46 protein-coding genes and 3 pseudogenes (1 of these 49 cut by a window edge) are annotated in these 49,615 nt (G+C 45.8%); 35 read left to right on the forward strand and 14 right to left on the reverse strand.

What is annotated here, in order from left to right:
- From vscK to VHA02S_RS01915, 8 genes and pseudogenes are all read left to right on the forward strand, one after another.
- Positions 1 to 559 carry the 3' portion of a SctK family type III secretion system sorting platform protein VscK gene (gene vscK / locus VHA02S_RS01880; RefSeq protein ID WP_009698262.1) on the forward strand. Its footprint begins 107 nt before the window's first position, so the window shows 559 of its 666 coding nt (coding positions 108–666); its start codon lies off the left edge, out of view; the stop codon is at positions 557 to 559.
- A complete protein-coding gene (locus VHA02S_RS01885) occupies positions 538 to 1,173 on the forward strand; it encodes an HrpE/YscL family type III secretion apparatus protein (RefSeq protein ID WP_017819085.1) in 636 nt (211 codons plus the stop codon). Before vscK ends, VHA02S_RS01885 begins: the two co-directional genes overlap by 22 nt.
- A 224-nt stretch (positions 1,174 to 1,397) precedes the next feature.
- A complete protein-coding gene (locus tag VHA02S_RS01890; RefSeq protein ID WP_029789050.1) occupies positions 1,398 to 1,793 on the forward strand; it encodes a hypothetical protein in 396 nt (131 codons plus the stop codon).
- 3 nt (positions 1,794 to 1,796) lie between these two features.
- The gene (locus VHA02S_RS01895) at positions 1,797 to 4,688 is read left to right on the forward strand and encodes an ADP-ribosyltransferase (protein WP_038898144.1); all 2,892 of its coding nucleotides are present in this window, start codon (positions 1,797 to 1,799) and stop codon (positions 4,686 to 4,688) included.
- Positions 4,689 to 5,170: 482 nt separating this feature from the next.
- On the forward strand, positions 5,171 to 5,611 hold the full coding sequence (locus VHA02S_RS01900; RefSeq protein ID WP_005450259.1) for a type III secretion system chaperone: 441 nt from the start codon (positions 5,171 to 5,173) through the stop codon (positions 5,609 to 5,611).
- Between the two features lie 11 nt (positions 5,612 to 5,622).
- Positions 5,623 to 6,586 (forward strand): annotated as a pseudogene (locus tag VHA02S_RS01905) (hypothetical protein).
- Between the two features lie 220 nt (positions 6,587 to 6,806).
- Positions 6,807 to 7,265 (forward strand): CesT family type III secretion system chaperone, encoded by a 459-nt coding sequence (locus tag VHA02S_RS01910; RefSeq protein ID WP_017188265.1) that lies wholly within the window; start codon positions 6,807 to 6,809, stop codon positions 7,263 to 7,265.
- 11 nt (positions 7,266 to 7,276) lie between these two features.
- Positions 7,277 to 8,755 (forward strand): single stranded DNA-binding domain-containing protein, encoded by a 1,479-nt coding sequence (locus VHA02S_RS01915; protein ID WP_005450248.1) that lies wholly within the window; start codon positions 7,277 to 7,279, stop codon positions 8,753 to 8,755.
- Between the two features lie 166 nt (positions 8,756 to 8,921).
- On the opposite strand, the gene sctU is transcribed toward VHA02S_RS01915, so the two are convergent.
- From sctU to vscN, 8 genes are all read right to left on the reverse strand, one after another.
- The gene (gene sctU / locus VHA02S_RS01920; protein WP_005450246.1) at positions 8,922 to 9,974 is read right to left on the reverse strand and encodes a type III secretion system export apparatus subunit SctU; all 1,053 of its coding nucleotides are present in this window, start codon (positions 9,972 to 9,974) and stop codon (positions 8,922 to 8,924) included.
- Positions 9,975 to 10,096: 122 nt separating this feature from the next.
- On the reverse strand, positions 10,097 to 10,879 hold the full coding sequence (gene sctT / locus VHA02S_RS01925; RefSeq protein ID WP_005441782.1) for a type III secretion system export apparatus subunit SctT: 783 nt from the start codon (positions 10,877 to 10,879) through the stop codon (positions 10,097 to 10,099).
- On the reverse strand, positions 10,876 to 11,142 hold the full coding sequence (gene vscS, locus VHA02S_RS01930; protein WP_005441784.1) for a SctS family type III secretion system export apparatus subunit VscS: 267 nt from the start codon (positions 11,140 to 11,142) through the stop codon (positions 10,876 to 10,878). The genes sctT and vscS overlap by 4 nt, the downstream gene beginning before the upstream one ends.
- A 13-nt stretch (positions 11,143 to 11,155) precedes the next feature.
- The gene (vscR, locus tag VHA02S_RS01935; RefSeq protein WP_005426130.1) at positions 11,156 to 11,806 is read right to left on the reverse strand and encodes a SctR family type III secretion system export apparatus subunit VscR; all 651 of its coding nucleotides are present in this window, start codon (positions 11,804 to 11,806) and stop codon (positions 11,156 to 11,158) included.
- Entirely contained in the window at positions 11,803 to 12,768 is a 966-nt protein-coding gene (gene sctQ, locus VHA02S_RS01940; RefSeq protein WP_038898143.1) for a type III secretion system cytoplasmic ring protein SctQ, read from the reverse strand. The genes vscR and sctQ overlap by 4 nt, the downstream gene beginning before the upstream one ends.
- Positions 12,765 to 14,249, reverse strand: coding sequence for a type III secretion system needle length determinant (locus VHA02S_RS01945; RefSeq protein WP_038898141.1), 1,485 nt, complete (start codon positions 14,247 to 14,249; stop codon positions 12,765 to 12,767). The genes sctQ and VHA02S_RS01945 overlap by 4 nt, the downstream gene beginning before the upstream one ends.
- Before the next feature lie 9 nt (positions 14,250 to 14,258).
- Complete coding sequence (locus VHA02S_RS01950) at positions 14,259 to 14,720, reverse strand: type III secretion protein (RefSeq protein WP_005441793.1); 462 nt, start codon at positions 14,718 to 14,720, stop codon at positions 14,259 to 14,261.
- A complete protein-coding gene (vscN, locus tag VHA02S_RS01955; protein WP_038898140.1) occupies positions 14,717 to 16,039 on the reverse strand; it encodes a SctN family type III secretion system ATPase VscN in 1,323 nt (440 codons plus the stop codon). The genes VHA02S_RS01950 and vscN overlap by 4 nt, the downstream gene beginning before the upstream one ends.
- A gap of 187 nt (positions 16,040 to 16,226) precedes the next feature.
- Between vscN and sctW the strand changes: the two genes are divergently transcribed.
- Genes sctW through vopD form a run of 12 tightly spaced genes read left to right on the forward strand, consistent with a single transcriptional unit; the run spans position 16,227 to position 26,169 of the window.
- A complete protein-coding gene (gene sctW, locus VHA02S_RS01960; RefSeq protein ID WP_005441804.1) occupies positions 16,227 to 17,120 on the forward strand; it encodes a type III secretion system gatekeeper subunit SctW in 894 nt (297 codons plus the stop codon).
- Entirely contained in the window at positions 17,101 to 17,385 is a 285-nt protein-coding gene (locus tag VHA02S_RS01965) for a TyeA family type III secretion system gatekeeper subunit (protein WP_005441806.1), read from the forward strand. Before sctW ends, VHA02S_RS01965 begins: the two co-directional genes overlap by 20 nt.
- Complete coding sequence (sycN, locus tag VHA02S_RS01970) at positions 17,372 to 17,746, forward strand: type III secretion chaperone SycN (protein WP_005441809.1); 375 nt, start codon at positions 17,372 to 17,374, stop codon at positions 17,744 to 17,746. Before VHA02S_RS01965 ends, sycN begins: the two co-directional genes overlap by 14 nt.
- Complete coding sequence (gene vscX, locus VHA02S_RS01975; protein WP_009701961.1) at positions 17,743 to 18,120, forward strand: type III secretion system protein VscX; 378 nt, start codon at positions 17,743 to 17,745, stop codon at positions 18,118 to 18,120. Before sycN ends, vscX begins: the two co-directional genes overlap by 4 nt.
- 5 nt (positions 18,121 to 18,125) lie before the next feature.
- On the forward strand, positions 18,126 to 18,464 hold the full coding sequence (vscY, locus tag VHA02S_RS01980) for a type III secretion system chaperone VscY (RefSeq protein WP_009698254.1): 339 nt from the start codon (positions 18,126 to 18,128) through the stop codon (positions 18,462 to 18,464).
- Complete coding sequence (gene vcrD / locus VHA02S_RS01985; RefSeq protein WP_102949572.1) at positions 18,448 to 20,574, forward strand: SctV family type III secretion system export apparatus subunit VcrD; 2,127 nt, start codon at positions 18,448 to 18,450, stop codon at positions 20,572 to 20,574. Before vscY ends, vcrD begins: the two co-directional genes overlap by 17 nt.
- Entirely contained in the window at positions 20,574 to 20,987 is a 414-nt protein-coding gene (locus VHA02S_RS01990; protein WP_038898138.1) for an LcrR family type III secretion system chaperone, read from the forward strand. The genes vcrD and VHA02S_RS01990 overlap by 1 nt, the downstream gene beginning before the upstream one ends.
- A 60-nt stretch (positions 20,988 to 21,047) precedes the next feature.
- A complete protein-coding gene (locus VHA02S_RS01995; RefSeq protein ID WP_005441819.1) occupies positions 21,048 to 21,338 on the forward strand; it encodes an LcrG family type III secretion system chaperone in 291 nt (96 codons plus the stop codon).
- 10 nt (positions 21,339 to 21,348) lie between these two features.
- Complete coding sequence (locus VHA02S_RS02000; RefSeq protein ID WP_038898137.1) at positions 21,349 to 23,439, forward strand: virulence-associated V antigen; 2,091 nt, start codon at positions 21,349 to 21,351, stop codon at positions 23,437 to 23,439.
- A 12-nt stretch (positions 23,440 to 23,451) separates the two neighbouring features.
- On the forward strand, positions 23,452 to 23,943 hold the full coding sequence (gene vcrH / locus VHA02S_RS02005) for a SycD/LcrH family type III secretion system chaperone VcrH (RefSeq protein ID WP_005450229.1): 492 nt from the start codon (positions 23,452 to 23,454) through the stop codon (positions 23,941 to 23,943).
- Between the two features lie 3 nt (positions 23,944 to 23,946).
- Positions 23,947 to 25,146, forward strand: coding sequence for a type III secretion system translocon subunit VopB (gene vopB / locus VHA02S_RS02010; protein ID WP_038898136.1), 1,200 nt, complete (start codon positions 23,947 to 23,949; stop codon positions 25,144 to 25,146).
- A gap of 9 nt (positions 25,147 to 25,155) precedes the next feature.
- Positions 25,156 to 26,169, forward strand: a complete 1,014-nt coding sequence (gene vopD, locus VHA02S_RS02015; protein ID WP_038898135.1) for a type III secretion system translocon subunit VopD — start codon at positions 25,156 to 25,158, stop codon at positions 26,167 to 26,169.
- Between the two features lie 94 nt (positions 26,170 to 26,263).
- Here vopD and VHA02S_RS26090 read toward each other — a convergent pair whose 3' ends face one another.
- Positions 26,264 to 26,440 carry a hypothetical protein gene (locus tag VHA02S_RS26090; protein WP_169786526.1) on the reverse strand — a complete coding sequence of 59 codons (177 nt, stop codon included), beginning with the start codon at positions 26,438 to 26,440 and terminating at the stop codon, positions 26,264 to 26,266.
- A gap of 312 nt (positions 26,441 to 26,752) precedes the next feature.
- On the opposite strand from VHA02S_RS26090, the gene VHA02S_RS02020 reads away from it, so the two are divergent.
- The 3 genes from VHA02S_RS02020 (at position 26,753) to VHA02S_RS02030 (ending at position 29,389) form a co-directional block, all read left to right on the forward strand.
- The gene (locus tag VHA02S_RS02020; protein WP_038898134.1) at positions 26,753 to 27,109 is read left to right on the forward strand and encodes a MerR family transcriptional regulator; all 357 of its coding nucleotides are present in this window, start codon (positions 26,753 to 26,755) and stop codon (positions 27,107 to 27,109) included.
- A 58-nt stretch (positions 27,110 to 27,167) separates the two neighbouring features.
- On the forward strand, positions 27,168 to 27,551 hold the full coding sequence (locus tag VHA02S_RS02025; protein WP_009698247.1) for a carboxymuconolactone decarboxylase family protein: 384 nt from the start codon (positions 27,168 to 27,170) through the stop codon (positions 27,549 to 27,551).
- A 464-nt stretch (positions 27,552 to 28,015) separates the two neighbouring features.
- A complete protein-coding gene (locus VHA02S_RS02030) occupies positions 28,016 to 29,389 on the forward strand; it encodes a carbohydrate porin (protein ID WP_038898133.1) in 1,374 nt (457 codons plus the stop codon).
- A gap of 63 nt (positions 29,390 to 29,452) precedes the next feature.
- On the opposite strand, the gene VHA02S_RS02035 is transcribed toward VHA02S_RS02030, so the two are convergent.
- Positions 29,453 to 30,439, reverse strand: coding sequence for a LacI family DNA-binding transcriptional regulator (locus VHA02S_RS02035; RefSeq protein WP_009698245.1), 987 nt, complete (start codon positions 30,437 to 30,439; stop codon positions 29,453 to 29,455).
- A 235-nt stretch (positions 30,440 to 30,674) separates the two neighbouring features.
- Here VHA02S_RS02035 and VHA02S_RS02040 point away from each other — a divergent pair, with 235 nt between their 5' ends.
- The 4 genes from VHA02S_RS02040 to VHA02S_RS02055 all read left to right on the forward strand — a co-directional run bounded on the left by VHA02S_RS02040 (position 30,675) and on the right by VHA02S_RS02055 (position 35,178).
- On the forward strand, positions 30,675 to 32,114 hold the full coding sequence (locus VHA02S_RS02040; protein WP_005450218.1) for a sucrose-specific PTS transporter subunit IIBC: 1,440 nt from the start codon (positions 30,675 to 30,677) through the stop codon (positions 32,112 to 32,114).
- A gap of 165 nt (positions 32,115 to 32,279) precedes the next feature.
- The gene (gene cscK / locus VHA02S_RS02045; RefSeq protein WP_038898132.1) at positions 32,280 to 33,203 is read left to right on the forward strand and encodes a fructokinase; all 924 of its coding nucleotides are present in this window, start codon (positions 32,280 to 32,282) and stop codon (positions 33,201 to 33,203) included.
- A 31-nt stretch (positions 33,204 to 33,234) separates the two neighbouring features.
- The gene (locus VHA02S_RS02050) at positions 33,235 to 34,689 is read left to right on the forward strand and encodes a sucrose-6-phosphate hydrolase (protein ID WP_038898131.1); all 1,455 of its coding nucleotides are present in this window, start codon (positions 33,235 to 33,237) and stop codon (positions 34,687 to 34,689) included.
- A 153-nt stretch (positions 34,690 to 34,842) separates the two neighbouring features.
- Positions 34,843 to 35,178 (forward strand): zinc ribbon domain-containing protein YjdM, encoded by a 336-nt coding sequence (locus VHA02S_RS02055; RefSeq protein WP_005450215.1) that lies wholly within the window; start codon positions 34,843 to 34,845, stop codon positions 35,176 to 35,178.
- A gap of 81 nt (positions 35,179 to 35,259) precedes the next feature.
- Here the strand turns inward: VHA02S_RS02055 and VHA02S_RS02060 are convergent, their stop codons facing one another.
- The 3 genes from VHA02S_RS02060 to VHA02S_RS02070 all read right to left on the reverse strand — a co-directional run bounded on the left by VHA02S_RS02060 (position 35,260) and on the right by VHA02S_RS02070 (position 39,327).
- Positions 35,260 to 36,096, reverse strand: coding sequence for a heme/hemin ABC transporter substrate-binding protein (locus tag VHA02S_RS02060; protein WP_038898130.1), 837 nt, complete (start codon positions 36,094 to 36,096; stop codon positions 35,260 to 35,262).
- A 93-nt stretch (positions 36,097 to 36,189) separates the two neighbouring features.
- Positions 36,190 to 38,445 (reverse strand): TonB-dependent hemoglobin/transferrin/lactoferrin family receptor, encoded by a 2,256-nt coding sequence (locus VHA02S_RS02065; RefSeq protein ID WP_038898129.1) that lies wholly within the window; start codon positions 38,443 to 38,445, stop codon positions 36,190 to 36,192.
- A gap of 201 nt (positions 38,446 to 38,646) precedes the next feature.
- Positions 38,647 to 39,327 (reverse strand): Crp/Fnr family transcriptional regulator, encoded by a 681-nt coding sequence (locus VHA02S_RS02070; protein ID WP_038898128.1) that lies wholly within the window; start codon positions 39,325 to 39,327, stop codon positions 38,647 to 38,649.
- Between the two features lie 212 nt (positions 39,328 to 39,539).
- Between VHA02S_RS02070 and VHA02S_RS02075 the strand changes: the two genes are divergently transcribed.
- From VHA02S_RS02075 to VHA02S_RS26540, 6 genes and pseudogenes are all read left to right on the forward strand, one after another.
- Complete coding sequence (locus VHA02S_RS02075; protein WP_038898127.1) at positions 39,540 to 40,346, forward strand: class I SAM-dependent methyltransferase; 807 nt, start codon at positions 39,540 to 39,542, stop codon at positions 40,344 to 40,346.
- Positions 40,347 to 40,349: 3 nt separating this feature from the next.
- Positions 40,350 to 40,673 carry a cupin domain-containing protein gene (locus VHA02S_RS02080; protein ID WP_009698239.1) on the forward strand — a complete coding sequence of 108 codons (324 nt, stop codon included), beginning with the start codon at positions 40,350 to 40,352 and terminating at the stop codon, positions 40,671 to 40,673.
- 206 nt (positions 40,674 to 40,879) lie between these two features.
- Positions 40,880 to 41,356 (forward strand): hypothetical protein, encoded by a 477-nt coding sequence (locus VHA02S_RS02085; RefSeq protein ID WP_038898125.1) that lies wholly within the window; start codon positions 40,880 to 40,882, stop codon positions 41,354 to 41,356.
- A 183-nt stretch (positions 41,357 to 41,539) separates the two neighbouring features.
- Entirely contained in the window at positions 41,540 to 43,177 is a 1,638-nt protein-coding gene (locus VHA02S_RS02090) for a methyl-accepting chemotaxis protein (RefSeq protein ID WP_017819109.1), read from the forward strand.
- A gap of 111 nt (positions 43,178 to 43,288) precedes the next feature.
- Positions 43,289 to 43,408 (forward strand): annotated as a pseudogene (locus VHA02S_RS26305) (LysR family transcriptional regulator); the annotation flags it as partial.
- Positions 43,405 to 43,518 (forward strand): annotated as a pseudogene (locus VHA02S_RS26540) (alpha/beta hydrolase); the annotation flags it as partial. The pseudogenes VHA02S_RS26305 and VHA02S_RS26540, both read left to right, overlap by 4 nt.
- Positions 43,519 to 43,956: 438 nt before the next feature.
- Here the strand turns inward: VHA02S_RS26540 and VHA02S_RS02100 are convergent.
- Positions 43,957 to 44,595, reverse strand: coding sequence for a winged helix-turn-helix domain-containing protein (locus VHA02S_RS02100; protein WP_033008669.1), 639 nt, complete (start codon positions 44,593 to 44,595; stop codon positions 43,957 to 43,959).
- 498 nt (positions 44,596 to 45,093) lie between these two features.
- Here VHA02S_RS02100 and VHA02S_RS02105 point away from each other — a divergent pair, with 498 nt between their 5' ends.
- Positions 45,094 to 46,230 carry an efflux RND transporter periplasmic adaptor subunit gene (locus tag VHA02S_RS02105; RefSeq protein ID WP_038898123.1) on the forward strand — a complete coding sequence of 379 codons (1,137 nt, stop codon included), beginning with the start codon at positions 45,094 to 45,096 and terminating at the stop codon, positions 46,228 to 46,230.
- 2 nt (positions 46,231 to 46,232) lie between these two features.
- Positions 46,233 to 49,394 (forward strand): efflux RND transporter permease subunit, encoded by a 3,162-nt coding sequence (locus tag VHA02S_RS02110; RefSeq protein WP_029789086.1) that lies wholly within the window; start codon positions 46,233 to 46,235, stop codon positions 49,392 to 49,394.
- Positions 49,395 to 49,615 lie beyond the last annotated feature (221 nt).

Here is a 49,615-nt window from a genome sequence, read left to right on the forward strand (position 1 = left end):
ACGACTCCAAGGCTGGAGGGAGCAAGCGACGATCAATCAGTGGTGTATTGAAGAGTGGCAGCTATCGTCGATTACTGACCATGTCTTTAATCATCCATTTAACAGTTTGGCACTGTTGCCAGCCGAAGCGACCAACAGATTGTTGTTGATGATTGGCGGAGCAATGTATTGCGAATCGATGCGCCAAGTCGTATTGAAACAGCCTAAACAGTGTCTCAATCATGTTTTTGGTGTCGATGAAACCCGCTTTCTTATTCAGCAAGGACCAATGATGATTTCAAACTGGCCAAGCGGTTGGCAAAAATCGTTGCCGCCGACTTTAGATGAAGCCAGCTTTGAAAAGACTGCCCGTGAGCTCGGCTATCTATGGATAAGATTCCTATTGGCAAAATCGCCCTCTGAGCTCGTGCAAAGATGGCAGTTCAAACTCGAACGTTCACTCACTCAAACCACACTCAATGCAGATTGGTTGGATGAAACGCATCGAGATCTTGCTTATCGACTTATAAAGAAAATCGCAAAACAGGTAATTCCTCAATGGTTTCATTTGTTGAAATAAAAACCGACAACTTACAGTTGGCTCCGGGTCTAAAAATTCTCAAAGCAAAAGATTATGTGAGTTACTTAGATTCGCAACATTTGGTTGAAGCAGCACATTCCAAAGCCGAGAGCATTGTTGCTAAAGCCGACGAAGCCTATGAGTTAGAAAGACAACGTGGTTATCAAGATGGTATCGATCAAGCGAAGATCGAGAACGCGGAAACCATGATGGCGACGCTAGCAAGATGTAATGAATACTACTTGCAGGTCGAACAGAAAATGACAGGTGTAGTACTGGATGCAGTCAGAAAGATCATCAGCAGCTTTGATGATGTGGATACAACTGCAAGTGTCGTAAGAGAAGCGCTTCAACTGGTTAGCAACCAAAAACAAGTGATCTTGCATGTGCATCCAGAGCAAGTGACTGAGGTTCGAGAAAAGGTTTCTTCAATACTCAGTGACTTCCCTGAAGTCGGTTATGTTGAAGTGATCGCCGATGCGCGACTCAAAAATGGCGGATGTATCTTGGAAACGGAAGTCGGCATCATTGATGCCAGTATCGACGGACAGTTGCAAGCGCTCAAACAAGCGATTACCAAGCAGTTCAGCGAGCGCCAACAGGTACTCTCATAACGCCTATCTTTGAAACTTGAAAGCTCAGCGATGCTGGGCTTTTTTGTTTTCAGTGGCTGGCTATTTCTAGATTCAGCATCAATTTTCTCTCACTAGCATGCAAATGAAAGCGGCGAGCGCTAACTGATAAAAGCCGCCCTAAAAACTTCTGACCAAAAGTGATATATGGCGAATGCCCTTACGCTTATCGTTTTGATTATTCAATACGAAAAGGGGTCCTCGCAATGAACAAAGAAGAAATCATAAACAACTGGCTATCCGACTTATCTGGCGGGCAATGGCAGCTTTTGAATGGTCAATGCAACTTGGTTGGCGAAGACGGTATGCATTACGCCACGATTTTTAATTATGAAAATCGCATGGTGGTCATGTTCCCTTTGTCACCAGCCAAACAGCCAGAAGGGGGCATATCACCCTCCAAACTACTGGCGCTTAATTCTCACCCTGATGTCGTCGGCATTGCGTCGTTCTCGTTAGCGGCAGACAACGCTACTGTTGTACTCAATTTTGCACTGCCGGATGACTCCGTGGTGAATAGTGACCTCAATGTCTTTTGGCAAAATGCGCTCAGTTTACGCAGTGCCTTGTTTGATGCGATCACTGAATCCACTGCGGGGTGATCGATGCAAACGACGATTCGCACAGACGGAGCGACAAGCACCGCGGCTTTACTGTCCTCGCAACAGACACCAAGAGCGGTTAATACCTCTTTAAGTCAGACCCCATCGGTCTCCGTTTCCCTAGTTGGTAATCAGCCGCCGCTGAACACGCAACCTGTTTCAATGCCGCCATTGCGTCAGGCTGTGGAGGAGTTTAACCATGCCATCATGCGTGCTGCTCAGTATGAAGGCAGCATTGAAAATTTGGTCCGAGATAAGGTGAATGCGCAGTTTCCAACAACCTCTAACGCGGTGAAAAACCAGATAGTTGCTCAGTCGGTGGAGAAGATTGCAGAAGCCAACCAAGCATTTGAGTTTAACCATTTGGGCAATGACCTGCTGCAGAACCCTGCAGTTGAGTACATGTCTCAATCGTTTTTGCGTCGAATCCTAGAAAATGTAGCGATCGCTCAAGCGAAAGATCCTTCAGTGCCAGTAGCAAAGACAAATGAAGACGCAGGTATCGGTTTTCTGGACGGCTGGAGTGACGACGACGCTAAGTGGGCAGAGCAGCTCAACAGCGTACTCAATGACCCTAAAGCCAATGCTCGGGTACTAACTACATTAGCTTATAGTCATTTGAGGGTATTTCGTGATCCTTCGCGACTTAAGATGATGGGCGATGCCGTGAATCAGCCATTGCTGAATGCTAAAGAAGCGAATCAAAGGCTGAACATTTTTCACTCACACGGTGCAGGGGCAAAGCCCGAGATCTCGACTCCGACCACAACCCAGCCCCACGGTTGGGCATGGCTTAAGTATGCCGATTGGAATACAAGTGAAGCGCTTGGCAACAAAACCGGCAATGACTTTATCGGCAGTCGTCAAAACGGCGACCCTCATAAAGGGACCGGATTCAAGTTTCAAGGAATGCAGGAGACCATGAAGCCTGCGGCTTATCACAACGACGCCGTTGCTTTAAAAGAGCGTTCAGAGCATGAGTCCGGCTATGGTGGTTTCGTTATCAATGATAAAACCTTAACCACGATTGGTCAGGATGAGCCAACTTCAGTCAACTGGCGCCAACAGAACATGGATAAGAAATTACCTATGTTTGCTGGACCATCTAGTACCACCTCTTTTATGTACGAAGTGGCACGCCTTCTCAAAATGCCCGCTTCTGAAGCGCAAGCATTTCGAGCCTTGCTATTGGGGTGGATGATTCAGCCACGTGATCACAGTTTTACAGAGATCATGGGAGCACTGGATGCTTATGCGATGGAGCACAACGACCACGGCGCTGCGACGGTAGACAGTGATGGCATGATGGCGTGGCAAGCGCGCGAGACGGGCAATTGGCTTGGTGCTTACGAGGGTCTAGTGAGCCAAGACATCGACTTACCCGGAATGGAAGCCAAGACAATCACGCTAAATGGGCAAGAAATTCATTTACCTGCGATTGAACCGGTGAAAATGAGTGTTGAGGAGTTCGACCATTCTGTGACTCAAGGGAAAGGCTACCCATCACAATATGCTGGGAGTGAATATCTTGATGCACTGGCGCAGGCTGCTCAGAGTCATCAAGAGGCGGACGATACCTTTGGTCTGGCTTCTGAGAAAATTCTCTACGCTGCGCAAAATATGAACGACTTGAAGTTATACAATACCGAGCAGAGAACCATGCCGGAATTGCCTGAGCGAACACCGTCAGGACAGCCATTCATTGACGGTGTTAAAGCGGAAGCGTTAGGCAATTGGTTAGAGCGTCAGTCTCCTGAGCAATATCAACAGCTTCTCAGCAATGCTGCATCTTTGTTGGCGGAATCTTCACAGGAAGGATCGCTGAGTAATGTTTTTCGTTACGGCGACCGTAATGACGTGTGGGATACTTTTCGTACGGTAGATAAGTCAAACATGCTTGATGCTCAGTTGGTGCTAAAAAACAAACCTGATCACCAAGATGCGTTGGCCTTTTTGCAAGATGTCGTGAGTAGCAAAGCTACGCCAGCTGAACGCCAACAAGCGGTATTAGAAGCCATTGGTGATGATGCGAATAACCAAGCGACGTTGATTAACGTGATGCTGCTGGCGACGACTCGATTCTACACAGGGAATGGCGCGAATATTATCAACCCAGGCTACGGCGACTTTGCTCCGCCAAAGAACGAGAGTGAAATGGAGATTCGTCTTCAATCGTTCCTAAAACGTAACCAATACACCAGTTCTGCTGAGCGAGCGCAGGCGAAGAAAGAGTATCGTCAGACCGTGGATATGTTGCAGGCTGCGCTAGACTCTCCAATGTTTGAGCGATACTCCGGTAAAGTCTGGCATGGCTGTCACACTAGTGTCGCCGATGCGGCGTTAGAGAAAGGAACCGGTTTTCAGTTTCCTGGATTCATGAGTACAACGCGTGCTCCAGACGTGGCACAAAGTTACATGGCGAAAGGTGCACTTTTAGTCATCAACCCTACGCCAGACATCGGGATGAATATTGAACCTATCAGCAAAGCTGAAGGTGAGAGAGAAATCTTGGTTCCTGCGGGGACGTCTTTTACTGTTGAGCAAAGCTACACCTTACATCTCGAGAAAGGTTACCCGTCTTCAGCCAATACTATGATGAAAAAGCGAATCCACGATGCAGAAGTTGCGATGGGTCGCCGCCAACCTCATGTGACCATACGTGTGACGACGCCAGAGATGGAAAAAGCGGGTTTGAGTGGTAAAAGCGATCCAAAAGGAGAGGCGGAGCTTGCTGACTTGATTGATCATATCAAGAAAAATAGCTCGAACATGGAAGAGAAAACCAAAGTTGTGGTTTTGAGCCGAGAATCCAGTGCACCAAACGTCAGTGTGGCGAATGCGGATAAAGCGGCAACAGAAGCCTTTAAACCGATGTATTCTGGTGGCTTTGTTTAGCTAAGTCCTCATCTAATTAACGAAATCCATTCAACTTGAAGTATCTCAGCAGCTGTAACTTGCTTGAGATTGAAAGAGTAAAGCTGGGTATATGGTGAGATTCTTTGATTCTCACCATATACCCAAGTCATTCTCGCTGAACCTAGCGCCTTGAGGTTTCTTGGATATACCTTTATATAAACGGCTTAAAACGAAAAAAAGCCGACCATATCTGGCATATTCTGTCGCTGTTATTGAGCACAATACTCCCATCAACTGACAATCTGTTCATCTTTAAAGGTTTTACTATTGCCTCATAAGAGCGGAACGTTTGCTCAAGAATACTTAATTTGGTTTTTGCAGTAATGGTTAGTTTAATAAAGTTAACCATAGTAATAAAAAATAAAACAAAAATGATGTGATAGATGTATTTTAAATTCGAGATTTTATATCTGGTTGTTAAATTAATACATCAATATTAAATATCAGGATAGTAGGTGAGTATGGATAAGGTGAATACCTTACTAATTGAACTTGGTAACACGCTCGATATTGATCGAGTGACGGCATATGATAATCAAATGTGGGCTGTATATATGTCTGCAGGCAAAGAAGTTGAAGTTCAAAGCTTGGATGAGAGAGAAGAACTGTTATTTTCAATCAAGGTTTGCCAAGGTGAAGAAGCATTTGAGCTTAAAAAACTGCAGACACTTTTAGAATATAACTTCTTATACCGCGAATCAGGTGGCGTGCAGTTCTGCATAAACCCAGAAAACCAAGAAGTACACATGCAAGTAAGCATGCCAATGACGTCAGAAGTGAGTCGAGTTTCGACCATGATTACTCAGCTTATGGAGCTTTGCCAGTTGTGGAATCAATATCTAACGACTCAGCATCAGTCGGCTGAACAACACGAAAAGCTGCATTCTTTCATCTCTGTTTAAAGGTTAGGGTCATGGTAAATATCAATACATCACATATGCACTCGCTCAGCGAGCTGACTGCACACCTATCTACGCAAAATCAATCAGATGACAAAGAAGTCCGAGCTCATGGTGGCAAGGATATCTTTGTTAAAGAAGGTGCGCCGAAAAACACAAGTGTAAGCGCTCGTATCAATCACCAAAACAAAGCGAAAGCGATTGTAGTGGGTTTATTGGTTAAGCAAGGTCTGCCGAAAGACGTCGCAAAAGCCATGATGCAAAACGTACTTAATGGTGAGAATAAGCTGACTCTTGGAAACCTTAAAGATTTAGAGCGACTATCGACAGGACCACGAGAGAACTGGCCGAGTGTTTCAAGCACTTCAAAGCCATCCAGTACGGGTAAAACAGACCCTGCAGATGCCCTGATCAGAAAGCACCAAGGCGCACTGCAAAAGCTGGGTGATTTTGCCTGTACTGACCTTAATACGTTCGGTGACAAGCGATCTGAGTTCTATCAATCGAAAGCGAAACCAAGATTAGAGGGGTTCTACGCCAACCCAGCGAGAGTTCAACAAGATAAAAAAGCAACCATGTCGGCAAACATGGTTCAAGTCGCAGCGCAAAGAGGCAATAGCCCTCAAATGGGCACACTGCAAAACATCGCGAAATCTGTTCAAGATGCTAAAGCCGGTTGCTGTACGACGTTTGCCTTTGCCGCCGCCTCTGAAATGATTCAAGGAATGCAAGGTGAAATGGATCAAAACACCAAGGTTGAAGTAGTGGCATTCAAGAACGCACTTGTATGTTCTGGTTGGTCGACAAGATGGTAGTGATATCAAAGACCCAAGTACATGGAATAAAGATGTGAAGATTGTAGACCCTTGGGCAGCATCAGCTTTTGGTGCAAGAATGTTTGGTGATATTGCTCATCCACCTGTTTCTAATATGTTCCCACCGTCTGAAGTTATTTTTGATAGCCATAAGCTAAATTAAAGATTTCATAATCGGTTGTTAATATTTAATCTCTTAAAAGAGCAGCATTTCGCTGCTCTTTTTTCATTTATTAAACTCAAAATTACTCATTGTTTATTTCTCATTTTTTGTGGCGCAAATCACGACAGTATCGTGAAACTAACAAAATAAAAGCCATTTTCGACATCGTAATTATGCCATTCGTTGTTTACTAGCAATAGTGAAACAGAAGGAATAAACGATGAATACATTACAAGTTCTATTGAAAGAGTTTTGCGAAATAAACGAGCTACCACCACTTTCTTTTTCTGAAGAAAATCGTTGCCAGTTATTGGTTGATGATCGTTACGTTATTTACTTTAGTGCGACAGAACAAAACGATCTTATTTTATCGGTGGCTTTTGGTGGGCTCGAAAAAAGCGGTGAACTGAGACTGAAAGGTCTCGAACTTCTCGCCCATGCTAATTATTTCGGTATTGCGGATGGGAGCTTAACGCTTTCACTTGCACCCAATGGTCGACAGTTGGTTCTTGCGGGGCGAAAGCCAATTGAACATTTAAACGCAGCGAGCCTATCAACTTGGTTCCATGCCCTCAATGAGCAAACGCAACTCTGGCAGGCTCGATTTGCGATGCTAGACCAAGACCCAACCCAATTTATCAATCAAGAACAATCTCACGTTCAGACGCTTCGAGTTTAAGGAGTTCTCCCATGGTAAGTCCAACCAGCAAAATCAGTCAAAGCCCCGTTCCGAGCTTGGATCAATTCCGTTCTGTCGCGGCACAAAAAGATGATCGTGTGATCAGTAAGCGCGGTGAAGTCAAAGAGCCCTCGACCTTCCATAAAGGGCAAAAATTCGCAGCGGTGAGTGAAAACGTGCTGCGCTCGAAATATCAAAAGTACTTCCAAGAAAACATTAAGACTCACTTAGATTTAAAACAGGCGCTGTTAAAAGAAGAAAAACCAGAAACGGCATTATTGGCGTTCTCTCTTGTTAGCCCATCAGGTTATCGCGGCGAGCCTTTGACTGAGCGTAAGATCCTTGAAGTCGTCAGCCTATTGGAAGAAGTAAAGGTTGACGGAAGCGCTTATGAAAATCTAAAAGGCACGTTCGATTCGATCAGCAAAGACCCACGTTTACAAGTCAGCATCGAAAACCAATACCCAGGAAAGATGGATGGCTTTGGTGCTGAGTTACTTGAGATGGCGAAAGAGAAGATTAAAGGGACTGGTGTCAACGCAGCGATTAACTTGGCGCTACCGGGTGTTGGCTTGTTGGTTGCCACTGGGCGTGAATTGCATAAAGCCGCCGTCAATGGTGATGCAGAGGCATACCACCACCAATTGGATCAAATTGCCCAGTTACCCGGTCGTGACCAAAGGTTGGCACTGCCAATGCAGCAAGCACTTGCACACGGGCACGCCACTCTGTCGGCAGAAGGCGCGATTGGTGCCACGTTAGGTATGGCAACAGGTGGTCTTGGAGCATTTGGTGTTACCTCCGTAGGTACCGCAGGTGTACTTCCTGTAGCAAAAGAAGCTCTAGGCAGTGTGGCAGCATCGGGCTTAATCAGTGGCTCTGGTTTTGTTGCTGGTCAAGCTGGCTCTTACGGCTTGAACAACGAAGTTCAAGATCAACTTCGTCAAGAGCCGATGTCTGGCGTGTTACCACGTATTGAAGTGTCTAACAGCAAGGGTGACTTTACTTTCAGCATGCAAGATGCAGCATCAGTGCGCGCTTTAATGGCGTACTTAGGTCCAAAGGAAGACAAGTCTATGACATCGCCTCAAGCACCAAAAGAAGCGCAAGAAATGGAAGCTGCGCGTTTGACGCTCAAGAAGATGTTGGGCTCAGATGCTAGTGAGCATTTAGTACCAGATGTCGACCCTATACTTAAACTGAGTGTGGAAGATGCTCCAAGTCAAACTGAATCGGTGGCGAATGGTGCGTTTAAAAAACTGCTCAATGAAGATTGGGACTGGTTGATGCCAGCCGTCCGAGCCATTGATCAAGGTAAGGCGCAGGACATCAATAAGACTTTGACCTACAAACTGCCTCTTGATGCAGCGAACGGACGCGTGTACTTGGATAAAAGCCCGAACCTTGATGATGGGCAACTTTCGGCGCTGGAAAAGCTAGGTTCGCCAAGCCAACTACGTTTGATGTACTTAGCAGAAGGTTGGATTTAACTGATTTGGCTTTAAACCAAAGTCCGCAGTGAAATCCTAGCGAACAAGAAAACACAAAAGGGAGCAGATGCTCCCTTTTGTTTTTGATGAAAAAACGTCTAATGAAAAAACGTCAAAACAACCGTGGCCAAGGCTTGCTGTTGTAAAGACAAAACTTGCTTCTTGCTTATTGCTCTTCAGATTGCTCCAAAGACGCAACCCAACGTAAGATCTCTGCGGTGGCTTCAATAAGATCGCCAGGTATGTATTGGTTTAGCTGGCCATCCGAATATAACGCACGTGCGAGTGGCACTTTCTGCATGACAGGAATCCCTTCTTCTTTGGCTATTGCAATCATGCGTTTCGCCATCGCATCGGTCTCTTTCAGGGTAATCACAGGCAGAGGTGTTTCGCCTTTCTTGTAGTACAAACCAATGGCAATGTGCGTTGGGTTTGTTACCAAAACATTCGAGCGTTTAACGTTATCTCTTTGGTTGGAGGCTTGTAGCTCTTGGTGCAACTGACGACGCTTACTTTTGATTTCTGGACTGCCTTCCATCTCTTTGTATTCGCGCTTCACTTCATCCTTGGTCATCTTCAATTGTTTGGTATGGTCAAACTTTTGGTAAGCAAAGTCGGCAGCAGCAATCACAATAAAACCAACTGCCGAAATGATCATTAATTGTTTGATTAGCACGCCAGTGATGGTCGGTACACACTCTAATCCACAGGTAGGAATCTGCAGTAAAGTGTTTAAGTTACCTTTTAACGTTACCCAAATAATGCATGAAAGCAGCGAAACTTTAAGGATCGACTTAATAAACTCAATAATGCTCTTTAACGAGAAAATTCGCTTGGCCCCTTCAACAGGGTTGATCTTCTTGATATCTGGTTTGACAGATTCGCCACTAAACAGAAAGCCGAACTGACCCATGTTCGCCATGATGGCAATGAGAGCGGCGACTAAGATGATCGGCGCGAGCAGATAAACCATTTCTTTGGCAATGGCGATTGCTACATCGAGAAGAGCATCTTGAAAGCCCTGATACGCCAGTTCACTTGGCAATAGAAGCAGGGCGGAGATATGCGACATATAGTAATCGGCAAACGCAAATAGCACGGTGATCAAAGCCAGAATCAACGCCGATGAAACGATTTCCTGACTTTTTGCAACTTGCCCTTTTTGACGGGCATCCCGGAGTTTTTTCGGGGTGGGGAGTTCTGTTTTTTCTCCGCTCATTACTGGGCCTGTTTATCTTTCGTAGTTAAATTTAGTTCAATCTAAAAGCGTTTTAATCATCGGAGAGGCGGAAGCTAGTGAACAGTCACCTATTCGCCTCTCTCCACTGTGTTCTTATGCGATCACCAAATGGTATTGAGCTGCTCTCTGAACAGTACAATTTCAGAGAAAAGTGCTTGAAAGTGATTCATCATCAACGCCAGGTACACAATCAACAACACACTGGCGATGGCACTTTTGATTGGCATTGCCAAGAAGAAAACGTTTAGCTGCGGTGCAAAACGGCTGATCAATGCCAGACCAAATTCGGCGAGGAACATCGCCAATACTAAAGGCGCAGACATCAATACCCCAAGCCACATTAATTGTTCGAACTGGGCATAGAAAAAGTGTACCCACTCTTCCGTTACGGACGGGAAAAAGCTGATGACGGGCCAAGAAGCATAACTGTTAAATAGCGCGTAAATAAAAGCGACAAAGCCACCGCCCGAGAAGAACAAGGTGATGAGAGTTTGAGTCAACAGTACTGCGGTTGGCGTCGATTGTGAGCCGAGGGTAGGGTTGAACATACTCGCCATTGCTGCGCCTCGTTGGTTATCCACGAGAAAGCCTGCCGCCTCGATTGCCCAAAAAGGGATCGCCGCAACAAAGCCAATCAGCAGACCTAACAGTACCTCTTTGCCCAAGATGATCATCAACCAGATCCCATCCGTTTCTGCGGGCAAATCCTGCTGGTTAATCATCGGAAAAATAAACAACGCAAGGGAGCACAAGACACCATTTCTCACCATGGTGCCGCCCAGAGTTTGCTTGTTTAAGATGGGCAGAAATATAAAGCAAGCCATTAACCTAGGAAGCGTTAAGCTGTATAGGAACAACGCTTGGTGCAAATCATCGTAACTCATCGTATTTGCGGGATTTTATCCAAAGCTAATGTTGCAAAGGCATGCAGTTCTGCGCCTAGCCACTGTGTGGTGACGAACAAGGTAATGATGACGGCGATCAGTTTAACGACAAAACCCAACGTCTGTTCCTGTACTTGAGTTAACGCCTGAATGAGCGAGACCAAAGTACCAACCAGCGCCGCAACGACAATCGGTGGCAGCGACAAGAACAGAACAAGCGTCAAAGCTTGAGTGGTAAAGTGGATTATTTCAGCCGGATTCATGCTTCTCTCCTTACTATCCGTAACTGAGCACTAAGCCATGAGTCAGCTTGGTCCAACCGTCTAGCAATACAAACAGCAGCAGTTTGAACGGTAGCGAGATCGTCATCGGCGATACCATCATCATACCCATTGCCAATAGGATGTTGGACACGATCAGGTCGATTGCGATGAAAGGTAGGTACAACAAGAAACCAATCTCAAACGCCCTAGTCAACTCGCTTACCGTAAAGGCGGGGAGCAACAACAATAAGCTGTCTGATTCCAAACGATCGACGTACTTTTGTGGCCACAATGTTCTTGCCGCATCGGTAAAAAACACCGATTCGGTTTCACGAATGTGCTTCTTCAAAAACTCACGATACGGTTGCAATCCGCTCTCAATCAGTCCTTCGATACTCTCGGAATCTTCTAGGGATATTTCATGCTGCGTCACGTAGTCATAGGTTTCAAAACCCACTGGTGCCATGATGAAGATCGACAGAATGATCGCTAATCCATAGAGCGCCATGTTAGGTGGTATTTGTTGTACACCCAGTGCGTTTCGCAATAGGGAAAACACCACCGCCAGCTTAACGAAAGAAGTCGCCATCATTGCAATGAAAGGAATCAAAGCAAGTAGGGCGAGTGTGACGATGAGGTTCAGTTCATCAGGTAACTGGATCATGCTGGCTCCTGACTACCGCCAAACAGTTCGAGTACACGCACACCTAGACGTTCATTGATGTTCACCAATTCGCACTCACCAATGATTTTGCCATTTGCTCGCATTGTCACTGGGTTAGAAATTGGTTGGTTAAGTTCAAAGGTAAAACCAGGTTGCAGAGCGTTAAGTTGTTCTAAAGTAATGGTCTGCTGACCAACATCAAACGTGAGTTCAATTGGCAGTTGCTGGTGGTCGGTAAGTGCTTCAGAGCTATTGATATCGTTCATATTGGTTTCTTTTTCTAGGATATGGAGTGTGGTTTCGTCGAGTTGGCATCGCCAAAGGTTTTGATTGGATACCTGAAAGAGCACTTGATGTTGTGCGATGTAGCAATCATCGAAGAACACCACATCGCCCAGTTCCAATTGTTCAAATTGACCGAGTGCTAAACGTGTTTTGCCAAAGCTCAGCCAGAACGGCAGTGCAATGTTTTGGCTTAGGTAAGACGGTGCTTGTGGCAAGGCGTCAATCAGCACATCTCGACCTTCATTTACCCATAGGCTAAGAGAGGCGTCATCACGGTTGATGGTAAGCATCAACACATTCTCTTGCTGAGCTTGCTGTTCATGAGCTTGCAATTTACTCAACACTGGCAGTTGCCCAAACAGACGCTTAATGACATCGGTGTAGGGCTCAATCTGGCTGCTGAGTAACGCCATTTGCAATGAGTTTGGCAGCGATTCAAATGCCGTTGAGTCAAGCATGCCATGTAGCCACTGTTGTAGCTGCGAACCACAAAAATCGATTTGAATCGTTTGTCCGCCAATGAGTAGCGTTAAACGGTAGCCCGAAAATTCAGGCTTTTGTCCAAGCGTGACCGACAGGCTGTTGCTCTGGCTATCTTGAAAGTGACATTGCTTCGCACACAGTTGGTTGCTTAGTGCGATGCTCGATGCGTCGACCTTGGGAAAATCAAGTATCATCGTTCGTCCTCAGGTTTCCATTCATCATAAATACTGCGTTGTTGTCGCGAGCGTTGTTGATCTTGTTGTTGGTTCATTTGTTCGCTGACCGAGATTCGAATTGGTTGGTCGATACCCAAGCGTTGCAAGCGCTCAACCAATTCTTGTTTAGCGTTTTGATTGATCAGTGACAGGGCATGTTCTTGCTTGATCAGGACGCTGTAACCAGAACTGTCATGTTTAATCGAGATCTCGCCACCTTTTAACTGACCTTCATTGAGAAGCAGTCGGACTTCCTTCTCGTTCGCACTTGGCAAAGACACATAGATCTTGTCAACCAACTTGCTGATCAGCTCGTTCACATCTCTTGCCGAACTTTGTGGTGCTTGTGCCTCCATACTCTTGAGGATCACATCACCTTGGGTGGTCGACTGGCTTATATTCGACGCCGAGAACAGTTTGGTGTCGGCTTCAGGCGTCGAATGATGTAAATCAATGTGCTTCGAGTGTTTTAGCTTCTCTTCAAACGCTGACAACGCAGCTTTCGCTTCTGCATTAGTTTGCGCGTTACTTAAAGTGCCTGCTTCTTTTGTTGTCGTATCTGGCTTCTGTCGCTGACCATTTAATACGTTTTGCACGGCGGTAGCAGCTTTGCCATCAAGCTGGATTGGCGTTGGTTGACTATTCAAGTCTTTTTGGAAACCGCCAATAATGGCTTTAGGATCGTGATACAGACCATCAAGAGATGCGGTTGAACCTGCTGAATCAGCTTGGTTATCACGAGTCGTTTTTTCTTTTGTTGCTGAGGAACCGATGGATTGGTTTTTCACAATGATTTCCTCTTGCTGCTGTGCATGTTTACCTGCCATATTACTCAGAGGTGCTTTTTCAGATAGAGATTGAGCCGCGTCTTTATCGTTGTTTTCGACAGGAGATTTGTCCTTGCTTGGGCGCTCCGTTATCCCCGTTTTGTGCAAGCTGTTCTCATGCTTTATGCGTTCTTTATCGCCAATCGCTTGCTCGACTAACGAGTTAGGCTTAACGGGTTTTGTGATATCTGATTCCGCTTCTGTCGCGGTCTTTGGCTGTTCTACAACATCACTGTTCGAAGCGTCTTTTGAAGCTTGATGATTTGTGCCTAGCGTAGAGTCTTTTTCTAACGGAGAAAGATTGGCTTTAGCAGCATGTTTCGCACTGTCTGAACTGTCAGCACCGTTTGTGCTGCCAGCTTTGTCCGTTTTTTCAGAAGAAGCTTGGTCTTTGGCTCTTTCTTGCTGAAGATGGTCAAGCTGAGCTTTAGGCTTCAGGGGCTCAAACTTATCTAAACTCAATGCCGCTTTGTACAAACGAGTCGTCTCTTGACCATGCTCCGCTTCTGACGGCATTGGCTTAAGAGCGTTGTTAAAGCGAGACTCAAGTTCTTCAGAGATGTTGCTTGCTGGACTCTGTTGACCTTGTTGTGAGAATTCTGTTGTGTTTGGGTGATCGTGTTTGACTCGCATCTTTACCTTCTATGAAACAACGACGCTACGAAACTCTTCCTGTTCGAGCTCTTCTTGGTACTGCACTTGACGCATTTGTTCAGCAATTTCTTGTTCGTTTAGCTGAATGAATTTTTCTTTTGTTTTATGAGCGGCAAGGGCTTCTTGTTTTCTTTCTTTAAGCCGTTGGTTTTCTTGTTCTAATGCTTTTTTTGCCTCTGCGGCACGTTGTTTTAAATCTGCTTCTCTCTCCCTTAATAGCGCGATTTCTTGGCGTAATATTTCAAGCTCTTTTAGTACCACCGTTTTCTGCTTCGCTTTGGCAAACCGTCGCTCTTCTTCCTCTTTTCGCCATTGGTGATAATCGACCACGGACTGCTCGGCTTTTCGCAATAAAGAAAGCGCACTATTGACTCGATACTCTTGCTGCTGAACGGCACTGTCTGCTCGATCAGCTCGAATCTTTTTTATCTCTAGTAACTGCTCGATCATAAGCCCGCCAGTCCTCGTAACTGAGTCACGGTTTCGTCGAGTTCACTTGGTTCGTGTGTGCCTTGGCGCAAAAATGCTCGGATATCATCACCTTGTGCAATCGCCATATCCGCGCGGCTGTCAGCACCATGTTGGTATTCACCAATTTTGATCAGCAGTTCCACTTCTTCATATTTTGCCAACATTTCACGCATATGAGCTGCCGACGCTTGATGAGTTTTGTCCACGATTTGGTTCATCACACGGCTCGCGGAGCGAAGTACATCAATTGCTGGGTAGTGGTTCATCGCTGCCAGTTTGCGAGAAAGAATGATGTGACCATCCAGTATCGAACGGGTCTCATCGGCAACTGGCTCTGTCATATCGTCACCTTCTACAAGCACGGTATACAGCGCGGTAATGGACCCTTTGTCTGATTGACCCGCACGTTCCATCAGTTTTGGTAGTGCAGCGAAAACAGAAGGCGGATAGCCTCGTCGTGTTGGTGGTTCACCAGCGGCCAACCCAATCTCACGCTGAGCTCGGGCAAAGCGCGTTACTGAATCCATAAGCAGCAAGACACGTTTACCTTGGTCTCGGAAGTACTCCGCGATAGAGGTCGCGACAAACGCTGCTTTGGCACGTTCCATTGCTGGTCTGTCGGAGGTCGCAACAACCAATACTGACCTTGCCATGCCCTCTTCACCAAGGTCGTGCTCGATAAATTCTCTTACCTCACGCCCCCTCTCACCGATAAGGGCGAGGACCGTTACATCAACATCGGCAGAGCGAATAAGTTTCGCGAGTAGGGTACTTTTACCACCGCCCGCTGCCGCAAAAATACCCATCCTTTGCCCTTCGCCACAGGTGAGCAATCCGTCTATCGAACGAACCCCCATGGAAATAGGTTTCTCGATCAGTTTTCTCTGCATCGGCGGCGGCGCGTCTCTGTAAACCGGATACCAAGCACTCGGCTCTTTGCTTTGGGTGCCATCAAACGGTCGACCCAGACCATCCAGAATTTTCCCTAACAGGTGATCGCCAACACCCACTTCGTGCGTCTTCCCAAGCGGGCTTACTTCGGTATTGGAGGAAATACCAAACATGTTGCCAAGTGGGGTGAGTAACGCGTGATGTTGTTGAAAGCCAACCACTTCCGCTAGCAGCGACAAGGTTTGATCCGGGTTACGCAACTCACAAAGTTCACCGACACGTACACCTGGCACCACGGCTTTGATGATGGTGCCGGTAACTTGAGTAACTCGACCGCGGATTTGGATCAAACGTGTCTGTTTGATTGCAGATTGTTGGGTTTCGGTGATGTATGAGAAGTCGTTCAATTTAGGAAAACATGCGCAATAACTGATGCTGAGAGAATAAAAAGGATGGTGCAGTATTTATAGTGACTATTGGTCGGGAGTTTTTAGAAAACTTAAAACGCCCTAAAAAAACACGTCTGATTTTGACAGCCCGTTGCAAATGCAATTCTTATAATTCGCTCATATTGTACGAAAGGAGTGCAAGTGAATGAGTATTATCAATAATCAAATTACAACGGGTAACAAGTTTGACACGCCAATTCGAAGCGGTCTTGAGTCTTCACGTTCTGGGGAGTCAATTGGTGGCAACTATCGAGGCGAAACTGTCCGTGTACACAATGCTACTCAATCACTGTTTGACGCGATGGAAGAGCTGACGTCATTAGGCTCAGAAAAAGCGGAAAAAGATCTGACCAAACGCAAAGTGAAAGATGGCGGTATTCGCGTTAATGAAGCCCACGAGTTGGTTTCTGATTACCTAAGAAAAGTGCCTGATCTTGAGAAGAACCAAAAGATCAAAGACCTTGCTGCCAAAATGGCAAGTGGCAACTTATCAACAATTGCCCAGTTACAAGCGTACCTTAATGGTTTTTCTGAAGAGAAAAGCCACCAGTACCTTGCATTAAAAGCGGTCAAAAAGTTTCTTGGCGCTAACCCAGAAAGTAAGAACCTACTGGCGCTGATCGACCAAGCCCTTCTGAACTTTGAGCAAAACCCAGATTCGTGGTCTCAAATTGATACTGAAATTCGCGTATCCAGTTTTGCGGACGAATACAGCCAAGAACAAGGCTTCAGCAGTTTGCATCAACTGCGCGGTTTCTATCGCGACACCGTACATAGCTACCAAGGTTTAGGCTCAGCATACAAGGATGTGGTTGAGCGCTTTGGTGAAAAAGAGGTGTCTACGGCGGTCGACTTTATGTTGCAAGGCATGAGTGCTGACTTAAGCGTTCAAGGCAGCAATATCGACTCAGTAAAGTTGCAGCTTTTGATGTCAGATATGCAAAAGCTTAAAACGCTGAACACCCTTCAAGACCAAGTTGGCAATCTCTATCAGATGTTTAAACCTCAGCAGGCAAGCCATGGCTTATCAAGTTACTGATTTGATGTCAGATGTCATTGCTTTGGTTGAGCAGCGCTGGGTGGGCAGTGAAGAGATCTGGAACTTAGCGAATGCCATGGAATTGGAATCCACCGAGCGAAAAATTAGCTTTTTCAGAGAGCTGCATAAACTGGTTCGGCATATCCCAATTGATGTGTTTAACGATGAAGAACAGCGACAAAACCTAATACAAGCCGTGCAAAAAGCGCTTGATGAAGCGATTGATTTAGAAGAAGAGGAAATGTGGGACGATGAATTGGATTGATGCGTCAGTGGATGATTTTTGCCGAGGAATGGGGCTTGACGCTGTAGATTTCTCGTCAGCAGGACGTGTTCAGTTGAGCTTTGAACAGAGCGGTACTTTGCACCTTGAGAAGCATCAGGACTGTTTGTTTCTTATGTTGGCGAAAGCGCTGCCGTGGCATCAATCTAATGAGCCGATCAAGAAGGCACTGAGCTTTTGCCATGCAGGGCAAGGTTGGCCATTTACCATTAAAACCGGATTGCTCGATGAACAGACGCTGGTTTTCTCTGCGCAAATTGAAGGTGATGAAGTGACATTGCCAACCATCGAACAAGCATTCGCGCTCTTGGTTCGCTTACACAATGATGTGGCGAATTCATGAGTAGAATTAGTACGTTAAACGTTGGTATTGAAGGCTTTACTCATGTCTCTCTTGAGCAAGTTGAAAACGATTTCCCACAGCGTTTTCAACTGCTGCCTGATGGTCAAGCCATCGCGACGCACTTAGAGAAACTGTATGAGCTTCGCCCATCTGAGCAGTACTTGATGTCGCTCGCCAAGCCAAAGCTTGCCCATTCAGAACTACTTCGCCCAGACAAGTATCGTCAGCAGTTTGATACGACTCAGCAGCGACTCCAGGAATTGGCACAGCAAAACGGTTCCCATGCGCTTTCCCAAGCGGTGGAAACGCTGCAAAACACGCAATTAGACCAACGTTATCTCACCATGGCGTTGAATCTACTGATTCAGGTTTAAGCCCCATGTTGCAAACAAAAGATGTGGAGCTATTGCTTATCCACGCTGCACTCCAAGTTCAATATCAAAAGCCCGAACAGGCGATCACGTTGCTGGATGCGTTGTTAGAAATCGAACCAGATCATCAAGAAGCTCGCCAAACACTGGCGGTGGCATGCCTGAATTCTGGTCGTTACACACGTTCAATCGAGCTGTGCGAAAGCTTATTGGAAGCAAACAACTCAAATAAAGCGGGCTTATGGTTTTGTCTCAGCCAAGCGCGCTGGAAACAAAATGATGTTGAGGGGGCACGCCGTGCTCATCGACGTTATCTGAAATCTCTAAATAGTGAATCAAATGAATAAGTTGATCGATATTCTAAACAAAGTTGGACAACGCAAAGACATCATGCTCGCCGTGATGCTATTGGCGATCGTCTTTATGATGATTTTGCCTTTACCGACGGCATTGGTGGATGTACTAATCGGTACCAACATGAGTATAGCGGTCGTCCTTTTGATGCTTGCTATCTACATTACCTCACCGCTGGAATTCTCTGCATTCCCGGCGGTTCTTTTGATTACAACGCTGTTTCGCTTGTCACTTTCTATTACGACAACGCGACTTATCCTTCTGCAAGGCGACGCCGGTCAGATCGTTTATACCTTCGGTAACTTCGTAGTTGGCGGTAACTTGGTCGTGGGTATCGTGGTGTTCCTGATCATCACCATCGTTCAGTTTATGGTGATCACCAAAGGTTCTGAAAGGGTTGCGGAAGTCAGTGCTCGATTCTCCCTTGATGCGATGCCGGGTAAGCAGATGAGTATCGACGGCGATATGCGTGCTGGAGTGATCGACGTTCATGAGGCACGTCATCGTCGTTCATTGATTGAAAAAGAAAGTCAAATGTACGGTTCGATGGACGGTGCAATGAAGTTCGTAAAAGGGGACTCCATTGCCGGTCTGGTGATCATCGTGGTGAACATTCTGGGTGGTGTGACCATTGGTGTGACTCAAAAGGGCATGTCAGCGTCTGAAGCGCTTGAACTGTTTGCTATTTTGACCGTCGGTGATGGCCTGGTATCGCAGATTCCGGCGCTGTTTATCGCTATTACGGCCGGTATTATCGTTACACGTGTTTCAAATGAAGATTCCTCTGACCTAGGTTCAGATATCGGTGGTCAGGTTACCGCGCAACCAAGAGCTTTATTGATTGGTGGTGTCCTATTGGTGCTGTTTGCACTCATTCCAGGCTTCCCGAAAATCACTTTCCTTGTGCTTGCCGTTGTTGTAGGCGGTGGTGGTTTCTTCTTGTTCTATCAACAGAGAAAGCAAAGCGAATCTGACAGTTCTGACCTACCTAGTTTTGTCGCCCAAGGGGCGGGCTCGCCAGCTGCCAAACCGAATAAACCAACCCCTTCTCGCAACAGCAAAGGTAAATTGGGCGAGCAAGAAGAGTTTGCGATGACAGTACCGCTGCTCATCGACTTGGATTCTCGCTTACAAGAGAGCCTAGAAGCTGTGGCATTAAATGATGAACTCGCACGAGTCAGACGCGCGCTGTACCTCGATCTAGGTGTGCCATTCCCGGGCATCCACTTGCGATTTAATGAAGGGATGAGCAACGGTGAATACCTGATTCAATTGCAAGAAGTACCGGTTGCTCGCGGTCGAATTGAAAGCGAAAAATTGTTGGTGACAGAGGGCAATGAGCAGATAGATTTACTGGGTGTGCCTTACGAAAGCGATGACGACTTTCTGCCGGGCATCGCGAGTATTTGGGTTGACCACAGTCACCGAGAAAAATTGCAAAACAGCCATGTGGGCTTTTTGACTCCCGACCGCATTCTGACTTACCACCTGTCTCACGTACTGAAAGAGTACGCGCAAGACTTTATCGGTATTCAAGAGACCCGTTACTTGCTTGAACAAATGGAAGGCAGCTACTCCGAATTAGTGAAAGAAGCGCAACGTATTGTGCCTTTACAAAAGATGACGGAAATCCTGCAACGCCTCGTTTCTGAAGATATTTCTATTCGTAACTTACGTGTGATCTTAGAGGCAATGGTTGAGTGGGGACAAAAAGAGAAAGACGTGGTTCAACTGACGGAATACATCCGTTCCAGCTTGAAACGCTACATCTGTTACAAGTATGCCAGCGGTCAAAACATGCTGCCTGCGTATCTGTTGGATCAGAGCTTGGAAGATACGATCCGTAACGGTATTCGCCAGACTTCAGCGGGTAGCTACTTAGCGCTTGACCCTTCTGTGACTCAACAGTTTGTCAGCGACGTTAAGCAAACCATCGGTGATTTGAGTCGCATGCCAAATAAACCTGTGCTGGTGGTGTCGATGGATGTGCGTCGTTACGTACGTAAATTGATTGAATCTGAATACTACGAACTGCCAGTGTTGTCGTTCCAAGAACTGACTCAGCAAATCAATATTCAACCGCTGGGAAGGGTAGGAATGTAATGGCGTGTGAACTCGCTCAGTCTTTAATGGCGTCAGGAATCGAAGTGACGCCTTACTTTTGGCAGAAAAGCACCATCTTGCTCGGGCAACGATACGAGTGCGACGGTATGGAACTGGTATTCCGAGTGGAAGAAGGTGAAATCATCATCGTACTGCTGCGAAGAATCAGCCCTAATCAAGGTTTGAGCAATCCTTTCTCTGCTCTGTTTTTGCTCGCAGAACACGCGATCCGATTGTACCCACCCGATTGGAGCATTCGCGGCAACGTTGACGTATTGCGAGGCAGCAATATGAGTAGCCAAAGGTTAGCGCAGTTCTATTTAAAAGCCTGTGGGGCGAGCCACGATGAACAAGAAGATTGGTACTTCTTGCGCCTCAGTGATTACCGCCCACTTAAAAAGAGAAAAAAGTAAAAACTCTCGACTGTTACTGACAGCATCCAAGAGATGCTTCGCTTTAAGATAGGTATCAAGATGAAGCAACCCTTTACCGAAACCATTGAAAAATCAGAACTTGCTATCCGTAATGCGGAAGATAGAACTGATGTCTTCAATGAATTACTTGAAGGATTAGGCGTTGGTCCAGTAGCAGGAAATATTCTGCTCGATGGGTTAAATGCTTCGCCCCAATTGATGAAACAAGCAGAGCATGAACTGCTTGAAGAAGTACAACGCCGCAGACAACAACAGCATCAAGTGCAAGCCACGAGTACCAAAGGCTCTAGGCGCAAGCGACCAACAATGATGCGTGGCATGGTGATCTAGAGGTTTCTAAATGACGGATATGACAACCATGAACTCTGTATCTGGAGTTCTAAATACAGCAACGAATCGTGACTCTCAAGCCTCTTTCCAGCAGCGTTTGGTAGAGACCCTTTCTCCAATTCTAGGCGATTCCGATGCAGCTCAATTAGAGTCTTTGATTCGCCAATTACCAATGGTAGTTGGGCGTACCGAACAAGAAAGTTTGGACCTGTATGCAGATTCATTACGCACGCTGCTAGAAAAGCAAGCCGCCTTTACGGGGACTGCTGCCGCTGAGACTGCTGCGCATTGGATGCAGTCACTGCAACACCAAGCGGTGAATGGTCAGATTGCGCCTCAAGACGTAGTGACTGGCGTAAACAACACGCTCGCGCATCAATTCCAGTCTTGGTTCGATAAGCAATTAAAAGATACGGTCGACAGCTCGCTTCCAACAGATTTTATCAATGAGTTTCGTTTAGGCAGCCAAAGCACCCAAGCGCAGCAAATTGCAGCCCTAGATGCGAGCGCGCTTACAGCCGCGACAGCAGAGATCAGCAAATTTGTAGACGCTCTTGCGCAGCAAATGAGCTCTAGCGAAGTCCGTGATAGTGCGATTTCATTTTTGCGCAATGCCTTTCGTAATCTAGGCTCGGTAGATATCAACGGGCTCAAGAACTCGAACTACTTGCTAACGCAAGAAAGCTTCAGTGCAGCGGTTACAGCTCAACTGGTTACTTCTTTGGACAGCGTAGGCATCACGTTAAGTAACAGTGATGCTAAGGCTTTGGCAGATAAGATTGCTTGGATTCCAGGTATGTCCAAGCAAGAGCTTACCGGTGCATTAAATGACCTAGCAAAACAAGTGAAAGGTCAGTACGAAAACGAATACGGGGCAGGACAGGTTGGTCAACTGCAAAACGTGCTTAATGCCGTGGTAGCAAACCTCAAGAACTCCCCAAATGCGATAACACTTTCGAGTTTGTTTTCTAGCATTGCGGTAAGCCTTGTGAACAAGCAAGTCGATACGTTTTACGGTAACCTCCATAAGGTACAGAAATACCAAGCGACGCAAGATCAGGTTGATCTAATCAAACAAAATACTGCACGAGACATAAACCTGCTATTTGAGAAGATTGTTGCCAGAAAAGACATTGGTACTGATTTCATTACGCGTCATCAAAAAATGATGGAGAACCTTAGCAAGTTAAATACGCGCTTGAGCAAAATCTCAGAAGAAGAAAAGAAGATAACCACAGGAGCTGACGGGAAAGAGCACGCTGATGTTAAAGCGGAACACTCTCTGACTGCTCGCGATTTACTGTCTGTGATTGAATCCAGCATTGGTGATCGCTTTGATGAGCGTGTGCTGTTTGCCTTAAACGAGCGTCGCGTTAACCGACTTGAAAAACGAGATCAGCAAAAAGAGGAACTTCAGTCTTATACAGCAAGGCTAAAAATCTTTGGTGAAGTACAGTCTCAGATACATATCAAGCAAAGTGGAAGCGGTACTTATGGTGAAGGTTACAACCCTGAAAGTTATAAATTTAACCACACCAGTTTTAACTACAGTACTCCAGAAGAATTTCATAAGTCACCTGAGTTTAAACATCTAAGTGAAGTTTTTCGAAGTGACAAAGGCTGGGGGCAACCTGGACCAGGTAAGAGAGCGAATATCTATCAAGATTATATCGATTTTGACGCGATAAACAGAGACAAGGTTAACTTGTCTAGTGTCATCGAGAGTCGAAATGGAACAGATGTTCGATTCATTTTTACTAAAGAGAATGTCGAGAAATACATCAAGCCAGAATTTCGACATCCATCTGGTGGAATTCAGCCTTCACCCGAAGACGTACTAAAGGTCACACACCGTATGTTTTTGAGATATGAAGGTATTGATGCAAAAAATGAGAATTATCAAAATGGCGAGAAATCCAAAAAATTGTCTGATTTCTCTAGTTCTGTCAGTGATAAATCCAAGTTGCTTAACGATGAAGTGCAAATCAAAACCACTGAGCTGAACGACACCAGTTCTCAATACAACTCTACCGTTGAAGCTATGAACAAGTTTGTTCAGAAGTACCACAGTATTTTACAAGAAATCCTACGAGCGATTTAAGGATAAACAACCATGACTACACAAAACGCGGCAACTGACCCATCTCAAATGCAAGCAGAGGAACTACTTTCTTTTCTAGAGGATGGGGGTACGTTAAAAATGCTGCACGACGTATCGGCAGATACTATCGAGCACATTTATGCGGTTGGATACAACTTTTTCCAATCAGGCAAGGTAGAGCAAGCCGCTAAGGTTTTCCAACTACTTAGCATGCTTGATCATTACCAAGCGCGCTTTTTCATTGGTTTGGGAGCCGCTCGTCAGGAACTGGGTGAGTACCTGCAGGCGATTGATGCCTACAGCTACGCTGCGCTTGTGGATATTAATGATCCACGCCCACCTTTCCACTCTGCAGAATGTCACCTTAAGCTTGAGCAATTGACAGAAGCAGAGAGTGGGTTTTACAGCGCGAAGGAGATGTCTGCCGGGAAATCAGAGTATGCAGACTTGCATCAACGAGCAGACATCATGTTAGAAGCGGTGAGAAACAAAAGGAGTAACTAGAATATGAATTCTATTGCACTTGACCGCACTCAGAGTCAGGTATACACACCTGATTCTGGCCAAACTATGTTAGACAAGGTAACGAAGACCGCATCTCATGCGTCACCTTCTGTAACCGTTGAAAACGTAAAAGGTAAAGATGCTGAAGCATTGAACACTGGTAAAGTTAAAGTTCAGCTTGATGCACCTAATGCCGCAGTAAGCGATAAGGTTAATGAACTTACGCTGAAAGCCATGGCTCAGCTACAAAAAATCGTAGACTCGATTGCCAAGGTTTTGCATGCGGTTGCCGACAATACGGGCTCGCTAGCAGTGAGAATCATCGCAGGTTCTGCGGATGATTTTGAAGTAGAGCTGGCTGCAATCACAGACAAACTGAAGAGTGCTCAAAACGAGCTTAAAATTCAGGAAGTGAAAGTAGCGAAAGCGAAGCACGAGCAAGAAATGGCAGAAAACCAAGAGAAGATCAAAGAGTCTGAAGCTGCGGCAAAAGAAGCTCAGAAGTCAGGCTTAGCCTCTAAGATCTTCGGTTGGATCAGTGCTGTTGTCTCTATTGTCGTTGGTGCCATCATGGTGGCTACTGGTGTTGGTGCGGCAGCAGGCGCATTAATGATTGCCGGCGGCGTGATGGGCGCGGTTAGCATGGTTCTACAAGAGCCAGCTGTACAAGACGCGATGAAAGAGGCTGGTATTAATGTCGATGCTCTCAACAAGGTCGTGATGGCTCTAGAGATTGCCGTAGCAGTTATCGGGGCAATCGTCACCTTTGGCGGCGCCGCTGCAGGTGGTATCGCGAAATTGGCGGCGAAGAGTGCAGGTAAGATTGCACAGAAAGTCACTGATATTGCGACCAAAGCAGCAGCGAACATGGCGAAGATCGCAGATATGGGCTCTAAAGCTGCGACTACGACTGCGAAAGCAATCCGTTTTGGTGCAGAAACCGTCGACCTTGCTGTCAATGTTGGTAAGGGGACCACTGATGCGGTTCATGCTTCTAAGAACGCGAAAGTTACTAATATCCAATCGGATATCACTGACTTGCGAGCGAAGATGACCCTTAGCCAAGCGGTTATCGACAAGCTTAAAGAAGAGATCGCTAAGCTGATGGAAGATTTCCAAGAGCTAATGAGTGTCATAATGCAGATGATTCAGGCGAAAGGCGAAACGATGCAAGCGGTGATGAGCCGTCCAGCGACGGTTTAAGGAGCGTTTATGTTAGATAAAATTGGCAATACTGGACGTGCAGATCTTTACGGTTTGGGCGAGCAAGGTAAAACCACTAAGGCTGAAAAAGCGCCTGAGACAAAAACGGAAGCTGCGGCAATCCGTGGTAACAGCGAGGCAGCAGTATCAGGTCCTAAACATTACCAATTGGATGGTCCAAAAGCACCTGCAATCGGCGATCAAGCTCGAGTAGTTGAAAAGCTGATGAGCGCATTGGCGCCAACTGTGAATCTGCTAATGCAGACAACAGAAAAAGCCCTAAACGGTGAGCAGGTCATTAAATCTCCATCGGACGCGATTTCACAATCACTGTCTCTGCTTACGCTGCTTTATCAAGTGTCTAAGCTAAGCCGTGAGCAGCAAGTACTGCAACGTGAAATTGCTGTTGAAGCAAACGTAGCAAGCCTTAAGAGCCAAGCACAAGAGCTTAACAACTCAGCCAAAGCGATGATCGCAATGGCGGTTATCTCTGGTGTTATGGCGGGTGTTACCGCAATCATGGGCGCAGTTGGCTCAATGAAAGCAGGTAAGAAGATCAAACAAGAAGCCGCTGGTAACAAAGCATTTAAGGGGCAACAAGCAAACTTAGATGCCAAAATGGCTGAGATCAAAAACACCAAAGGTTTTGAAGGCGCGAAAGCAAAACGTGGGGAAATGCACCGCGAAGCAAATATGATTCGTACCGATATGGATCATATCAAAGCGGATACCACGGCTTACGGACGTAAGTTTGATAAGCAAATGGGCAACAACCAAGCGACGAACTCAGTCATTCAAGCTCTGACTCAAATGGCAAACTCTGCGTCAAACGTAGAGCAAACCAAAGCTCAGGCTCGTAGTAAAGAAGACGAAGTTCTAGCGACACGCGCACAAGCATCTAAACAGAAAGCAGACGAAAACGTCGGCTTCCAAGAAGGGTTGCTAAAAGAGTTGCGTGAACTGTTCCGCTCAATTGCTGATAGCCAAAACCAAGCATGGCGTGCATCTATCCCAACGGTTTAAACCGTAGCGGATAAGATCGCATAAAGAGTTAAGGCGCTGTATATACAGCGCCTTTTTTGTGTGGATCGCAATGGTATAAGCCGTAAAAGCCAAACTATTCTTTTGGTTTTGAAACGCTTTGCTTCCGGTAGTAGCTGAACGCAATGACGCTCTCTACGGTTAAGATTGAAAACAGCTTTATGTTGTCCGATAGCGGTAGAAGTAGAATACAGACCAGTGCGGTAACGCTAGCGGTCAAACAAATTGATAGCCGATGCTTTTGACGTTCCATGTCGAGTCCTACGGTATGGTTTTCAATGTCTTGTTACTTGGCGTTTTCATCAAGAAGGTTGAGTTTAGGCTACCTAATTTGTTGGATCATCGCTTCTTTCTATATGATTAAAGCTATTGAAAATTTGAGTGCCTTTATAGCACAGGTGCTTTGAAGGGCGAGTTGCCTTGGTTCGTATGTTTCGTTAACGATTTTTGATTTAGAACCACTAGATCTTCAAATTGTTGCCTCGCCTTCAAACCAAGTCATTCTTGCTGAACCTAGCACCTTGAGATTAATTGGGTATACAGCAAGTTAAGTAGGGAAATGAGCATGAACATGAGTGAGTTTTCGAAGCGTGTTGAACTGTCGCCTCATACACTCAGATATTATGAAAAAATTGGTTTATTGAAGAATATTCAAAGATCCCCCAGTGGACATAGGATGTATACCGCCAAAGACTTGTCTTGGATCGAGTTCGTCAAACGTTTGAAAGACACCGCGATGCCGCTTGAAGAGATCCTTAAGTACGCAGATTTACGTGAAGTAGGCGAGAGCACGATTGAAGAGCGTCAGGTATTACTAGAGAAACATCAAGAAAAACTGACTGAATACCTAGAGTTACAGAAGCAACACCTTGCAGCGCTAGAAGCAAAAATAGATTTGTATAAGCAAGGAAAAGTTCGTTGACTTAGAGTTAACTCTAACTTGTAGAGTGTTCCTAGATTCATACAAAAGGAGCATCAACATGTCATCGTCACGCTTTGATCAAGGATTAAAACTGCTTTCAGACATCGATGGTGAGGCAGGGCATAACGTTATTGATAGTCTGCAAGATATCTGTCCGGACTTAGCCAAGTTCACCATTGAATACCCGTTCGGAGATATTTACTCGCGACCTGCACTGGATATCAAATCGCGTGAAATCGCGACGGTTGCGGCATTAACAGCATTGGGGCACTGTCAGCCGCAGTTAAAAGTACACTTAAATGCAGCATTGAATGTTGGGTGTACAGCAGAAGAGATAAAAGAAGTCTTACTGCAAATGTCGGTTTATGCAGGGTTTCCTGCGGCATTAAACGGAATGTTTGCGTTCAAGGAGGTCCTCGCTGAACGGAGTGATCTGAATTAATAGGGAGCACGCAGGTCGTAGCATCAAACCGCACTCAAGGTCTTGAAAAGGTAATACAACAAAGCCAGAGCGTCGAATCTGGCTTTTTCTTAACTCATCTCATCTCTATTTAATCTACTAAGAAGGCGAGGACAACATGGGATGATCTTCTTATCTCTGCTTGGTCACCGCTATACCAATTCTTCGTTTATATAGCTTCAATCAATGGAATGTGCGCTGGTTAATGATTTTTATGTAAATAATGCCCCTGGACGTGATACAGCTAACAAAATTATTTTTGTTCGGTAACGTTCCCGAAAAGTTTGTATATTATCGCCCCATTGATACAAGTGGTAGAGACGCTCTGAGTCTGAGCGCTCTGAAATTCAGACTTTAGATGGGTATTTAAAGTCACCATAAGTTTGCAATTTTACTTGGGAACGTTTGCAAATAACCTAAGTATAAATTTACGTGAGACTATGGAAATGAAACTACACACTTTGACGATGGCAGTAGCGCTTGGGCTGGTTACAGTACCTGCATTCGCAACAACAGATGTTGACGCTCTTGAAAAGCGAATTAATGAATTAGAACAAAGACTTGAACAGACAGAAAAAGTATCCACAGAAGCAAATGAGAAAGCCTCAAGCTTTGAGTTTCATGGCTACGCTCGTTCCGGGCTGCTCATTAATGATGATCTGAATGGTGCAGTGGGTACTGGTCCTTACATGACGGCAGCTGGTGCTATTGGCGCGCCAATTGGACGATTAGGGGTTGAGGATGATCATTATGTGGAAGCAAACCTTATTCACAAACGCTTTGCAGATGATGGTTCCAGCGCATTGTTCCGAATCATGTTGGCAGATAGTACGGAAACCAATAACGAATGGACAGCGAGTGAGAGTCAATTAAACGTTCGTCAGGTATATGCTGAGCTAAACAAGTTGAGCATGTTCTCTGAATCAAGTGCGTTTGCTGACGCAACGTTTTGGGCAGGTAAACGATTTGACCGTGATAACTTTGACATTCACTTCTTTGACTCGGATATCGTTTTCCTATCTGGTACTGGTGCTGGCGTGTATGACGTCCAAATGAACGATTCATGGAAAGCAAACTTCTCGATCTATGGTCGTGATTTTGGTGAGATTGATAGCTCGTCAACTGATGTTGAAAACTATATCGCGACAATGAACAACCGCTTTGGTAATTGGCAATTGATGCTGAGCGGCATGACGTCAGCTGATAACAATGATCGTGTAGAAGGAGCTGCGGACAAAGGTTTACATGCGATGTTTGCTTACCATGGCGATAACTTCTTTGGCATGAGTGAAGGCTTCTCTAAAACTGGTATTTTGGTGGGTGATGGACTGGGTGCAGAACTTAAAGGCATTGGTTCAAACGGTGATTTGCTAGAAGACGCAAAAGCCGTACGCTTGTTCAGTTATGGTGTAACACGCATCGGCGACAACTGGCGTGTAGCACCTGCGTTGCTAGCAGAACACAGCCAAGATCGCTTTGCTAAAAATGATGAATTTACTTGGGCATCGTTCAACATCCGCTTAGCGCAAGAGTTTACACAAAACTTTGAGATGGTTTATGAAGGCTCATACCAATACATGGACCTAGACAATGCGATTGATAAAGCAAGTGGCAGTTTTTACAAAGCGACAATTGCACCAACGCTTAAGATGTCTACCGCAGCAGGTTTCTTTGACCGTCCAGAGCTACGTTTTGCTGTTAGCTACGTTGATTGGAGCGAAGACTTGAATGGCTACTCGATTAGCCAGGATGCGGGCGCTGCAACGATGGGTGATGGTGGTGAAGTTCTGTTTGCACTGCAAATGGAAACTTGGTTCTAAAGGGAGCTAACCTACAAAGAGTAATAAGAAAAGCGCCAACTGATTTCAGTTGGCGCTTTTTCATTAACAGGACTGACGCTCAATTGTTTTGAAGGTTAGTACCATCTTACTCATTTCAAAACTTCTGTTAGCAATTCTATCTAGTAACAGTTTCGCACCATTTTCCCCTGCTTTATCAAATGCATAGTTAAATGTTGATAAGGTTGGGGTGCACACTGATGCGAGCTCATCATCACCAACTCCTAACACTAAAACGTCTTTACCCGGTGTTAACCCGAGCTCTTGAATCGCTCTCATCGCACCGATAGCAATACGGTCTGTCGCACAGAACAAGCCATCTAGCTTAGGGTTCTTTGTTAAGTGTTGTTTTGCCAATGAATAGCCAGAATCGATTGTAAAGTCACCACGAGCATGGAAGGCGAGCTCAAAACCATGATGTTGTAGCGCTTGAACAAATCCTTCAGAGCGTTGCTTATCTACCGCGATATCGTCACCTTGCACACCAATAAAACCCATGGTTTGGCAACCTTTTGCAACCAGTCTATTTCCCGCTTCAAACCCTACTCGTGCGTCATCATGAATGATGCTTGGAATATTAAACATGGAGCCATCTTGACCGACGAGCACAACTGGGACGGCTGAGTTTTGAATTGCTTTTACCAGCTTGGAATCGAGGTGGGTGGCGTAAAGAATGATCCCTTCAACCCGTTTTTGGTTAAAGATCTGAATGTATTCCAGTTCTTTTTCGTGGGCTTGGTGAGTGCTAGCAAGTAAGACATGTTTCCCAGCTTTTTCAAGGACATCGGTTAATCCATCGACACCTTGGGATGTGGCATGAGAGGAAACCCGAGGAACAATGACACCAACCAGATTGGTCTTTTGAGATTTTAGATCTTTAGCGACTTGGTTCGGCACATAGCCACACTCCGCTACTGCTTGGCGGACCTTCTGTTTTGTCGCTTCTTTTACGCCATACTCATCGTTTATAACCCGTGACACTGTTGATTTTGATACGCCAGCCAGACGGGCGACATCATGCAGACTCGCCATTGTTCCTATCCATTCTGTTTTTCGTTTTTGGGATTGTTTGCAAAGAGAAGATGAAAATCTCTTTGATAAGTAGCGATTCTAACCTCCTATACTGCTCTTAGGGAGAGAATTTGACGATCATTCTCACATTCTCTCTGCTTTATCTTTGATCATTTGGTTTTATTGAGCAAAAATCTGTTTTGCAAACGTTCCCGAAAATATCGCAAGCTCAGATAATAATCCAATGGGGTATGAAATGAATTATCCGGCAGTAGCAAAAGAGTTGTTAACTCTATTAGGTGGTAAAAGCAACATCACCGCACTTGCGCATTGTGCGACACGCTTACGCCTTGCCGTTGCAGATGAGCAAAAAATAGATGAACAAGCGATTGATAGCCTTGAAGGGGTAAAAGGGCAGTTCAAAGTTGCGGGTCAGTACCAAATCATTTTTGGATCAGGCATCGTAAACCAAGTTTATGCAGAAATGGCGAAGTTGACGGGGATGAGTGAAATGTCCACCAACGACGTTGCGTCTGCTGGCGCAGAGAAACAAAACATCGTTCAGCGCGCGGTGAAAGGGCTGTCTGATATTTTCGTCCCAATCATTCCAGCAATCGTCGCTGGCGGTTTGTTGATGGGTATCTATAACCTTTTGACTGCTCAAGGCTTGTTTATTGATGGCAAATCTTTGATTGATGCCAACCCAGGACTGACAGACTTGGCGAACATGATCAACACGTTTGCGAACGCTCCGTTTGTTTACCTGCCTATTCTGCTGGCATTTTCAGCTAGTAAGAAGTTTGGCGGTAACCCTTATTTAGGGGCGGCGTTAGGTATGTTGATGGTCCACCCAGAATTACTTAACGGGTGGGGCTTCGGGGGGGCTGCGGTATCTGGCAACATTCCGGTTTGGAATATTCTTGGCTTTGAAATTCAAAAAGTGGGCTACCAAGGTTCGGTGTTACCGGTTTTGGTATCGGCATTCATTCTTGCGAAGGTTGAGTTGGGTCTGCGCAAGGTTATTCCTTCTGTTTTAGATAACCTTTTAACGCCGCTACTTGCGATTTTCATCACGGGTTTATTGACGTTTACTGTCGTCGGTCCATTCACGCGAGATATCGGTTTCCTATTGGGTGATGGTCTGAACTGGCTATACAACACAGCTGGCTTTGTTGGTGGTGCGGTATTTGGTCTTATCTATGCTCCGTTTGTTATTACCGGTATGCATCACAGCTTCATTGCGATTGAAACGCAACTTCTTGCGGATATTGCGACGACGGGCGGCACCTTTATCTTTCCTATTGCGGCAATGTCTAACGTTTCTCAAGGTGCTGCAGCGTTGGCAGTGGGCGTGATGAGCAAAGATAAGAAGATGAAAGGTATTGCGATTCCATCGGGTGTCACGGGTTTGCTGGGTATTACAGAACCAGCCATGTTTGGTGTTAACTTAAAACTACGTTACCCATTTATTGCGGCAGTTTGCGCTGCGGCGTTATCAAGTGCGTTCATCACAATGTTTAATGTGAAAGCTCAGGCATTAGGGGCAGCTGGTCTTCCAGGCATCATTTCCATCACGCCGGATAAGATTGGTTACTACATTGCGGGTATGGTGATCGCGTTCTTGACCGCATTTGTTCTCACCATTGTTCTTGGTATGCGTGACCGCGCTAAAGTCGGTAAAAAAGCAACGGCTTAATCTGAACTCCTTAAGGGTGGAGTCCCCCAAAATCCACTTCTTTTCCTAAATGTTTGGGGTGCTAGCCAAGCACTAATGGCTTGGCTAGCCTTTTTCAATTTTTACTTGGTAGTGAAGGTGTTCAACACGTTGGACTATCAGGGCTTTAATTTTAAGGTAAGCAAGATGAATCAAGTGTGGGTAACTGGTGATGCTGTTGTCGATCTAATACCGGAATCTGAGACTTCTTTACTCAAATGTCCCGGTGGTGCACCAGCGAATGTCGCCGTAGCAATTGCTCGTCTATCTGGTAAGAGTGCGTTTTTTGGACGTGTGGGTGATGACCCATTTGGTCGCTTTATGAAATCAACGCTGGATCAAGAGGGCGTGTGCACGGAGTTTCTCGTTAAAGATCCTGAGCAAAGAACATCAACAGTGGTGGTGGATTTAGACGATCAAGGTGAGCGCAGCTTTACGTTTATGGTAAAACCGAGCGCTGATCAGTTTATGTCTGTTGAAGATATCCCAAACTTTAAGCAAGGTGACTGGCTGCATGTTTGCTCGATTTCACTGGCAAATGAGCCAAGTAGAAGCAGCACATTTGAGGCGATCAAAAGAGCAAAAGCCGCTGGTGGTTTCATTAGCTTTGACCCTAACTTGCGTGATGAAGTGTGGCAAGATCAATCAGAAATCCAAGCTGTCGTAATGAAGGCTGTAGCGATGGCTGATGTGGTTAAGTTCTCTGAAGAAGAGCTTTTGTTCTTAACTGACTCAACATCGATAGCGCAAGGTTTACAACAAATAGCCGCTATGAATATTGCTTTGGTCTTGGTGACACAAGGTGCGAAAGGCGTTTGGCGCGTCTTTGAAAGTCAGAGTGAGCTGATCACCGGTCAAGTCGTTAGTCCGATTGATACCACAGGTGCGGGTGATGCTTTTGTCGGAGGGCTACTGGCATGTCTGTCTCAACATGAGGATTGGAAAAATCATCCTGTTGTTAGCTCTGCGATTCAATGGGCAAATGGCTGTGGTGCATTAGCGACGACGCAAAAAGGCGCAATGACCGCGCTTCCAACCCAGACAGAATTGCTGCAATTTATTGGGCAATGATCTTCAGATCCAATTTCAGTTGAGAAAAATTATGAGCTTAGACAACCGTTGGACTGTAGAGCAAAGATATCGCCGACTTGAACAAATCCCTCAGTGTGATATCGAAGAAATGACACTTTTACGTCAGCAAGATAAAGGCTTTCCTAGTTTTCATATCGCCCCTAGATTTGGGCTGTTAAATGACCCAAATGGGTTGTGCTATTTCAATGGTGAGCACCACATCTTTTACCAGTGGACGCCAGTGGGACCGGTTCATGGAATGAAGTATTGGTATCACCTTTCTACTAAAGACTTCATCCATTTTACTGATCATGGCGTGGGTCTTCATCCTGACCAAGACTACGATTCACATGGTGTCTATTCGGGCGGCGCTTTGGTGGAAAACAACAAGGCTTTGCTGTTTTTTACTGGCAACAAGCGTGACCAAAACTGGAATCGAATCCCAACACAGTGTTTTGCCACCATGGATTCAGACGGCAACATTGAAAAGCACGGTGTGGTCATTGAGAACGAACATTACACGGAGCACTTTCGTGATCCAAAAGTTTGGAAGAAAGGCGACGACTATTTGATGGTGGTGGGTGCTCAAACCAAAACTGAACATGGTTCAATGGCGCTCTATCAAAGCAAAGATTTGAAAACGTGGCAGCATAAAGGTTCTATCAAGACCAAGTTTTCTGACCTTGGGTACATGTGGGAGTGTCCTGATTTCTTTGAGATTAATGGTCAATCGGTGATGCTGTTTTCTCCACAGGGCGTGAGCAGTAGTAATCCTTATGATTTCAAAAACATCTATTCTGTCGCGTATATCGTGGGTGATCAGTTGAACCTAGAGTCGATGACTTTAGAAAACCACCAAGATATTTTACAGCCAGATTATGGGTTTGATTTCTACGCCCCACAAACCTATTTAGATGAGAATGGGCGTCGCATTCTTATTGCATGGATAGGGTTGCCAGAAATCGACACGCCATCGGTCACACACCAGTGGGCAGGAATGCTGTCTCTTCCTAGAGAACTAACGTTGAAAGATGGTTTTCTTGTTCAAACTCCGCTCCCTGAGCTGAAAAGTTTAAGAAAAGAAGAGGTGGTCTTTGCACAATCCCATACACTGGAAAGCACCAGTTGTTTGATCCAATTAGACCTTGTGGGCGATGGCTTTGAACTTGAGCTGAGTAACCTCAAGGGTGACAACATCGTCTTTAGTGCGACAGAGCACGAGTTTGTGCTGGAGCGTCATCACATGTCTCACTTGTACGCAGAAGAATTTGGTGGCATTCGAAAAGTACCAAGATTGGACGCTAAGCAGACGATTGAGATGTATATCGACAATTCTGTCATCGAGATTTTCATTAATGGTGGCAAACACACGATGACCAGTCGTTTCTTTATTGATGACCTCAATACGGTAACGTTGAGAGGGTTGGAGCAAGCAAGGCTTTTCCCTTTGAAATGTATTACAGGCTTGTTTGAATCGTCTATATAGTTCGGCGCATCGAACGGCGTTGTCCTCGGGTAAGAGATGACGCCGTTTTCAATCAGCTTTGTTTTTCGATATATACGATAGTTTGCAAATAGGCTCGATAAGGTGAGCAATTACCATTACCATATTGGCAAATTCATTAGCTCGTGATTATTTATGTCTTTACCTCCTTGCCCAAATTGTAACTCAGAATACGTTTATCCAGATCAAGACCACTTAGTTTGCCCTGAATGCGCACACGAGTGGAACCCGACTCAGGCAGCAGAAGAAGACGCCGTAAACGTGAAAGATGCCAACGGCACTTTGCTGCAGGAAGGTGATAAGGTCACGTTAGCCAAAGATCTAAAAGTAAAAGGCAGCTCATTGGTGCTGAAGATCGGCACCAAAGCTGTGATTCGTCGTATTAAAGACGGCAAAGATCATCAACTAGATTGTAAAGTCGATGGCGCTGGCGAGATGATGGTGACGGCGCAGTTTGTGAAGAAGGCGTAATACCTGCACTTAGATATCGCTTTCAGAAGCAACAAAAACAGCTCATTAGGAGCTGTTTTTTTGTTTTTAAGCAAAGCTTGATTATTGAGGGCAAAACGTTTGATTGAGCTCTTTTGCTACCTCGATACTTGCTAGCCCAAATCCACCCAATAAGGCGCCACTTGGTACGACAAGGATATTTTTGTTGATGCCGGCTGGCGTTGATTTTAGAGCCGGCAACTTGTCCAGAATCTTATCCGCACTCTGATACATATCCCACGCTCTTTGACTCACTAAAATGTAGTCGGGTTGCATCTCTAACATCGCTTCCATACTGGTTGAGCGATAGCCTTTAAAGTGTGCTTGTGCAGGATTAATCGCCCCTGCGAGAGTAATGATGGTGTCGATTGCCGTATCAGCGCCACCGACGCGTGTTGCTCCAGAGCGGTCAAGCATAAAGAAAATAGCTTTTGGCTTGGTTTGGCATTGTTTGTGTTCTAGTTTCTCAATTTCTGATGTCACGCTTTGTTTTAGCTGCTTGGCTTCAGTAGGATGCCCCATGACTGCTGCCAGAGTGTCTATTCGAGACAACAGCTGAGGGACATGTTGCCCTGAAGGGATTGTTACCACTTCGACACCACTTTTCGCAATTTGTTTGATGGCAGTTTGTGGTCCCATTTCATCAGTGCCGATCAAGTGGGTAGGGCGCAGTGCCATTACTCCTTCAGCAGAGAGACGAACATGTAAGCCTAACTGTGCGATGTCTTCATTGCCTTCAATCAAATGTCTACTGGTAAAATCTGCACCGACTAGCTTGTCTTGCGCGCCTAATGCATAAATGATTTCTGTCACCCCAAAGCCTGAGCTGATCATGCGATCTTCAGCATGCAAGGGCATCGTGACCAAAGAAGCGAGTGCCAAACATAAGAGTTTTTTCATGTATTTCACCTTACATACCATGAACAAATACGGGTATGTTTGATAAATCAAAGCCCTTCCGTAGAAGAAGGGGCTAAATAGTATAAATGTGCTTTAGAAAACGTATTTCGCGTTCACGCCGAAGTTGATACCTGGCGAAGTTAACGAGTCTGAATTTGCAACGGACGTTGGTGTTAACCCTTTCACACGGCTGTAGCTCCAGTATTTCTTATCAAATACGTTAAATACACCACCTCGAATGGTTAGGTTCTTGATTGGTTGCGCATAGGCGGTAACATCAACGATGCCGTAGCCTGGTGCTGACAAGTTATCTTTATTGCCCCAATCGCTGCCATCTTTGCTAGCAACAGCCGTTAAGGTGGTTTCCCAGCCGTACAGTGCATTGGCTTGGTCGAAGCCAAGACCCAATACCCCGCTCAGTGGTGCGACACTGTCTATGGCTTTTCCTGAGTCTTTATCCTCACCTTCAGACCATGCACCACTGACACGTAAGTAAGTGCCATTTGGTACAGGCATTAACGCTCCGAGCTGCAGGGCACTTGAGAATTCCACACCGTAGATTTTCGCGTTGTCGATGTTCTCGTTTTTGCTGTACATGTATCGAGTACCTTGGTGCACTTCAGTCCAAGATGTTGAGTTAATGAAGTCACTGTAATCGTTGTAGTACGCTGCTAATTCCCAGTTCAACGCTTGATAGTTCTGGCGAACACCCAGTTCAATAGAATCACTGGATTCGGGCTTCAAATCAGGGTTTGCAAGCACTACAACATGCATTCCAGGGACGGGATTACGCTCAAAGCTGTAGTAAAGCTCTTCTGGTGTTGGTGCTTTAAAACCACGCGCGTATTTAGCGAAGGCGCTGGTGGTATCGGTAAAGTGGAACACGCCCCCTAATTGTCCTGTGATTGCATCTGTATCGAGATCTTTGTATTCACCTAGGTTGCCGTTGATATTGCGATGATCTTTGGTTGGTCGGTATTGGAACATGTCGTAGCGAAGACCAGTGGTTACAATCAAGCGGTCATTCATAAGATACATCTGATCTTGCGCGAAAAGCCCAGCTTTGCGTACGTCAGTTTTTGGTGGCATTTCAACAACGCCACTGGTGTCTTTCCCTTTATTATCCGTGTCACGAGTTTCGAGCTTGAACTCGCTGTCGATTAAGGTTGCTCCGTAAATAAAGTCGTGATTTGTGTTTCCTAGCACGAACGATTTATCGAGCTGTACATCCAGCTGGAGCGATGTATCCTTCGCGTTACGTTGTCTGGTTCGATCGGTGCTGGTAAAAGGTGGGAAAGCGCTTGTCAGTGTGTCTTTTGTGGTGTTTTTCGCTTCCGAAATCTGCCAGTTTGCTTGCCAAGTTAGGCGATCAAAAGCGGAGTATTGAGCATTCCAAGTGTGCTCAATGCCAACGCGGCCTCTGCGCTGAGTGTCCTCGAAATGATAGCTAGAATATTTATTGAAGCCACTAGAGCTGCCTTCTAGAGAACGACTTTTCCCATCCGAGTCTTGTTCGAAGTACTGCCCAGTAAACACGAAATGATGCTTTTCACTGGCTTGAAGTTCTAACTTAGACAAAATGTTGTTTGATGTGTAGTTCATCGGATCGGCTTTACCGCGACCTTCGCCAGTGATATCAGCCCCATCGCCATGCGTTTCCAGTTCGTCACCATCGCGGTGAGTAAAGATAATCATCCCTTTAAGGTCTTCATTAAACTGGCGAGCCGCGTTTACGGTTGCTTTGTAACTGCCGTTGCGAGATTGATACCCTGCGTCGACACTCGCATGACCTTCTTCGCCTTGGAGGAGATCATCCGCGGATTTTGTTCTCATCAAAACGCTGCCGCCGAGTGCACCACTGCCGTACAAACTTGAAGACGAACCTTTGTTAACTTCAATGGCGGTGAGCGTATCAACTTCGACTTGCCCTTGACCTTTGCCAAGAACATTCATAACAGTTCCGCTGACTCCTGAACCGTAAGCGACGGGTTGTTCTACGCCATCGACTAGAACTTTAACCCGGCTTCCGTCCATTCCTCGGACATTGAAATCTGACGCCCCAAAACGTGAGTTGCCATTCATGCTGACGCCCGGTATGTAACGCAGGCTTTCTTCGATATTGTTTGCCATCTGCTTTTCAATATCTTCTGAGCTGACAACCGCCACACTACCTGCGACGTCAGAAATAGACTGTTCCATACGAGACGCAACGACGACAACGGTTTCCATTTTTTGTGTGTTTGCCGTGGGCTTTTGTTGTTCGGCATCACTAGATGCATAGGTGAGAGGGGCAATAAGCGTTGGCAGCAATAATGTAAAAGGTGCCACCCTTGGCTTTAAAAGAGACATACTGCATTTCCTTAGAAAAATCGCACTAAAAATAAAAGCTCTTAGCGCTTCAAGTGGGAATGGTTATCATTATTATCGCAGTATGATGAACAAGATTTGCTCACCCAGATTTGATCTTTATCAATTAATAATGCATCTCATTTGCATCTTTTGGGTGGTGGTGGAATGTTCAAGTCGGCAAACACCGCTGATGGCTGCCTCTCAATCTCGTTGGAATATTTCTGGTGCTAACTCCACCGCTTCGCACATGGCAGGAATATCTAGCAACGTGATATGGCTTTCGCACTCAGTAATAAAACCCTCGTTTTTCAGTTTTTTGAACGTCCTAGAAAGCGTTTCTGGCGTCATCCCTAGCTGTGTTGCGAGCAGCTTTTTTGTCACGGGTAATGTGATTTTCCCTTCGCTTCTCGATTGAGCACAATAGAAGTCAGCCAGCTTCATCACCAGTCTTTGGTTCGCGTTTACTTGCGTCAAAATGTTCACGGTATCCATCAGCTGGTGGATGCGATTGGTCATGTAGTTCATGACTTTTAATGAAGTCTGCGGAGACTGAGTAAACACCGTTAACACATCTTGGTAGTAGAACACTGATAACTCCGTGTCCTGATCGACACGGGCACTCATCGGATAGGTTCTTGGGGACATAAACATCGCCATTTCCGCAATCATTTCTCCCGCCATAAACACTCTAAACAGCTTTTCGTCGCCGTTTGGCATCAAACGAAACAGCGAGACTTTTCCTTTCTCTACCAAATACATATTTTCCGCAGGCTCCCCACGTTCAAACAGTTGATGCCCTGCATCGCAATGCAAAGGCGAGCGTTTTGAGAAGAGTTGCGTTTTTTCTTCTTCGTTCAGGAGCGAAACAATAGAGCCGGGCACGCTGTTTTCCTTAGCTTGATAATTATCAAGCAGCAAATTCGGACTTGGGGGATAAGATACAAATAATAATCATTATTGATTTATGTGCCAACTTATCCAACCTGAGAAAGGAGAACAGTTATGGACGGTATTAGCCACGTATTTCGATGGGTTGCCCTGTGCGGTCTGGTCGTTCTTTTTGTTCCCGTCGCCATCTTTGCTTAGGAGTCATTATGTCTAAACGATTAGCGATGCCCAATGAAGGGCGAGAAGTGACAAAAACACCGGGACACTGGGTACTCGCTCAACTGGGTAAGAAAGTGCTGCGTCCTGGTGGCAAAGAGCTAACACAAAAAATGCTGCAAGGGTTGGCAATTACCCGTGATGACCGTGTTGTCGAATTCGCGCCTGGTATGGGTTATACGGCACGTTTGTGCTTGGAAAAATCCCCTGCAAGCTACACCGCTATCGAACAAAATGAGCAGGCAGCCGAGATTGTTCGCTCTTACTTACAGGGTGCAAACCAACGTTGTCATGTCGGGAATGCACAAGAGACAGGGTTAGAGCCAGAATGCGCTTCTGTGGTTTATGGCGAAGCAATGCTGACGATGCAATCCGATGCGCGTAAAAATGAAATTATTGCTGAGGCTGCTCGAATCCTCGCGACTCATGGGCGTTACGGTATCCATGAATTGTGCATTACGCCAGATACTATCGATGAAGATAAAAAGCGCGCGATTCAAAGAGAAGTTTCCGAGACCATTCAACACCCCGCCAAACCCATCACACCCGCAAAGTGGAAAGCTCTGATGGAAGAGAATGGTTTTGTCGTTGAATTTGAAGCCGTTGCTCCAATGCATTTACTCGAACCAAAACGCGTTATCGCCGATGAAGGCTTGAGTGGGTTCTTAAAAATCGTGAAAAACGTACTGACTAAACCGCAAGCGAGAAAGCGTGTGTTAGGCATGCGTAAGATTTTCCGCAAACACGAAAAGAACCTATCTGCGATAACGCTTGTCGCAAGAAAGAAGGAAAGCTAAATCATGTTTGAATACACTTTATATGAAGATCTCGCCAGCGAAGTGGATATCCCCAAAGCCGGTATCACGAGTTGCCCTGTGTACAAAAGTGAGCGTTTGCGAGGTGTTATCTTCGGGTTCGCCGAAGGTGAAGAAATGAGTGAACATACTGCAGCAGTACCAGCGATTGCACAAATACTCGAAGGAGAATGTACGTTCACGTTAGAAGAAGAGGCGAAGGAACTAAAAGCTGGCGCTTGGTTGCTAATGGACGCGCATTTGCCTCACAGCATTATCGCGAAAACGCCATTGAAGCTGATGCTGTACCTGTTGCGCGAGCCTAAGTAATGTTCAAATAAGGTACGCCATCATTAAAACCAAATTGTTAGTTTACTAGGGCAACAGTATTTGGCAGCCTCAATAGCGATATTGAGGCTGTTTTCTTTCTGTTTCATTATTCGCCATTGTGCGTCCCAAAAGCCAGGCACGCATTTGCGCTCTGGTGTGCCATTCTTAAGCTGACTTTCTCGGTTTTTATCTTGATAGGAAAGGGTATGAAGGAATACGCGCCGCAGTACAGCAAAAAAGAAAAGATCATCAGAGTCGCTATCGCTGGCGTATTTTGCGTTCTAGTTGGCGTGCTGTTTAAGCTTGAGGGGGAGCCTTTGTTGCAAGCCGTCGCCGAAGCGCCCGAATGCTACGAAGTGTTTGGTATGCAGGGCTTAGAACTTCTGGTTCACATACTGTTCTTTTGGATGCCACTGTCCGTGTTTTTACTTGCTGCGGTATTGATGTTGCCACTTGGCGTACGTGGTTTGATCGAAGGTCAGTTTCCACCTAAAGGTGTGAAGGTATTCAGACCCACTGTGATTCAACGCGGCAAGCTCGGTACGTTCAAATCCCTTATTCATCTCTTGTTCCCCTTATTGTGCTTTGGCTTTGTCGTGTGGGGCAATGTTCAAATTGAACCCATGATGGAGATCTTCCAACCAAAACAAGGGGAAACAACTTGTATTGACAGAAGTTCTTGATGTGTCTTTGTGACCTTGGTCTCTTATAGATAAGCCAATAAATTCAATTATTTGTTGAATCTAAAATATTAGTCGTAAAGATAAAAATTATTATAATACGTTGCACTGTATATGAAATTACTTGTGCTTTCTCTTTGTTATAATTGGGCGCGATTTGAACAATATAACAAAAGGTATCTATTCATGTTCAGCAACCTCTCTATCAAGCAAAAGATAGTTCTCCCTCTATCTTTGATGATTGTATTACTGACTTTAAGCTCAGTATTGAATGTTCTCACGATGTGGAAACAAACCGAGCTTAGCGACACGCTTAACGAGCAGGTTACCCCAAGCCTTTTTACCATTGAAGATGCGTATCGCGACCTTTATCAAGCGACGTCAGCGATTCAAGGTTTAGCTCTGGCGCAGTCTCAAGCGGAAATTGACCACCATCTATTTGAATACAAAGACAACGCATACAAAGCTCTGCCACGTATGAAAAAAGTCATGTCACTGTCCGATGCGGGGGTAATGCCTCGCAGTCATGGTAGCGAGGTGCAGAAGCTAGTATCAACAGGTGAGAAATGGCTGCAAAGCTATGAAACCATGATCAGCAAGCCACAATCGCAGTGGGTAAGTTATTACGAGTCAAACAAAGCGGAATTTGAACACCAATTTGGTGCGGTACGTGAGCAACTAAATGTGGTGAAAGATGCGATTGAAGCGAAACAAAAGACGCTAAAAACGGATATCGCAGCAGCGGCGCTCCGTGCAGAACTTATTCTTGAAGCAGGCATCGCAATCGTAATTATCGCAGCGCTTGGTATGGTGGTATTACTGCTAAAAACTGTTGTGAAGCCAATCAACGACATCAAAGAAGCAATGGTGCAAATTGCGTCTGGAGAAGGGGATTTGAGCCAACGTATTAGCATCAACTCGCAAGATGAAATTGGTCAACTTGCCGGTGGCTTCAACCAGTTCGTGACTAAAATTCAAGCGACAGTGTCACAAGTCGTCGAAAGCGCAAACACATTGCGTCAGGAAATGAACAACCTGAATTCGTTGACCTCAACCATTGCAGATTCAACAGTTCACCAACAACGTGATAGCGAAGCTGTTGCCGCAGCAGTTCATGAAATGCAAGTGACCAGTCGCAACGTAAGCGACAGCGCAACAGAAGCCGCTTTGGCAAGCCAAACAGCGAACGAAGAGCTGTCGAATACCAATGTGATTTTGGAGCAAACAGTCGCAGCGATTCGTGATCTTGCGGGTGAGATTGAAAGTGCAAGCCAAGTTATCAATACACTAGATAATGACGTAAGCAACATTGCTTCGGTATTGGACGTTATCCGTGGCATTGCAGAACAGACCAACTTGTTGGCATTGAACGCGGCGATTGAAGCGGCGCGTGCTGGTGAGCAAGGTCGTGGTTTTGCTGTCGTGGCAGATGAAGTTCGTTCCCTAGCGAGCCGCACGCAAAAGAGCACGGGCGAGATTCAATCGATGATTGAGAAGCTGCAAGCAGGCGCTGCTCAGGCGGTGGAAGTGATGCAGGGCAGTAAAACCAGCAGCGAAGACACCATTCAATCGGCAGGTTTGGCGACAGAATCTTTGGCTGAAATCCTTAACGCGATCGCACGTATGAACGAGATGAACACGCACATTGCGACAGCAGCAGGTCAACAAAGCTCAGTAAGTGATGAAGTGAACAGCAACGTTCAAGGTATCGCAGACAGCAGCACGTCGATTGTTGATGTGGTGAGCCAAGCGCAACAGTCACTGTCTATGCTGTCAGAACAGACGCAACAGTTAGACAAGCAAGTCAGTCAGTTCCGCGTTTAATCAAGTGGAAGATTAGGTAACTCAAAGCCCCTTTAGTTTGGGGCTTTTTTGTCTTTAGGTGTTTGAATCCACACCATTATGCGGGGGGCGGGAACTCTCTATTCATTATTGAAACTGGTGTCTGGCGATGTGCATTTCTCGCTTTCTTCCTACGAGCCGCCGACATCGGAACAAAATATTTATCGTAAGGTCGTGGCTAAACGAGACTTCCGTTTATTAATGAGTAGAAGTTGTGGATTGAAGAAGGTGTGGGGCATAGTGCGCCGATATTTGATTCCCAGAAGTATGTTCCTCACGTGATGGCGTTTCTTAACAAACACTTTCCTGTTGTTTCGAAATAAAAGAAAACCGAGCTGAAATTATTCAGCTCGGTTTTTATGCTCTAACTGCGACTACAATCGTCTTAATAAAAGCATCTAAATCCCATGTTTTTTAGGGTTCGCTCCGCTCTGCCAAAAAAGAGCAAACTGCATTGTTCATCTAGATAGTAGATACGATTGTGGCGCATGGTCACTGGCTTTTCGTAACTCAATACAATGTATTCGTTTCCCTTAGACTTTGAATATTCATATTGATAGTCAAGCGCTTGGAAGTCTGTCACAGCACCACCGATCGGTGAGTAATGATTCCGAGTCTCAATGTGATCTTTGTAGAGTTCAGTATAGGTCGTCCACCTATATTGCATCGCTTCTACCTTGCCAAACAGTTGAACTTTTGACCGGTGTGCCGTGAACAAGAGAATGCCGTTGAACACAACCAATGCTATCAATACTTTGTATTTATGGGCATTGAAGTAGAAGCTGATCTTTGTGATAAATGCATTCATGGTTGTTAATTGTCACTATCGTTTTTCCGTCATCGGAACGCTTTATTTCTGGGTAAGCTTTGGCTCTTAGTACTTGTTCAAAGTCGTGCTTGTAATACAGCGCTTTCGCCGTTTCATAAAGGTTGAAGACTGTTAGCATGAGCAATGCTGTGAGTAGAAGGCTCCATAAACCTTGGCTTTGACCCGTTTTGATAACACTCATTGGAGGCGTTTTTGGCTTTGGCTCAATTATTGGCTCAGAAACGAGCTTTTCTTGCTCAGCAACATCGAAGTTTAATGCATAGCCAACACCAGGAGTGTTTATGAGAATCGCTTTGTCGTCATCTTCTAGTGTGCGTCGAGTGCGATTGATCAGCTGCGGCAAGCTCTCTTGTGAGATATGCTCATAACCCCAAACCTGTTGAATAATCTCTTTATTGCTGATCGTGTTTGGATGCGCATCAACGAGGCAGTTCAATAATGCTTTTTGTTTATTGGTGAGCTTAATTGTGTCTTGCTCTTCTGTTTTGCCACTCAAAAGGGAGGGCAGTAAATAGTGAGTCGTCCTGTCCCATGTGAATTTCCCTAATACTATTCTATTGTTGTTTTTCATAACCAACTTATTTCGTATTTCAGGCTGTTTTAGGGGAGCGAATTATAGGGAAGTGAAGAAGGAAATCAACGTCTATATTTGAAAATTAATTACGCAAAGCGAAGGTTAAATGTTCAATTTATGATTCAATGTTAATCAGTTGTAAATGAAATTCAATGCCATTTTGTTATCATTTCAGTTTATGCTCTGCTTATATTAATTTCTCTCCAATATGATTTTTTGTTGACTTTCTTTGTCACGAATTCTCTGGTTTTGTCTACTCTTTTCTCCTGTTTTTCTTAAGAAAAATCCAATTTCAATTGCTCACAGAAAATTTATTTTTCCAATAGAAAAGCGCTCAAATTGAGAGATCAATAACAGCTTTAGAACAAACATTTTTGTCTATCGTAAAGAGCGGTAAATTTTGTTGTATGTACAACATTGAGTAATTATCATCCCGACTAATATTTGCTGACTTTTTATTGAGTCACGTTTTTTAGTTAGGAAGAGAGAATTTTCATGACACGTAGAACCACGCTATCGCTCTTGATTGCGTCGAGCCTATTATTGGTCGGGTGTGAACAGAGCCAAGAAGGACAAGCACAAGGTGGTCCAGCGCCGACACCAGAAGTGACGGTAATGACGGTTGAACCGGTTCGCCAAGCGTTAACGGTAGAATTGCCTGGTCGTAGCCGAGCGTTTAAAGAGGCAGAAGTTCGCCCACAGGTCACGGGTATTATTTCTGAGCGCAATTTTGAAGAGGGTGGTGTGGTTGAGAAAGGTCAATCGCTTTACCAGATCGACGATTCTACGTTCCAAGCAGACCTATTAAGTGCAGAAGCGGAATTGATCCGTGCTCAAGCTTCGGAAGAATCGACGTACTCAACAGTTCGTCGTTACCGCGCGTTGATTACGAAGAAATCGATCAGCCAACAAGATCTCGATGAAGCAGAAGCAGCGTACAAAGAAGCGAAAGCGCAAGTGTTGGTAGCGAAAGCGAAGATCAATACAGCGAAGATCAATCTTTCTTACGCACAAGTGAAAGCGCCAATCAGCGGTGTGATCAGCAAGTCTAACGTAACGGCGGGTGCGCTAGTAACGGCAAACCAAGCGGCGACGCTAACGACTATCCAACAGCTAGACCCAATCAATGTTGATATCGTGCAATCTTCTGCTCAGCTACTCCGTTTGAAAGCAGCGATGTCACAAGGTCACTTGCAAAAAGACGAATCCGCTCAAGTAACACTAACGCTTGAAGACGGTTCGACGTATGCGCATAAAGGTATTATGAAGTTTACCGAAGTGAATGTAGATGAAAGTACTGGCAGCGTAACGCTACGTGCAGAATTCGCGAACCCAGATGGCTTATTGCTACCGGGTATGTTTGTGCGCGCAACGGTAACAGTAGGTGTGGACCCAGTGGCGATTCTTATCCCGCAGAACACAGTTACGCGTGACGCAACGGGCAAAGCCTCAGTAATGACAGTGGGTGCGGACAACAAGGTAACAATAACTCCGGTAACAACGGCGGAGTCTATTGGTAACCAGTGGCGTATCACTGACGGTCTGAAAGTGGGTGATAAAGTCATCACAACCGGTCTACAGATGATCCAACCGGGTAGTCCAGTAACTATTCAATCAGGTGAGCAGGCTTAATCATGGCACGATTCTTTATCGATCGTCCGGTATTTGCTTGGGTACTTGCGATTCTGACTATGTTGGCGGGCGTAATGTCTTTGTTCAACTTGCCAGTTTCTCAATATCCAACGATTTCACCGACCACGATCTCAATCAGTGCTCGTTACCCTGGTGCTTCTGCGAAAACCGTAGAAGACTCAGTAACTCAGGTTATCGAGCAAAACATGACGGGTCTGGACTACCTGCGTTACCTAAACTCAAGCAGTGATGCGTTTGGTAATGCCACCATCACGCTGACGTTTGATAGTGAAGCCGATCCAGATATCGCGCAAGTTCAGGTGCAGAATAAACTGCAATTGGCGATGACGTCGCTTCCGATGGAAGTACAAAGCCAAGGTATCGTTGTAAATAAATCTAACACCTCATTCTTGATGGTTGTGGCGGTTTACTCTGAAGACCCGGACTTTACAGAAAACGACATCGGTGACTTTGTTGTTACCAATATTCAAGATCCGATCAGCCGTGTAACGGGCGTAGGTCAAGTGCAAGCGTTTGGTTCTCAATACGCAATGCGTGTTTGGCTAGACCCATTCAAACTGACTCAGTTCAACCTTACTGCAATCGACGTCGCGAACGCTATTCGTGAACAGAACGCACAGGTTTCTTCTGGTCAGTTGGGTGCAGCGCCTGCGCAAAAAGGTCAGTTGCTTAACGCAACGATTTCTTCAGCAAGCCGTCTAACCAGTGTGGCTGAATTCAGAAACATCATTCTGAAATCAGAAGCGAACGGTTCGAACGTTTACCTGAAAGACGTGGCACGTGTTGAGCGCGGCGCAGAAAGCTACGATATCAAAGGTCAGTACAACGGTTTCCCAGCGGCAGGTCTTGGTATCTCGTTAGGTACCGGTGCGAACGCGCTAGAAACGGCAGAAGCAGTAAAAGAACGTCTTGGTCAGCTGAGTGCGACTTTCCCTGATGGCTTGAAGATCGCTTACCCGTTTGAGACAACGCCATTCGTTGATGCGTCGATCAAAGAGGTAATCAAGACACTGCTTGAAGCGATCGTGTTGGTATTCTTGATCATGTACCTGTTCTTGCAGAACTTCCGTGCGACGATCATCCCAACGATTGCGGTTCCGGTGGTATTGCTGGGTACGTTTGCGATCCTTTACGCGACAGGCTTTAGTGTTAACACCTTAACCATGTTTGCGATGGTTCTGGCAATCGGCTTGCTGGTGGACGATGCGATCGTTGTGGTAGAGAACGTGGAACGTGTAATGCACGAAGACGGTCTCGATCCAAAAGAAGCAACGAAGAAGTCAATGGGGCAGATCACTGGCGCACTAGTGGGTGTTGGTCTGACGCTGTCTGCGGTATTCGTACCGATGGCGTTCATGTCTGGCTCTACCGGTGTTATCTACCGTCAGTTCTCTATTACCATCGTAGCAGCGATGACGCTATCGGTATTGGTGGCGATCATTCTTACTCCGGCACTTTGTGCGAGTTTACTGAAGAAAGGCGATGCAGAATTTTCGGATAAGAAAGGCTTCTTTGGCTGGTTCAACCGTAAGTTTGATGCAGCAACAGCGGGTTACGAAGCGGGCGTAGCGAAAATGCTAAAACGCACCGGTCGTATGCTGCTGGTGTTCGCGGCAATGAGTGCCGGCGCAGGTTGGTTGTTCATGAACCTACCAACATCGTTCCTACCGGATGAAGACCAAGGTACCGTGTTCTCAATGGCAATCTTGCCACCGAACTCGACTCAAGAGCAGACTGAAAAGACGCTAGAAAAAGTCCGTAACTACTTCCTTGAAGAAGAGAAAGACAACGTCGCGTCAGTGTTCTCGGTAGCGGGCTTCAGCTTCGCGGGTCAAGGTCAGAACATGGGTATGGCGTTTATCGGTCTGAAAGATTGGTCAGAGCGTGAAGCACCAGGTTCGGATGCGGCTTCGCTAACAGGTCGTGCGATGGGGTACTTCTCAACCATTAAAGAAGCAATGGTGTTTGCATTTGCGCCACCTGCGATTCAAGAGTTGGGTAACGCGACCGGTTTCGACTTCTACCTACAAGACTCAACCGGTAACGGTCATGAAGCGCTTGTAGCGGCTCAATACCAAATCCTAGGTATGGCAGCACAAAACCCGAAACTGGTGGGTGTGCGTCCAAACGGTCAGGCAGATGCGCCGATGTACCAAGTTCATATCGACCACGTAAAATTGCGTGCGCTTGATGTGAGCATCAACGATGTAAACCAAATCCTAGCTTCGGCATGGGGTGGTGCGTACATCAACGATTACATCGACCGCGGACGCGTGAAGAAGGTAATGGTACAGAGTGACGCAGAACACCGCATGCAGCCGAAAGATTTCGACTCGTGGTACGTGCGGAACTCACAGGGCGAAATGGTGCCATTCTCGGCATTCGCAACGGGTGAGTGGACTTACGGTTCTCCGCTATTGCAACGCTTTAACGGTCTACCTGCGATGAACATCCAAGGTGGCGCGGCTCCGGGCGTAAGTACTGGTGAAGCGATGGCAGAAATTGAAGCCATGGTAGAAAAACTGCCTCCTGGCTTTACGGTGAACTGGAACGGCATCTCTTACGAGGAACGTCTGTCTGGTAACCAAGCGCCAATGCTTTACGCGCTGTCGATTCTGGTTGTCTTCCTTGTACTAGCAGCACTGTACGAGAGCTGGTCAGTACCATTCGCGGTTGTGCTTGTTGTACCTCTAGGTGTGCTAGGTGCGGTACTTGCAGTAATGACTCGCGGTATGGATAACGATGTCTTCTTCCAAGTTAGCTTGTTGACCACTGTTGGTCTGGCAACGAAGAACGCGATCCTTATCGTGGAGTTTGCGAAGGAATACTACGAGAAAGGCGCGGGCTTGATTGAAGCAACGCTGCACGCGGTGCGTGTTCGTCTCCGTCCTATCATCATGACCTCGCTTGCGTTTGGTCTGGGTGTAGTGCCACTAGCGATCAGTGCGGGCGTAGGCTCTGCGGGTCAAAACGCGGTAGGTACAGGTGTACTTGGCGGTATGGTAAGTGCGACCTTGCTTGGTATCTTCTTCGTGCCTGTGTTCTTCGTTGTGGTTGAGCGTTTGTTCGACCGCCGCGCAAGAAAAGAGGCTCAAAAAGAGCAAGTGGAATCTACTTCACAACCAACGGCAAGCCAAGAGTAGGACTTAGCGCTAAAGACTAAGTTATACTATTGCTAATAAGTACAAGAAAAGGGCGCTTCGGCGTCCTTTATTTTTGGATTCAATTGGATAGTTTGGTTTAATTTTTACGTCATTCTGAACAGCGAGGGACGAGCGTGATTCATAATCTGCTCACCGAGAGCCTTAGCTTGACGTGAAATATTGAGTGAGAGCGTGTGGCAATTAGATTCCTGATCTCGCCC

The sequence above is a fragment of the Vibrio harveyi NBRC 15634 = ATCC 14126 = KCTC 12724 genome (genome assembly GCF_001591145.1).
GTDB classification, from domain to species: Bacteria; Pseudomonadota; Gammaproteobacteria; order Enterobacterales; family Vibrionaceae; genus Vibrio; species Vibrio harveyi.

What these genes read in the sequence shown, in the direction of transcription:
- VHA02S_RS01965 (WP_005441806.1), top strand. Translation starts at nt 17,101, where the DNA reads ATGGCTTATCAAGTTACTGATTTGATGTCAGATGTCATTGCTTTGGTT.
- VHA02S_RS02085 (WP_038898125.1), top strand. Translation starts at nt 40,880, where the DNA reads ATGAAGGAATACGCGCCGCAGTACAGCAAAAAAGAAAAGATCATCAGA.
- vscX (WP_009701961.1), top strand. Translation starts at nt 17,743, where the DNA reads ATGAGTAGAATTAGTACGTTAAACGTTGGTATTGAAGGCTTTACTCAT.
- VHA02S_RS02040 (WP_005450218.1), top strand. Translation starts at nt 30,675, where the DNA reads ATGAATTATCCGGCAGTAGCAAAAGAGTTGTTAACTCTATTAGGTGGT.
- VHA02S_RS02105 (WP_038898123.1), top strand. Translation starts at nt 45,094, where the DNA reads ATGACACGTAGAACCACGCTATCGCTCTTGATTGCGTCGAGCCTATTA.
- VHA02S_RS02020 (WP_038898134.1), top strand. Translation starts at nt 26,753, where the DNA reads ATGAACATGAGTGAGTTTTCGAAGCGTGTTGAACTGTCGCCTCATACA.
- VHA02S_RS02080 (WP_009698239.1), top strand. Translation starts at nt 40,350, where the DNA reads ATGTTTGAATACACTTTATATGAAGATCTCGCCAGCGAAGTGGATATC.
- VHA02S_RS01890 (WP_029789050.1), top strand. Translation starts at nt 1,398, where the DNA reads ATGAACAAAGAAGAAATCATAAACAACTGGCTATCCGACTTATCTGGC.
- vscR (WP_005426130.1), bottom strand. Translation starts at nt 11,806, where the DNA reads ATGATCCAGTTACCTGATGAACTGAACCTCATCGTCACACTCGCCCTA.
- VHA02S_RS02110 (WP_029789086.1), top strand. Translation starts at nt 46,233, where the DNA reads ATGGCACGATTCTTTATCGATCGTCCGGTATTTGCTTGGGTACTTGCG.
- VHA02S_RS02035 (WP_009698245.1), bottom strand. Translation starts at nt 30,439, where the DNA reads ATGGCGAGTCTGCATGATGTCGCCCGTCTGGCTGGCGTATCAAAATCA.
- VHA02S_RS01915 (WP_005450248.1), top strand. Translation starts at nt 7,277, where the DNA reads ATGGTAAGTCCAACCAGCAAAATCAGTCAAAGCCCCGTTCCGAGCTTG.
- sctW (WP_005441804.1), top strand. Translation starts at nt 16,227, where the DNA reads ATGAGTATTATCAATAATCAAATTACAACGGGTAACAAGTTTGACACG.
- VHA02S_RS02055 (WP_005450215.1), top strand. Translation starts at nt 34,843, where the DNA reads ATGTCTTTACCTCCTTGCCCAAATTGTAACTCAGAATACGTTTATCCA.
- VHA02S_RS02000 (WP_038898137.1), top strand. Translation starts at nt 21,349, where the DNA reads ATGACGGATATGACAACCATGAACTCTGTATCTGGAGTTCTAAATACA.
- vopD (WP_038898135.1), top strand. Translation starts at nt 25,156, where the DNA reads ATGTTAGATAAAATTGGCAATACTGGACGTGCAGATCTTTACGGTTTG.
- VHA02S_RS02030 (WP_038898133.1), top strand. Translation starts at nt 28,016, where the DNA reads ATGAAACTACACACTTTGACGATGGCAGTAGCGCTTGGGCTGGTTACA.
- VHA02S_RS02100 (WP_033008669.1), bottom strand. Translation starts at nt 44,595, where the DNA reads ATGAAAAACAACAATAGAATAGTATTAGGGAAATTCACATGGGACAGG.
- VHA02S_RS01990 (WP_038898138.1), top strand. Translation starts at nt 20,574, where the DNA reads ATGGCGTGTGAACTCGCTCAGTCTTTAATGGCGTCAGGAATCGAAGTG.
- VHA02S_RS01945 (WP_038898141.1), bottom strand. Translation starts at nt 14,249, where the DNA reads ATGCGAGTCAAACACGATCACCCAAACACAACAGAATTCTCACAACAA.
- sctQ (WP_038898143.1), bottom strand. Translation starts at nt 12,768, where the DNA reads ATGATACTTGATTTTCCCAAGGTCGACGCATCGAGCATCGCACTAAGC.
- VHA02S_RS01885 (WP_017819085.1), top strand. Translation starts at nt 538, where the DNA reads ATGGTTTCATTTGTTGAAATAAAAACCGACAACTTACAGTTGGCTCCG.
- VHA02S_RS01910 (WP_017188265.1), top strand. Translation starts at nt 6,807, where the DNA reads ATGAATACATTACAAGTTCTATTGAAAGAGTTTTGCGAAATAAACGAG.
- VHA02S_RS02090 (WP_017819109.1), top strand. Translation starts at nt 41,540, where the DNA reads ATGTTCAGCAACCTCTCTATCAAGCAAAAGATAGTTCTCCCTCTATCT.
- vscY (WP_009698254.1), top strand. Translation starts at nt 18,126, where the DNA reads ATGTTGCAAACAAAAGATGTGGAGCTATTGCTTATCCACGCTGCACTC.
- sctU (WP_005450246.1), bottom strand. Translation starts at nt 9,974, where the DNA reads ATGAGCGGAGAAAAAACAGAACTCCCCACCCCGAAAAAACTCCGGGAT.
- VHA02S_RS02050 (WP_038898131.1), top strand. Translation starts at nt 33,235, where the DNA reads ATGAGCTTAGACAACCGTTGGACTGTAGAGCAAAGATATCGCCGACTT.
- VHA02S_RS02060 (WP_038898130.1), bottom strand. Translation starts at nt 36,096, where the DNA reads ATGAAAAAACTCTTATGTTTGGCACTCGCTTCTTTGGTCACGATGCCC.
- cscK (WP_038898132.1), top strand. Translation starts at nt 32,280, where the DNA reads ATGAATCAAGTGTGGGTAACTGGTGATGCTGTTGTCGATCTAATACCG.
- sctT (WP_005441782.1), bottom strand. Translation starts at nt 10,879, where the DNA reads ATGAGTTACGATGATTTGCACCAAGCGTTGTTCCTATACAGCTTAACG.
- vscS (WP_005441784.1), bottom strand. Translation starts at nt 11,142, where the DNA reads ATGAATCCGGCTGAAATAATCCACTTTACCACTCAAGCTTTGACGCTT.
- VHA02S_RS02065 (WP_038898129.1), bottom strand. Translation starts at nt 38,445, where the DNA reads ATGTCTCTTTTAAAGCCAAGGGTGGCACCTTTTACATTATTGCTGCCA.
- VHA02S_RS02075 (WP_038898127.1), top strand. Translation starts at nt 39,540, where the DNA reads ATGTCTAAACGATTAGCGATGCCCAATGAAGGGCGAGAAGTGACAAAA.
- VHA02S_RS01900 (WP_005450259.1), top strand. Translation starts at nt 5,171, where the DNA reads ATGGATAAGGTGAATACCTTACTAATTGAACTTGGTAACACGCTCGAT.
- VHA02S_RS01950 (WP_005441793.1), bottom strand. Translation starts at nt 14,720, where the DNA reads ATGATCGAGCAGTTACTAGAGATAAAAAAGATTCGAGCTGATCGAGCA.
- VHA02S_RS26090 (WP_169786526.1), bottom strand. Translation starts at nt 26,440, where the DNA reads ATGGAACGTCAAAAGCATCGGCTATCAATTTGTTTGACCGCTAGCGTT.
- sycN (WP_005441809.1), top strand. Translation starts at nt 17,372, where the DNA reads ATGAATTGGATTGATGCGTCAGTGGATGATTTTTGCCGAGGAATGGGG.
- vcrH (WP_005450229.1), top strand. Translation starts at nt 23,452, where the DNA reads ATGACTACACAAAACGCGGCAACTGACCCATCTCAAATGCAAGCAGAG.
- VHA02S_RS01895 (WP_038898144.1), top strand. Translation starts at nt 1,797, where the DNA reads ATGCAAACGACGATTCGCACAGACGGAGCGACAAGCACCGCGGCTTTA.
- VHA02S_RS02025 (WP_009698247.1), top strand. Translation starts at nt 27,168, where the DNA reads ATGTCATCGTCACGCTTTGATCAAGGATTAAAACTGCTTTCAGACATC.
- VHA02S_RS01995 (WP_005441819.1), top strand. Translation starts at nt 21,048, where the DNA reads ATGAAGCAACCCTTTACCGAAACCATTGAAAAATCAGAACTTGCTATC.
- vopB (WP_038898136.1), top strand. Translation starts at nt 23,947, where the DNA reads ATGAATTCTATTGCACTTGACCGCACTCAGAGTCAGGTATACACACCT.